At 35.8% G+C, this 57,671-nt stretch carries 62 protein-coding genes, 2 tRNA genes and 2 pseudogenes (2 of these 66 cut by a window edge); 15 read left to right on the top strand and 51 right to left on the bottom strand.

The features are described from left to right. From lonB to COE49_RS03630, 5 genes are all read right to left on the bottom strand, one after another. Positions 1-1,005, bottom strand: the 5' portion of a protein-coding gene (gene lonB, locus COE49_RS03650) for an ATP-dependent protease LonB (RefSeq protein ID WP_140417367.1). It extends 666 nt beyond the left edge of the window; only the first 1,005 of its 1,671 coding nucleotides appear in the window; its start codon is at positions 1,003-1,005; its stop codon lies off the left edge, out of view. 106 nt (positions 1,006-1,111) lie between these two features. Then, positions 1,112-2,371, bottom strand: coding sequence for an ATP-dependent protease ATP-binding subunit ClpX (gene clpX / locus COE49_RS03645; RefSeq protein WP_000472280.1), 1,260 nt, complete (start codon positions 2,369-2,371; stop codon positions 1,112-1,114). 264 nt (positions 2,372-2,635) lie between these two features. After that, a complete protein-coding gene (gene tig, locus COE49_RS03640; protein WP_088230721.1) occupies positions 2,636-3,913 on the bottom strand; it encodes a trigger factor in 1,278 nt (425 codons plus the stop codon). Between the two features lie 309 nt (positions 3,914-4,222). Then, complete coding sequence (locus COE49_RS03635; RefSeq protein WP_098945707.1) at positions 4,223-5,221, bottom strand: hypothetical protein; 999 nt, start codon at positions 5,219-5,221, stop codon at positions 4,223-4,225. Between the two features lie 198 nt (positions 5,222-5,419). Further along, positions 5,420-5,668 carry a hypothetical protein gene (locus COE49_RS03630; RefSeq protein ID WP_088230723.1) on the bottom strand — a complete coding sequence of 83 codons (249 nt, stop codon included), beginning with the start codon at positions 5,666-5,668 and terminating at the stop codon, positions 5,420-5,422. Between the two features lie 316 nt (positions 5,669-5,984). Between COE49_RS03630 and COE49_RS03620 the strand changes: the two genes are divergently transcribed. Next, complete coding sequence (locus COE49_RS03620; RefSeq protein WP_088230724.1) at positions 5,985-6,599, top strand: PH domain-containing protein; 615 nt, start codon at positions 5,985-5,987, stop codon at positions 6,597-6,599. 85 nt (positions 6,600-6,684) lie between these two features. Here COE49_RS03620 and COE49_RS03615 read toward each other — a convergent pair whose 3' ends face one another. The 10 genes and pseudogenes from COE49_RS03615 to gerE (COE49_RS03560) form a co-directional block, all read right to left on the bottom strand. Then, positions 6,685-6,885, bottom strand: coding sequence for a cytoplasmic protein (locus tag COE49_RS03615; protein ID WP_088230725.1), 201 nt, complete (start codon positions 6,883-6,885; stop codon positions 6,685-6,687). A gap of 531 nt (positions 6,886-7,416) precedes the next feature. Beyond that, a tRNA-Arg gene (locus COE49_RS03605) sits at positions 7,417-7,490 on the bottom strand. 1 nt (position 7,491) lies between these two features. Continuing rightward, a tRNA-Gly gene (locus COE49_RS03600) sits at positions 7,492-7,565 on the bottom strand. A 109-nt stretch (positions 7,566-7,674) separates the two neighbouring features. Next, complete coding sequence (locus COE49_RS03590; RefSeq protein WP_088230726.1) at positions 7,675-8,178, bottom strand: metallophosphoesterase; 504 nt, start codon at positions 8,176-8,178, stop codon at positions 7,675-7,677. A 13-nt stretch (positions 8,179-8,191) separates the two neighbouring features. Beyond that, positions 8,192-8,800 (bottom strand): XTP/dITP diphosphatase, encoded by a 609-nt coding sequence (locus COE49_RS03585; RefSeq protein ID WP_140417358.1) that lies wholly within the window; start codon positions 8,798-8,800, stop codon positions 8,192-8,194. An 11-nt stretch (positions 8,801-8,811) separates the two neighbouring features. After that, positions 8,812-9,549 (bottom strand): ribonuclease PH, encoded by a 738-nt coding sequence (rph, locus tag COE49_RS03580; protein WP_001261769.1) that lies wholly within the window; start codon positions 9,547-9,549, stop codon positions 8,812-8,814. Between the two features lie 130 nt (positions 9,550-9,679). After that, a complete protein-coding gene (locus COE49_RS03575; RefSeq protein ID WP_088230728.1) occupies positions 9,680-10,726 on the bottom strand; it encodes a GerMN domain-containing protein in 1,047 nt (348 codons plus the stop codon). A 123-nt stretch (positions 10,727-10,849) separates the two neighbouring features. Then, on the bottom strand, positions 10,850-11,659 hold the full coding sequence (racE, locus tag COE49_RS03570; protein WP_088230729.1) for a glutamate racemase: 810 nt from the start codon (positions 11,657-11,659) through the stop codon (positions 10,850-10,852). A gap of 438 nt (positions 11,660-12,097) precedes the next feature. Further along, positions 12,098-12,760 (bottom strand): type 1 glutamine amidotransferase domain-containing protein, encoded by a 663-nt coding sequence (locus COE49_RS03565; RefSeq protein WP_098253408.1) that lies wholly within the window; start codon positions 12,758-12,760, stop codon positions 12,098-12,100. Between the two features lie 77 nt (positions 12,761-12,837). Beyond that, positions 12,838-12,927 (bottom strand): annotated as a pseudogene (gerE, locus tag COE49_RS03560) (spore germination transcription factor GerE); the annotation flags it as partial. Positions 12,928-13,093: 166 nt separating this feature from the next. Here gerE (COE49_RS03560) and COE49_RS03555 point away from each other — a divergent pair. Continuing rightward, the gene (locus COE49_RS03555; RefSeq protein WP_098253409.1) at positions 13,094-13,660 is read left to right on the top strand and encodes a TcaA NTF2-like domain-containing protein; all 567 of its coding nucleotides are present in this window, start codon (positions 13,094-13,096) and stop codon (positions 13,658-13,660) included. A gap of 361 nt (positions 13,661-14,021) precedes the next feature. On the opposite strand, the gene COE49_RS03550 is transcribed toward COE49_RS03555, so the two are convergent. The 7 genes from COE49_RS03550 to COE49_RS03520 form a co-directional block, all read right to left on the bottom strand. Beyond that, a complete protein-coding gene (locus tag COE49_RS03550) occupies positions 14,022-15,281 on the bottom strand; it encodes a helix-turn-helix domain-containing protein (RefSeq protein WP_098253410.1) in 1,260 nt (419 codons plus the stop codon). 175 nt (positions 15,282-15,456) lie between these two features. Further along, on the bottom strand, positions 15,457-16,464 hold the full coding sequence (locus COE49_RS03545) for an ABC transporter permease (RefSeq protein WP_240522897.1): 1,008 nt from the start codon (positions 16,462-16,464) through the stop codon (positions 15,457-15,459). A gap of 1 nt (position 16,465) precedes the next feature. Next, positions 16,466-17,134 (bottom strand): ABC transporter permease subunit, encoded by a 669-nt coding sequence (locus tag COE49_RS03540; protein WP_240522898.1) that lies wholly within the window; start codon positions 17,132-17,134, stop codon positions 16,466-16,468. Positions 17,135-17,441: 307 nt separating this feature from the next. Then, positions 17,442-17,975: a hypothetical protein gene (locus COE49_RS03535; RefSeq protein WP_088230733.1), complete on the bottom strand. Its 534-nt coding sequence runs from the start codon at positions 17,973-17,975 to the stop codon at positions 17,442-17,444. Positions 17,976-18,421: 446 nt separating this feature from the next. Further along, positions 18,422-18,646 carry a spore germination transcription factor GerE gene (gene gerE / locus COE49_RS03530; RefSeq protein WP_000659484.1) on the bottom strand — a complete coding sequence of 75 codons (225 nt, stop codon included), beginning with the start codon at positions 18,644-18,646 and terminating at the stop codon, positions 18,422-18,424. Between the two features lie 165 nt (positions 18,647-18,811). Continuing rightward, a complete protein-coding gene (locus COE49_RS03525; protein ID WP_088230753.1) occupies positions 18,812-20,107 on the bottom strand; it encodes a purine/pyrimidine permease in 1,296 nt (431 codons plus the stop codon). A gap of 98 nt (positions 20,108-20,205) precedes the next feature. Further along, on the bottom strand, positions 20,206-21,447 hold the full coding sequence (locus tag COE49_RS03520; RefSeq protein ID WP_098253412.1) for an amidohydrolase family protein: 1,242 nt from the start codon (positions 21,445-21,447) through the stop codon (positions 20,206-20,208). Between the two features lie 180 nt (positions 21,448-21,627). Between COE49_RS03520 and COE49_RS03515 the strand changes: the two genes are divergently transcribed. Next, on the top strand, positions 21,628-21,813 hold the full coding sequence (locus COE49_RS03515; RefSeq protein WP_088230755.1) for a PspC domain-containing protein: 186 nt from the start codon (positions 21,628-21,630) through the stop codon (positions 21,811-21,813). 71 nt (positions 21,814-21,884) lie between these two features. On the opposite strand, the gene COE49_RS03510 is transcribed toward COE49_RS03515, so the two are convergent. Then, on the bottom strand, positions 21,885-22,457 hold the full coding sequence (locus tag COE49_RS03510) for a helix-turn-helix domain-containing protein (protein ID WP_088230756.1): 573 nt from the start codon (positions 22,455-22,457) through the stop codon (positions 21,885-21,887). A 99-nt stretch (positions 22,458-22,556) separates the two neighbouring features. Between COE49_RS03510 and COE49_RS03505 the strand changes: the two genes are divergently transcribed. Both COE49_RS03505 and COE49_RS03500 read left to right on the top strand, forming a co-directional pair. Then, a complete protein-coding gene (locus COE49_RS03505; protein ID WP_098945706.1) occupies positions 22,557-23,522 on the top strand; it encodes a DMT family transporter in 966 nt (321 codons plus the stop codon). A 143-nt stretch (positions 23,523-23,665) separates the two neighbouring features. Next, a complete protein-coding gene (locus COE49_RS03500; RefSeq protein WP_088230758.1) occupies positions 23,666-24,331 on the top strand; it encodes an aquaporin in 666 nt (221 codons plus the stop codon). Positions 24,332-24,392: 61 nt separating this feature from the next. Here COE49_RS03500 and COE49_RS03495 read toward each other — a convergent pair whose 3' ends face one another. From COE49_RS03495 to COE49_RS03485, 3 genes are all read right to left on the bottom strand, one after another. Beyond that, positions 24,393-24,824, bottom strand: a complete 432-nt coding sequence (locus COE49_RS03495; protein ID WP_033691283.1) for an Rrf2 family transcriptional regulator — start codon at positions 24,822-24,824, stop codon at positions 24,393-24,395. Positions 24,825-24,942: 118 nt separating this feature from the next. Beyond that, a complete protein-coding gene (locus tag COE49_RS03490) occupies positions 24,943-26,169 on the bottom strand; it encodes an ABC transporter permease (protein ID WP_088230759.1) in 1,227 nt (408 codons plus the stop codon). Positions 26,170-26,171: 2 nt separating this feature from the next. Continuing rightward, positions 26,172-27,056, bottom strand: coding sequence for an ABC transporter ATP-binding protein (locus COE49_RS03485; protein ID WP_088230760.1), 885 nt, complete (start codon positions 27,054-27,056; stop codon positions 26,172-26,174). Between the two features lie 310 nt (positions 27,057-27,366). Here COE49_RS03485 and COE49_RS03480 point away from each other — a divergent pair, with 310 nt between their 5' ends. Beyond that, the gene (locus tag COE49_RS03480) at positions 27,367-28,194 is read left to right on the top strand and encodes a 5'-nucleotidase, lipoprotein e(P4) family (RefSeq protein WP_088230761.1); all 828 of its coding nucleotides are present in this window, start codon (positions 27,367-27,369) and stop codon (positions 28,192-28,194) included. Positions 28,195-28,218: 24 nt separating this feature from the next. Here COE49_RS03480 and motB read toward each other — a convergent pair whose 3' ends face one another. Next, positions 28,219-29,004, bottom strand: a complete 786-nt coding sequence (gene motB, locus COE49_RS03475; protein ID WP_088230762.1) for a flagellar motor protein MotB — start codon at positions 29,002-29,004, stop codon at positions 28,219-28,221. Then, positions 28,994-29,788 (bottom strand): flagellar motor stator protein MotA, encoded by a 795-nt coding sequence (gene motA / locus COE49_RS03470; protein WP_088230763.1) that lies wholly within the window; start codon positions 29,786-29,788, stop codon positions 28,994-28,996. Before motA ends, motB begins: the two co-directional genes overlap by 11 nt. A gap of 262 nt (positions 29,789-30,050) precedes the next feature. Between motA and COE49_RS03465 the strand changes: the two genes are divergently transcribed. Then, on the top strand, positions 30,051-30,830 hold the full coding sequence (locus COE49_RS03465) for a M15 family metallopeptidase (protein WP_088230764.1): 780 nt from the start codon (positions 30,051-30,053) through the stop codon (positions 30,828-30,830). 36 nt (positions 30,831-30,866) lie between these two features. Here COE49_RS03465 and COE49_RS03460 read toward each other — a convergent pair whose 3' ends face one another. From COE49_RS03460 to sdhC, 4 genes are all read right to left on the bottom strand, one after another. Next, entirely contained in the window at positions 30,867-31,313 is a 447-nt protein-coding gene (locus COE49_RS03460) for an acyl-CoA thioesterase (protein WP_088230765.1), read from the bottom strand. A gap of 90 nt (positions 31,314-31,403) precedes the next feature. Continuing rightward, positions 31,404-32,165, bottom strand: a complete 762-nt coding sequence (gene sdhB / locus COE49_RS03455) for a succinate dehydrogenase iron-sulfur subunit (protein ID WP_088230766.1) — start codon at positions 32,163-32,165, stop codon at positions 31,404-31,406. After that, positions 32,158-33,951 (bottom strand): succinate dehydrogenase flavoprotein subunit, encoded by a 1,794-nt coding sequence (sdhA, locus tag COE49_RS03450; RefSeq protein WP_061677094.1) that lies wholly within the window; start codon positions 33,949-33,951, stop codon positions 32,158-32,160. The genes sdhB and sdhA overlap by 8 nt, the downstream gene beginning before the upstream one ends. Before the next feature lie 13 nt (positions 33,952-33,964). Beyond that, positions 33,965-34,591, bottom strand: a complete 627-nt coding sequence (gene sdhC / locus COE49_RS03445) for a succinate dehydrogenase cytochrome B558 (protein WP_088230767.1) — start codon at positions 34,589-34,591, stop codon at positions 33,965-33,967. Positions 34,592-34,891: 300 nt separating this feature from the next. On the opposite strand from sdhC, the gene COE49_RS03440 reads away from it, so the two are divergent. Then, entirely contained in the window at positions 34,892-35,341 is a 450-nt protein-coding gene (locus COE49_RS03440; protein WP_000042215.1) for a YslB family protein, read from the top strand. A 114-nt stretch (positions 35,342-35,455) separates the two neighbouring features. Here COE49_RS03440 and uvrC read toward each other — a convergent pair whose 3' ends face one another. From uvrC to COE49_RS03400, 8 genes are all read right to left on the bottom strand, one after another. Further along, positions 35,456-37,240 (bottom strand): excinuclease ABC subunit C, encoded by a 1,785-nt coding sequence (uvrC, locus tag COE49_RS03435; protein WP_088230768.1) that lies wholly within the window; start codon positions 37,238-37,240, stop codon positions 35,456-35,458. A 148-nt stretch (positions 37,241-37,388) separates the two neighbouring features. Next, positions 37,389-37,703 (bottom strand): thioredoxin, encoded by a 315-nt coding sequence (trxA, locus tag COE49_RS03430; RefSeq protein WP_001018943.1) that lies wholly within the window; start codon positions 37,701-37,703, stop codon positions 37,389-37,391. Between the two features lie 212 nt (positions 37,704-37,915). Beyond that, a complete protein-coding gene (gene etfA, locus COE49_RS03425) occupies positions 37,916-38,893 on the bottom strand; it encodes an electron transfer flavoprotein subunit alpha (RefSeq protein WP_088230769.1) in 978 nt (325 codons plus the stop codon). 37 nt (positions 38,894-38,930) lie between these two features. Continuing rightward, entirely contained in the window at positions 38,931-39,704 is a 774-nt protein-coding gene (gene etfB / locus COE49_RS03420; protein WP_064474654.1) for an electron transfer flavoprotein subunit beta, read from the bottom strand. Positions 39,705-39,782: 78 nt separating this feature from the next. Further along, positions 39,783-40,559 carry an enoyl-CoA hydratase gene (locus tag COE49_RS03415; protein WP_088230770.1) on the bottom strand — a complete coding sequence of 259 codons (777 nt, stop codon included), beginning with the start codon at positions 40,557-40,559 and terminating at the stop codon, positions 39,783-39,785. Positions 40,560-40,570: 11 nt separating this feature from the next. Next, positions 40,571-41,158: a fatty acid metabolism transcriptional regulator FadR gene (locus COE49_RS03410; RefSeq protein WP_000742218.1), complete on the bottom strand. Its 588-nt coding sequence runs from the start codon at positions 41,156-41,158 to the stop codon at positions 40,571-40,573. 106 nt (positions 41,159-41,264) lie between these two features. Continuing rightward, positions 41,265-42,950: a long-chain-fatty-acid--CoA ligase gene (locus COE49_RS03405; protein WP_140417359.1), complete on the bottom strand. Its 1,686-nt coding sequence runs from the start codon at positions 42,948-42,950 to the stop codon at positions 41,265-41,267. Positions 42,951-43,141: 191 nt separating this feature from the next. Continuing rightward, positions 43,142-43,792: a BclA C-terminal domain-containing protein gene (locus COE49_RS03400; RefSeq protein ID WP_098945705.1), complete on the bottom strand. Its 651-nt coding sequence runs from the start codon at positions 43,790-43,792 to the stop codon at positions 43,142-43,144. A gap of 215 nt (positions 43,793-44,007) precedes the next feature. Here COE49_RS03400 and COE49_RS03395 point away from each other — a divergent pair. The 4 genes and pseudogenes from COE49_RS03395 to COE49_RS03380 all read left to right on the top strand — a co-directional run. Beyond that, positions 44,008-44,658: pseudogene (locus COE49_RS03395) on the top strand (iron chelate uptake ABC transporter family permease subunit); the annotation flags it as partial. Between the two features lie 58 nt (positions 44,659-44,716). After that, the gene (locus COE49_RS03390; protein ID WP_098945704.1) at positions 44,717-45,220 is read left to right on the top strand and encodes a DinB family protein; all 504 of its coding nucleotides are present in this window, start codon (positions 44,717-44,719) and stop codon (positions 45,218-45,220) included. A 361-nt stretch (positions 45,221-45,581) separates the two neighbouring features. After that, the gene (locus COE49_RS03385) at positions 45,582-46,112 is read left to right on the top strand and encodes an SMI1/KNR4 family protein (RefSeq protein ID WP_088230772.1); all 531 of its coding nucleotides are present in this window, start codon (positions 45,582-45,584) and stop codon (positions 46,110-46,112) included. 287 nt (positions 46,113-46,399) lie between these two features. Then, a complete protein-coding gene (locus COE49_RS03380; RefSeq protein ID WP_098253414.1) occupies positions 46,400-46,732 on the top strand; it encodes a YfjL-like protein in 333 nt (110 codons plus the stop codon). Between the two features lie 63 nt (positions 46,733-46,795). Here the strand turns inward: COE49_RS03380 and COE49_RS03375 are convergent, their stop codons facing one another. From COE49_RS03375 to COE49_RS03355, 5 genes are all read right to left on the bottom strand, one after another. Next, positions 46,796-47,491, bottom strand: a complete 696-nt coding sequence (locus tag COE49_RS03375; RefSeq protein ID WP_088230774.1) for an ABC transporter permease — start codon at positions 47,489-47,491, stop codon at positions 46,796-46,798. Between the two features lie 168 nt (positions 47,492-47,659). Further along, on the bottom strand, positions 47,660-48,358 hold the full coding sequence (locus tag COE49_RS03370; protein ID WP_088230775.1) for an ABC transporter permease: 699 nt from the start codon (positions 48,356-48,358) through the stop codon (positions 47,660-47,662). A gap of 14 nt (positions 48,359-48,372) precedes the next feature. Further along, a complete protein-coding gene (locus COE49_RS03365) occupies positions 48,373-49,296 on the bottom strand; it encodes an ABC transporter ATP-binding protein (protein WP_088230776.1) in 924 nt (307 codons plus the stop codon). A 126-nt stretch (positions 49,297-49,422) separates the two neighbouring features. Beyond that, positions 49,423-50,358 carry a HAMP domain-containing histidine kinase gene (locus COE49_RS03360; RefSeq protein ID WP_088230777.1) on the bottom strand — a complete coding sequence of 312 codons (936 nt, stop codon included), beginning with the start codon at positions 50,356-50,358 and terminating at the stop codon, positions 49,423-49,425. A 1-nt stretch (position 50,359) separates the two neighbouring features. Continuing rightward, entirely contained in the window at positions 50,360-51,052 is a 693-nt protein-coding gene (locus tag COE49_RS03355; protein ID WP_088230778.1) for a response regulator transcription factor, read from the bottom strand. A gap of 170 nt (positions 51,053-51,222) precedes the next feature. Between COE49_RS03355 and COE49_RS27505 the strand changes: the two genes are divergently transcribed. Both COE49_RS27505 and COE49_RS03345 read left to right on the top strand, forming a co-directional pair. Then, positions 51,223-51,396, top strand: a complete 174-nt coding sequence (locus COE49_RS27505) for a hypothetical protein (RefSeq protein WP_001293578.1) — start codon at positions 51,223-51,225, stop codon at positions 51,394-51,396. Beyond that, positions 51,397-51,591 (top strand): YwbE family protein, encoded by a 195-nt coding sequence (locus tag COE49_RS03345; RefSeq protein ID WP_001014310.1) that lies wholly within the window; start codon positions 51,397-51,399, stop codon positions 51,589-51,591. 38 nt (positions 51,592-51,629) lie between these two features. Here COE49_RS03345 and COE49_RS03340 read toward each other — a convergent pair whose 3' ends face one another. Then, positions 51,630-52,829, bottom strand: coding sequence for a class I SAM-dependent rRNA methyltransferase (locus COE49_RS03340; RefSeq protein ID WP_088230779.1), 1,200 nt, complete (start codon positions 52,827-52,829; stop codon positions 51,630-51,632). A 294-nt stretch (positions 52,830-53,123) separates the two neighbouring features. Between COE49_RS03340 and isdG the strand changes: the two genes are divergently transcribed. After that, positions 53,124-53,447: a heme oxygenase gene (isdG, locus tag COE49_RS03335; protein WP_088230780.1), complete on the top strand. Its 324-nt coding sequence runs from the start codon at positions 53,124-53,126 to the stop codon at positions 53,445-53,447. 66 nt (positions 53,448-53,513) lie between these two features. Here isdG and srtB read toward each other — a convergent pair whose 3' ends face one another. The 5 genes from srtB to COE49_RS03310 all read right to left on the bottom strand — a co-directional run. After that, positions 53,514-54,278: a class B sortase gene (gene srtB, locus COE49_RS03330; RefSeq protein WP_088230781.1), complete on the bottom strand. Its 765-nt coding sequence runs from the start codon at positions 54,276-54,278 to the stop codon at positions 53,514-53,516. 32 nt (positions 54,279-54,310) lie between these two features. After that, on the bottom strand, positions 54,311-55,081 hold the full coding sequence (locus COE49_RS03325; RefSeq protein ID WP_088230782.1) for an ABC transporter ATP-binding protein: 771 nt from the start codon (positions 55,079-55,081) through the stop codon (positions 54,311-54,313). Next, positions 55,071-56,054, bottom strand: a complete 984-nt coding sequence (locus tag COE49_RS03320) for a FecCD family ABC transporter permease (RefSeq protein ID WP_088230783.1) — start codon at positions 56,052-56,054, stop codon at positions 55,071-55,073. Before COE49_RS03320 ends, COE49_RS03325 begins: the two co-directional genes overlap by 11 nt. 28 nt (positions 56,055-56,082) lie before the next feature. Further along, positions 56,083-56,964 (bottom strand): heme ABC transporter substrate-binding protein IsdE, encoded by an 882-nt coding sequence (gene isdE, locus COE49_RS03315; RefSeq protein ID WP_140417360.1) that lies wholly within the window; start codon positions 56,962-56,964, stop codon positions 56,083-56,085. 69 nt (positions 56,965-57,033) lie between these two features. Beyond that, on the bottom strand, positions 57,034-57,671 hold the end of the coding sequence (locus COE49_RS03310; RefSeq protein WP_141556605.1) for an NEAT domain-containing protein. 2,308 nt of this gene lie beyond the right edge of the window; 638 of the gene's 2,946 nt are visible here — the last part of the coding sequence; the start codon falls outside the window, past its right edge; the stop codon is at positions 57,034-57,036.

The raw sequence follows: 57,671 nt of genomic DNA, 5'->3' as shown, positions 1-57,671 counted from the left end.
AGAATGAACAACCCATTCTATATCTTCATCTTTAATGAAAGTACGTTCTTCATTTATCGCCATACCAGCAGAAATTTGCACAAGATTAATCGCTTCTCGTCCATTTCTTGCATACATGCCAATCATCTCAACACCATTTTCACCTATTTGCATTTCCACTTTTTCAGCTGCATTCTTCGCGACTTTTTGAATTTCCTCTGTATCTAACTCACGGAAAAACACTTCTAGGCAACGCGAACGAATGGCAGGTGGAATTTCCTCTGGTGAACGTGTCGTCGCACCGACTAAGCGAAAATCTGCCGGTAAACCTTTTTGAAAAATATCATGTATATATGTTGGAATCATCGTATTCTCTTCACTGTAATACGCACTTTCTAAAAATACTTTCCGATCTTCTAACACCTTTAACATTTTGTTCATTTGAATCGGGTGCAGTTCACCAATCTCATCAATGAACAAAATACCACCGTGCGCATCTGTTACAGCGCCTTTTTTCGGTTGCGGGATACCAGCTTGCCCCATCGCACCCGCACCTTGATAAATTGGATCATGCACCGAGCCAATTAAAGGATCTGCAATACCACGTTCATCAAACCTCGCTGTCGTCGCATCGAGTTCAATAAATGTTGCATTCGTACGAAATGGAGATTTCGGATTTCGTTTCGCTTCTTCTAATACAAGGCGTGCTGCCGCTGTCTTTCCGACACCTGGCGGGCCATAGATAATTACATGTTGCGGGTTCGGACCACAAAGAGCCGCTTTTAACGACTTAATTCCGTCCTCTTGCCCTACAATATCTAAAAAGGATGTAGGACGCACCTTTTCTGCAAGCGGCTCTGTTAAAGAAATCTCGCGCATTTTACGAAGTTGCTCTAATTCTTTTTTTGATTCTCGATCAATTGAAACTTTTTGTGTTCGCTGATTTCGAAGTAAATGCCAAAAATACAATCCGACAATTACCCCAAAAACAAGTTGAACAACTAAAAATATATTTGTCCAGCTCATCATTTATTTCCTCCCGCAATGTTTTATCCTTTAGTATTTCCGCGGAGGAACGTAGCTAAACATAAAGAAAAACAGCAATTATAAAAATTGCTGTTTCTCCTTTGTATTATGCAGATGTTTTTGTATCAAGTACAGTACCGTCTTGTAACACCAATTTTGGCGCTGCATTATCAGCTACTGTTTCTTTTGTAAGAACACACTTCTCGATATCTTTGCGCGATGGAAGTTCGAACATTACATCAAGCATTAAGCCTTCAATAATAGAACGAAGTCCACGAGCACCTGTTTTACGTTCAATTGCTTTCTTCGCAATTTCGATTAGTGCACCTTCTTCAAACTCTAACTCAACATCGTCAAGCTCCAATAATTTTTGGAATTGCTTAACAAGTGCATTTTTCGGTTTCGTTAAAATATCAACAAGAGCATCTTCATCAAGTGGCTCTAGGTTCGCAATAACTGGAAGACGACCAATAAACTCTGGAATTAAACCAAATCTTAAAAGGTCCTCTGGTAATACGTGAGATAAAACATGCTTTTCATTTACATCAGCATTTTTCTTCTCAGAACCAAATCCAATTACTTTTTCACCAAGGCGGCGTTTAATAATTGGCTCGATGCCATCAAACGCTCCACCACAAATGAATAAGATGTTCGTTGTATCAATTTGAATAAACTCTTGATGCGGATGCTTACGACCACCTTGAGGCGGAACGCTTGCTACAGTACCTTCTAAAATTTTCAGAAGTGCCTGCTGCACACCTTCACCAGATACATCACGTGTAATTGATGGATTTTCGGACTTACGTGCCACTTTATCAATCTCATCAATATAAATGATTCCTTTTTCCGCTTTTTCTACATCATAATCAGCTGCTTGGATTAATTTTAGTAAGATGTTTTCTACATCTTCCCCAACGTATCCAGCTTCTGTTAAAGATGTTGCGTCCGCGATTGCAAATGGAACATTTAAAATACGCGCTAACGTTTGTGCCAATAATGTTTTACCACTACCTGTTGGCCCGATAAGTGCGATATTACTCTTCGCTAATTCTACATCATCAATTTTGCTGTTAGAATTAATGCGTTTGTAATGGTTATATACCGCTACCGCTAGTGCTTTTTTCGCGTTATCTTGTCCGATGACATACTCATCTAAGATTTCACGAATTTCTACCGGTTTCGGTACATCTTTGAATTCTACTTCTTCGTCCTTCGCAAGCTCCTCTTGTACAATTTCAGTACAAAGTTCGATACACTCGTCACAAATGTAAACACCTGGACCTGCAACTAACTTTCGAACTTGCGTTTGTGTTTTACCACAGAAAGAACATTTTAATTGCCCTTTTTCATCATTAAATTTAAACATATTTTCACACCCCTTACAAAGTGCTAACCTCTTGCCTTCGTATGTACACGATAAATGTATCGTATGTAAATACATATTATGTCACTACGTGGCGAGAAATACAAATAATATGACTAGTTATGTACAAATAAAAAATTTTTAAAACTTTTGAAATATGTATATTCGACTTACAAAGGAACATTTCCTTCTTCGTCAAAAAGTTTTATAAATATATTTCTATATTTATAAAACAAGGCACGATTTTAATCGTGCCTTGTTATTTTATTACGCAGCGTTGTCTACTAAGAAGTCTACAGCTTTACGCACTTTAAGATCTTCAGATAAAGCGTCTACGCTTCCAAGAGCTTGCTTGATAGCGTCTACTGGCATACCGTACATTTCAGCCATTTTTTCAACTTCTGCAGTTACTTCTTCTTCAGTAACTTCGATGTTTTCAGCTTCGATGATAGCTTCAAGAACAAGGTTGATTCTTACGCGTTTTTGAGCGTCTTCTTTCATTTGCTCTTTTAACTTGTCAGCGTCAGTACCTGTGAATTGGTAGTAAAGCTCAAGGTTCATACCTTGTTGGCTTAAACGTTGCTCGAATTCGCGAACCATACGATCTAACTCAGTGTCGATCATAGCTTCTGGAATGTCGATTTCAGCGTTAGCAGCAGCTAATTCTACTACTTCGTCACGTACTTTGTGCTCAGCTTCGTGCTTTTTGCCTTCTTCTAAGTTTGTGCGAAGTTTCGCTTTTAATTCATCAAGAGTTGCAACCGCTTCGTCTGCTTCTTTAGCGAACTCGTCGTTTAACTCAGGAAGTTCTTTTGTTTTGATTTCGTGAATTGTTACTTTGAATGTTGCTGGTTTGCCAGCTAATTCAGCAGCATGGTACTCTTCTGGGAATGATACTTCAACGTCTTTAGACTCACCAGATTTAAGACCAATTACTTGCTCTTCGAAACCTGGGATGAATGTACCAGAACCGATTGCAAGAGAGTAGTTTTCGCCTTTTCCGCCCTCAAATGCTTCGCCATCAACGAAACCTTCGAAGTCGATTACAGCTGTATCACCGTTTTCAACAGTTCCTTCTTCTTTAACAACTAGTTCAGCTTGACGCTCTTGTAAAGCTTTTAATTCGTTCTCTACATCTTCGTCAGTTACAGTTGTTTCAACTTTTTCTACTGCTAAACCTTTGTACTCACCTAATTTAACTTCAGGTTTCACTGTAACTTTTGCAGTGAAGATAAGGTTAGCATTTTTTTCGAACTTCTCGATGTCGATTTCAGGATGAGCAACTGGGAAGATGCCAGCTTCATCGATTGCTTCACCGTATGCTTTTGGTAAGATGATATCTAAAGCATCTTGGTATAAAGATTCGATACCAAAGCGTTGTTCGAATAACGGACGAGGCATTTTTCCTTTACGGAAACCTGGTACGTTAATTGTTTTTACTACTTTTTTGAACGCAGCGTCGATAGAGCTGTTTACTTCTTTAGCATCAACTTCGATTGTTAAAACGCCAACGTTACCTTCTAATTTTTCCCATTTTGTAGACATTTATTCTTTCCCTCCAACTATAATAATGTATGCACATACCTCTATAGATTAAGACCTTCATTATCTCTTTTTTGAAATAACAAATGCACAAATAATCCTCTAGCAAAAGCTTTCAGATATAATGTTTCAATCTATTAATTGTCTAAAAGACAATTACGGTATATTTTGTTCGAGAATAATATGAAACATATTAAGTAAGAGAATTACACTTCTCTTCTCTTACAAACAGGCAGATTTCTGCCTTTTGCAACCCTTACATTATAACATAGAATATGCTCGTTTCAAGAACTGAACAACTCTTTTTCATAATTATACGGGCAAATATCCTTCTCTTTCAACACGTAATAACCATTGATAGGCAATATGAAACTCTTCTAATTCAATATTGTACGCTGTCATAAGCTCTTCTTCATCAATAGCCAATCCGAAACGCTTTCTTCCAATTCTCTCTAAAACAGCTGCCCAGATCTCTACTTTATCCATTAATAGAGCGAATGGGAAAACACCAATTTGTAGTTCTTTCCAGTATGTAACCATCGCATCAAATATATCCGGATAATTTTGCTCTAATCGGCTTGATAATATATGTATAATGTTATCGGATTGCTCCTCATTATGACCTGTAAATGCTGGAATCACCTTGATCGTATTTCCAAACTTCTCTACTTCTATCTCTTCTTCTATTTGATTTTCTATCATTTTATATAAAATAGAAGTTTTCAAATAAGGGTGCTGCTGTTCGTCTATTAAAAATTTCTTTAAAACAGGTAATGCAAGATCCAAATCTTTTAACGAAAGTTGCTGAATCGCTCTTAACTTTTGCCCAAAGTTTTCACCAAAAATCCCATTAGTAAACTCATCCAAATCAAAATTAGAATCCACTAATGACGCATCGTCCTCGTTTAACATCCCTTCTGCAAATAAAGCGAGCTGCGCTAATTTTTCTTTTTGCTCCGGCATTATGTCTTTCGTTTGCAAAACTTTTTCAACAGTTTCAATAACACCTTCATAATCATTTGTTTGAACTAAAATCGTCACATACGTTTCAAGAATATCACCAAATAATACAGCTCCTGTTTCAAGTAACTGTTCACATTTGTCTTTCGCTTCTTCCATACGTTTTAATTCCAACAAACAAATAACTGAAGCTAATTCCGTTTGTTCCGTTTCCGCATTATACTGACGTAATATTTCAAAGCAGCGCAATGCATCTTCAAATTTCCGCTCTTTCAGGGCTAAAAAACCTTCATCAATATAACGCTCTGATAGTTGAGGAAACAATACGACCGTATTTTCTTTTTTATCCATACGTCCGCCTCTTTTTCTTGATTTTAATTATGCTCAAAGTAAATATATCAAATGCGTAATGAGAACACAACATCCCCAAAATATTTATTTGAAATATAAAAATATTCTATTTTTATATTTCAATACGAACAAATCTTTATTAAAAAAACAAGATTATATAAATAAAAACCCTCAGCAACAAGCGCAGAGGATTCACTATTAATGGAAAGCTTTTATAATTGTGGGGTATAGAACAAGGGTAATAATTTGGAGAACAATAATTGCCATAACAATCATGCTAAAATAGAAGATTGGTTTACTTCGCTTCATTAAAAACATAATAATAAGCATCGTACAACCAAACAAACTTAAGAAGAAAAAACTCGTTGTCGAACTAAGTATACCACTTGGGACAAAGAACAATAACACTACACTACAAGTACCTATAATTCCAAATAACCATTCCATTCATTCACTCATTCCCTTTCCCTCTCATGGTAGTTTTTTCTACGCTACTAAATGTTTTACAACATCAATTACATACGTTAATTTCTCATACGCTACAAATCCAAAAGCTACCGTTAAACCCGTTACGATTAACCCTTTCATCATTTCTTCCTCCTCGTTTTATCGTTGTTATCTTCATTATAGAGAATTAGTAATTTGTTACCATCGAACTTCCTTACAGTTACCTTACAGAATTGTAAGATTTCAAAAATTGATTTAAAATCGTGTTAAGATATTTTTGTACAATTAAGAATTTAATTTACAAGGGGGATTATATATGTTTAAAAAAATGGCTGCAGATGTATTAGGACTAAGCGATGTAGGTTCTGTTATTACACCGAAAGATTATGATAAAGTTGATGCTGATGATTACGTGATGCATGAAGATGGAGAAAAAATTTATTTTCTAATTAAATCAAAAACAGATGAATACTGCTTCACAAACAAAGGATTAATCCACCTAGACGGTACAAGTGCAACAAGTAAAAAGCGCACACTTCGCCGCTATAACTATAGTAAATATCCAATTAAAAACGTAGCACTCGAAACTGCGGGAACAATTGATTTAGATGTAGAAATTAAGTTTCAAATGGGCGATGAGCATTATTCAATTGATGTTCATAAAAAACATATTGAAGAATTAAAAGATTTATATAAAGCTTTACTTAAAATCGAAGAAATTTCATACGACAACAATATTACATTGCAGTATGCACATAAAAGCCTAGATATGGCATCTAACGCTTTCAGCCGCATTTCAAACGCACAAGTAAATTTAGCAGAGCAATTTAAAGAGATGAACGAGATCGCCTTTAACTGGCTTGTTGATACGAAGAAACAATATAATGTGAAAGATTATGGTTTTGTTTTTGAGAAGTTTATTAATAACTAAACAAAAAACCCTTGTTATCAAAAGATAACAAGGGTTTCTTAGCGTCCCAGGAGAGATTCGAACTCCCGATCCGCCCATTTCCGTACTATTTTATATATTTTGATCGCAGTCTTAATATATCTTCCTCTTCGCGAATGCCTGCTGATCCCTTCCTCACATTTTTTACGACAGTCCAATTCGGGTCAGTTTCATCACCGATGTTCCGTATTGTAAAGTTGCCGTCACCATATTTTCGTTTACCTTCTGCCAATTTTTCTGTTAAATCATTTTCTTTTGATCTCGCCATCTTTGCGCCATCTCCCTTTTTATACAACCTTCTTAAACTGTCCAACCAGTCAATTGGAGATCCTCGTTTTCCACTTCGATTAATTGTAACACACTGTCGGGGGATAAGTTCCGATAACAGCTGCTCAATCGCACCAAGAACGATATTTCCTTTGCATTCGACTGAGCCGACGCCAGTTACGCCAAACGATACGATCCCTTGCCGCTGCATTTTGTTTGTATCGTTATAAACGATTACTAAGCATGCGTTGAATGCGCATATTGCATTATAAGGGATATCATATCTTTTGAATTGATTGTGCAACGTTCGATCCGCCGAGTTCATTAATCGTACTTTCTTTTGATCATCCACATCGTGTCAGTCTTCGTTGCTGATAACGTATGTATCAATATGTCCACTGTTTTAGCAGAATTCGATAAAATAGCTAACGAAATAGAAAGAGATTCGGAAAAATTTCACAGTTCTTTCACATACAGCAATTTTTAGACAAACAAAAAACCTTGTTATCAAAAGATAACAAGGTTTTGTTAGCGTCCCAGGAGAGATTCGAACTCCCGACCGTACGCTTAGAAGGCGTATGCTCTATCCGGCTGAGCTACTGGGACATGGAGCGGGTGAAGAGAATCGAACTCTCGACCAGAGCTTGGAAGGCTCTTGTTTTACCACTAAACTACACCCGCATATATTATTTTTTTCTTCTTCGTTAGCGCTATTGCCCTATCGACAATATTTATTATATGTATAACCACTCATAAAGTCAACATCTTTTTTAAAAGAGGATAATTTTTCTTATCCTCTTTTAAAAACTGCTTGTTCAACTAGTTGTCCGTCTAATGTTTCAAAACGAACTTCCATTTGATTTTCATCCATTTCTAATAAAGCAAATGTCTTCTCTACACGCTGACGTGGCAATAAAATACTGCCTGGATTAATAAATAAAACGCCGTCGATTAATTCCGCACCTAATACGTGAGAGTGTCCGAAGCACGCAACTTGTGCCCCTGCCTCTTCTGCACGGTACGCTAACGTTTGTAATGTCATTTTCACGTTATGACGATGTCCATGTACCACTACGAAACGAATACCATCTACGTCCGTTACAATTTCGTCTTGAAAGTTAGCATAATCACAGTTCCCTTTTACAACGTGGAAACCTTGCAGTTCTTCATGAGCAGGTGTTAGCTCTGAATCACCGCAATGAATCATGATATCTACTTTCCCTTCATATTTCGCTTTTAACTGCTGTAATTCCTTCACAGAGCTATGACTATCGCTTACGATTAAAGCTTTCATCAATCTCTCTCCCTTATTCTCCTAAAAACCATTCCGGGATTTTTTCTTCTAACTTACGAAGAGCACGCCCGCGGTGACTAATGGCGTTTTTCTCATCTGAACTTAGTTCCGCCATCGCTTTTTTATATTCTTCTACATAAAAGATTGGATCATATCCAAAACCGTTTTCCCCGCGGCGCTGTTCTAAAATGTACCCTTCACACGTTCCATTCACAATTACCGGTTCTTTATCCGCTTCTGGGAATGCAACTGATAGTGCACAGTAGAAACGAGCTTTACGTTTTTCAAAATCGACATCATTTAATTCTTGTAACACTTTATCGATGTTCGCTTGATCGTCTTTCGGTTCTCCAGCAAAACGAGCTGAATACACGCCTGGTTTTCCGTTTAAAGCATCTACAATAAGACCTGAATCATCCGCAATTACGATTGCATCCAGCTGTTTACTTAGACTATCTGCTTTTAAGATTGCATTTTCTTCAAATGTTTCGCCCGTTTCTTCAACTTCTTCAATATGAGGAAAATCGTGTAATGATTTCACTTCTAAATCAAATCGCCCAAATAACTCAGCAAACTCACGTACTTTCCCCATATTATTTGTTGCTACAACAACTTGTTTCATATTTTCCACCTCTACTCTATATGAGATACGATGTCACCTAACGCTTCTTTTTGCATGTCAATTAGTTGGAAAATGCCTTGTTCCGCAGCATCAAGTAATTCATTTAACTGCGCTCTGCTAAACGTCGCTTCTTCCCCAGTTCCTTGCACTTCAACAAACTGACCTTTTCCAGTCATAATTACGTTCATATCAACGTCTGCTTTAGAATCTTCTATGTAGTTTAAGTCTAGAACAACACCTTGCTCTTCAACAATCCCTACTGACGTTGCTGCTAAATAATCTTTCACTGGAATTTTAGATACTTTTTCTGCTTGCAATAACTTCTCAAACGCTAATACCATTGCTACATATGCACCTGTAATAGAAGCAGTTCTCGTTCCACCATCTGCTTGAATCACATCACAGTCAATCCAAACCGTTCTCTCGCCAAGCGCTTCTAAATCAACTACCGCACGTAATGCTCGTCCAATTAAACGTTGGATTTCCATTGTACGCCCTGTTACTTTCCCTTTACTTGACTCTCTGATTGTACGTTGTTCTGTCGCACGTGGAATCATCGCGTATTCAGCTGTTACCCAGCCCTTTCCTTCTCCACGCATAAACGGTGGTACACGCTCTTCAATTGTCGCTGAGCAAATTACCTTCGTATCCCCAACTTCAATTAATACTGATCCTTCTGGATGTTTTAAATAATTCGTATGAATATGTATATGGCGTAATTCTGTTTTCTCTCTACCATCTACTCGCATAAAATAACCTCCTCATAACTACTACTCGTTAGTATAGCCAAATTTAAATGTATGATATGTATACAATAAAAGAAGGAGAACCCAAAAAGCAATTCCCCTTTCTTACATAAGTATATCAAATTATCCGTGATTAAAAACCACCTGTATTCACGTTTTCTGGACGATTCACAGGTTTTGTTAACTTTTCACCCTTCTCATCCATAAGATTTGCTTTCCCATTCACTTGAATAGAAACATTTTTCACACCTTGTTTTTCCGTTAAAGATAAAACTAATGATTTCAATACGTAATTTGAAATCTTACTTTTATCTTTATTCGCAAATATATTTTCATTAAAGTTTAACGTAATATTCCCGTCTTGCAATTTCGGATTCGTAATAAGTTTGACCCCTGGATTAAAGTCACTCAACAGTGAATTTTGATTCGGCCCTTTAACTAGTTCATTTACAACTGTCGTAATATCATTTTCTTTCCCTTCGGCAACGCGACGCGTAACCGGCACATAATATTGCTGTTTATTATTTTGCGCCATAAAATACAATGTGACTGGTTTTGTATTTGTTACATCGGCTACTTGTTCATCATCAAAGTTAATACCATTCGCGCGGCTCACCCCTTCACCAAGCGGCGTACCACCGACAGGCATCCTCGCTATTTTTTCACCATTTATTTGGAACTGCACTTGTTTTACCTCTTTAAATTGCGTCAACGTCCACGCTATAGATTCAACAATTTGACGCTCTTCTTCTTTGGCGTAGTTTTTCATCTCTTTAGAGAAATCAATGACTGCCGTCCCATCTTTTTTCAAATTCAAGGTCATCGTTGTATTTGCTGGAATGACCGCACGGAACCCATTCGGTAACAAATCCGTTACCGGCCCATCTTGCACAAGGTATTCTAGCGTTTGCTGCATGACCTCATTCGCTTTCGGAGTTGGTATAGTTAACGTTTGTGGTACGACATAACCATTTTTATCAACAAGGTATAGTTCCCTATTTATCGTTTGCCCTTGTTTATCTTTCTTAGCTACCTCTTTCTTTCCACCCTCTGTATAAGTAACTTGTTTTGGTGGATCAATTTGTTCAGTTGCTTTCTCCTGATTTATAAAGCCACACCCTGTTAGTAAAACAGCACTCACAGTAGCACCAACAACCCATTTAAAAGTGGATTTAGGCATGCCATTCCCCCCTAAAAGCTAAGTTTGTACTATTATGTATACGAGCTGTTTCACATTTTAGAACAAGCCACTTATAAATAAAAACCCCTGATTTCTCAGGAGTTCACTTATATGAGTCTACTATTATTCTGCTTCTAAATTGATATGCTTCACATTTTCAATCGGCTGACCGAACCACTTTGATGCAATTTCTTTAAATAAGCCTATTTTACCAGTCGTTAAGAAGAGATGATCACTTTGTTCTTCTCCTTCATTTAACATTTTACTATGGTATAAAATCGTACTTACTTCACGCGCTGTTTCATCACCCGAACTAATTAATTGCACTTTATCTCCCATTACCTTTTTAATAACCGGGCCTAAAATCGGATAATGTGTACACCCTAAAATAAGCGTATCAATATCAGTGCTTTTCAGCGGTTGCAACGTTTCCCTCACAACTTCATACGCCATTTCGCTTTCGAAATTCCCACTCTCTACAAGTTCAACGAAAGGCGGGCAAGCTAAACTTTCTACCATAACACGGTTATTAATAGACTTTAACGCCTCTTCGTACGCACCACTTTTCACCGTTCCAATCGTTCCAATAATCCCAACATGGTACGTATTTGTCACTTTTAAAGCTGTGCGTGACCCCGGATGGATAACTCCTACTACCGGAATCGGTAATTGCTTCTGCATTTCTTCTAGTACAACCGCAGTTGCTGTATTACACGCAATAACTAGCATTTTAATATTTAAATCTAATAAATGCTCTGTCATTTCCCACGTAAATTGACGCACTTCCTCTCGAGAACGCGGACCATACGGGCAACGTGCTGTATCTCCTAAATATATAATACGCTCTTTCGGCAACTGACGAATTAATTCCTTCGCTACTGTTAAACCGCCAACTCCTGAATCGATAACACCGATTGCTCTACTCAACTTCATCACCCGTTTTCTCATTCATCATCTTATTTTATCCCGCGTTAACGGGCAGTAAAACTCCCACCTCAACATTCGGTTGCAGCAAAGAAGTTAAGCAGGAGATCCACTGCCTATAAACACCCGATTGGTGAAGGCTAATAATCAGCGGGGATGAACACCCCCACTGATTAAAGTTTCACTTTATGTTTATCATTATATTTTACGCATTTTAAGTTCGCTCACTTAAAATGCTCCTGTATGAAAAATTTTTATGTGTACCTGTATAGACTAGGACCTTTTTTATTTTGCTCCTTTTTTTCGTAATTTGCAAGACAGAAAAATAACCGGCCCTCTAAATGAAAGTCGGTTTCTTCTATAATAAAGTACGTATTTATTACGCTACCTTTCTCTGAATAGAAGACATTCCTATTAATAAGAAGCAATGCGCAGAAATTAAAAAGACTATAATTTGTTTACAACTCTTTTTATAGCCTTACCTATTTCCACACTAGACTGCGGATTTTGCCCTGTAATTAAATGCCCATCTACTACAACATGCGGCGTAAAATTAGGAGCAACATAAAAGAAAGCCCCTTCCTCTTTCAACTTACTTTCTAGCAAAAATGGAACTCGTTTTTCTAAATGCACAGCTTTTTCTTCATCATTCGTATAACCTGTTATACGCTTACCAGCACTAAAGAACGAGCCATCCTTATTTTTCACACCTACTAAGGAGCTTACTCCGTGACAAACAGCAGCGACAATCCGGTTACTATTGTACATATTCTCAATTAAATTTGCTACATACGGATTACCTGGAAAATCTACAATCGCCCCGTGCCCACCACCAAATAAAACCGCATCATAATCTGAAAAATGAACAGTAGAGATCGGCTTCGTATTTTGCAATAAAGAAGCGACATACTTAAATTCACGTGGGATACCGTTTGGGATAGATACTCTATCAATAGGTACTCTCCCGCCTTTTATCGACACAATATCAACATCAAACTTAGCCTTTTTAAACAAATGATAAGGAGCAGCAAGCTCTTCAAGCCACAAACCAGTCGGGTGTCCATTCATATCATGAGCACTTGTTGAAACTAATAATATCCTTTTCAACATATCCCCTCCTTACTACCTATTTATGCATGAAACAAACAAAAAATAGCCGACCTTTTGTATAAAAGTCGGCTTACTTCTTATAGTTCGAGCTCTCCCATGCGAAGAAGCTCTACAACTGCCTGTGAGCGTCCTTTAACCCCTAGCTTTTGCATTGCGTTTGAGATGTGTAGTAGAACCTAAATTTCACCACATAAGTGTCAAATAAACGCTACTTTTTCTCCTACAGATATACTTAGAATAAAAAAATTAAAGTTCTATTTTTCTTTAAAATGACATGGTAAAATTACACTAGAATTTATTTATTCATATTTATACAAGGAGAGATGGAGATTTATGAGTTCTGAAAAAAAATCGGGGCGTGCAAAGGCACTTGCAGGCGGTATTATCTTTGGTGGTGCTGCTCTATTTGGCCTTTTAAATGATGGTGCATCTTTTTTGGAGAGATTCTTTGATAAAAACAATTCTAAAGAAGCTGCACTACAGCAAAGTGAAGTTTCGGAAAAAACAAAAAATTTTTCCAAAACTGAAATTGATGAATTTATGAGTCGCTATAACCGCGCAAGTGTACAAGCTCTAAATAACAGTGCAAATGTAAGGGTCCTAAATGACAATGATTTGGATGAAGTTAAAGGTTATCTGACCTCTAAAGGAAGTTTTCAAGCAGCACAACTTCAGGAGATCGATGAAAACTACACCAACAAAACCACAAAGGAACTACTAAAGAGTCAAGTTACAGAGGTAGAAGTGAAAAACCCCAATGAATACGTAGTATACACATACGAAGAATATGACATTTATAATCATGGGAAAAAGAAACCTGCGGATAAGGGTGAGCATAAATACACGCTTATAGTTGATGAAAATAACAAACTTAAGGTAAGTGATCATAAACCATTGTAAACTTTTCTTAGCAAAAAGATAATAAACCATTCTATAATGGTTTACATAGACTTTTTATCACACTTAAGTTCTCAATAAAAAACAATTGAGATTAGACAAACTTATGAAGAATTTTAATCTTTTGGGCAGTTCCAAACTTACGGAACTGCCTTTTATGTACTGTTTTTACTGCTGTAAATAAATTATTTTATACACATAAGAATTAGTGAATAATAAATTCTTATGTATATTGTTTTATTCACCTTCGATTCATTCTAATTAATAAAATGGCACCGAAACCTAGGTGATACATTTCGCCTTATGCACTCGATATATCCACAGAGATAAAAAGATAATACGTAATACGATATATTTAATCAACTTACTCATTATATTCCCTATTATGCAATAAGCTTTTTAATATATTATTACTAATACGAAGATACTCATTAGATAATGGAAGATTACTTTCTTTATAATAGAAAGCAATTTTCTCTACATATTCTAAAGCTTCTTCTAGTTGATTATTTTTTTTCATAATAGGTAGACCGTGATGAATTAAATAGTGAATTAAAGATTCCTCTTTCCCTAATGCCTGTAGATATAACACATTTAACTTCACATATTCTGTATTTTCTTTATTTTCAAAAACGAGAAGTTCTTCTTTTAGGATCTCAACTACTTTTTCAAACTCTTGCAGTTCCAGAAAAATTTGCGCAATATTTCTTAATGTTAGGGAATAAATCTGTGTATGCTTTTGTTTTAACTGCAATGATTTATAGTAATAATCTAATGCTTTTACTTGTTTTTTCTGAGACTCATACAAAAAACCCAAATTATGCAAAGTTCTTGCTGCTTCTGATTCATTTTGCATCAATTCAGCATCATCTAACATCTCCAATAGGATTGTTTCAGCTGCCTTATATTCGCCTGTTCTTATAAGATGAATTGCAATAATTGTTTTAGCATGTAGTATACGATAAATATTGCTCGTGTCTTGAAATATTTTTAACGCTTTATATCCGAAATAGATAGCTAAAGTGGAATGATTCAATTTACTATGTACTAAAGCTTGATAATAATCATACTCTTTTATTTTATCTCCATAAATTTCAACTAACTCGCTAATATCATGTAATGCTTTTAGTGCATTAGTAAATTCATTCTTTTTTAGATAATATATAACATATAAAAAATCTGATAAACACCTTTCATACTGGGAAAATTTCCTTTTATGCTTATTAATTTTTTCAAACATTTTTTCGACCTCATCCAATTTATCTAAAAACAAATAATATCTCAATTCACATAATTCGTATAAATAAATGTATTTCGTGCAACTTATATACTCTTTATCATTGCTCAAAAAATTGTATAAGGACTGTGCTTTTACTTTATTTAATCGCTCTATCGCATCATAGAAACCATCTATTTTCTTTTGAATATCTCTTATTTTCCCCTCTTCCTTTTCAATAGATATCTCCAATCGCTCACATAATAATTTTAAAGTACCTATATTTGCTTCTTTTGAGTTATTCTCTATTTTACTTAAATGCGTAACCGAACATATACCCCCGCACAATTCTTCTTGCGTCTTACCTTGTTTTTTTCTGTGGTAATAAATAATTTTCCCAATACCCATACAAGATCCCCTTTTCCAATAATTACTATATAAATTTTACTATTATTTTACTGAATATTCAATCATCTAAAGCTACACAAAATCAAATATACGATTAAAAAAGAAGGTATGATACCATTAGTCATTTATCTTGACAACAATATCATACCTTCTTTTTCATGAGTTATATAATGACCTATTGTAAATTTACAAATTCAAAGTCTGTACCATTTTTTGAATGATTCACTTTATTACTATCTACAGCTTCTACTTGTGTATATACTTTTCTCTCATTCATAACTTGCTCAATTCCTTTGCTCATCAAATTGAAAGCAAAAATAACAAGGACAAATCCTATACATGGTCCTACTATAATCCATTGATCCAGCATTAATTCCTGATAGGATAAACCAATAATTCCTGACCATTCGTTTGATAATGATAAGGAGATTGTCTGCGCTGGTCCAGTTCCACCAGATTTTAATATCTCTTTAGCTCCGCCAATCAAAATTTGAAATGTCCCTAGATGAACTAGAAGTAACAAAACTTGTACTGTTTGTTGCATAAAAAATAAAAATAACTTCGGGCGCAAATGAGGAAATAAATGCCTTCGTAATAACCACATATCACCTGCACCTAAAGTGCGCGAACAAGCTACAAATTCATTTTTCAAAAATTGATTCACTTCCATTCCAATTAAACTAATTAAAGGAGGAACTGCTACAAGAGCTAAGATAACAATTTGTTTTCCTATTACATCTAGGCTTGAACCATTTTCAACAAATGGCAATCCAACAAAAAACAAAATTGTAAGCATTACAGCTGGAACAAAACGAAATGCTCTAATCATTCCCTCTATTATAAATTGAAATCGTTTCAGATAAAACGCATAGATTACTCCGCCTATTACACCAAGAAAAAGTCGCAATAAGCTCGTTATTAACGCTATAAAAATGGTATATTTTGCCCCATCTATAACCTTCCAAAATACGTCTTCCCCTTGGCGATCTACACCAAACGGATACTTCCAACTAGGTGGATAAGGCGGGATATCAACTACCTGTTCTTGATCTCCATATAACATTTTAGGAGGAATAGGGATATGTTCTTTTAAATACCAAGAGTATAGAAAACTCATGATTAATAAACAACAAATGAATAGAAAGCTGCAAACAAAATACTTATTACGCAACAAACGTTTCACCCTATTCACCCTCTCCTGTTAAATAAGTAATAAACCATTTCCCTACAATATCTACAATATAAAACGGAATAAAAACCGCAATCAAACCTATTGCTAAAACCTCCGTTTCAAACTTGTGCTTGTAGAGAAAACTAAAAAAACCACGCATATTAAACAAATATTCCGCCACTAACAAATTGGACAGCATAAACCAAAATAAATATTGCATATTAGAAAACACCGTTACTAACGCATTACGAAAGATATGTCGAAATAAAATATCTTTTCGTGACAACCCCTTTGCTTTTGCGTATTCAACATATGTTTTCGTTTCCTCATTTTGAAACGCTAAAATCATCATTTGAAACAACATAACAGAAGGTAAAATTGCTATCGTAAAAATCGGTAACATATACACATTATCAAATCCAGCCAATGGTTTTACCACTAATAAATCCGTTTTTTGAAATACCCAAATAACAAAGAGTTGAATGGAGAAAATAAACACCACATCAGGAATAGACTCAATAAAAAAGGCTACTCCTTTAATAACCTTCTGTACCCTCTTTGGTAAGTTAAAACATAAATAAGCAAAAACCATCGCAATACAAAATGAGACGATGAATCCTCCCCATAAAATACTTAATGAGTATACATATGGCTCTTTCATTGCCGAAACTAAAGATTCCATATGTAAATTGTTAATCCGCACTTGAATTTCATTGATTGATAATAAACTAAAAAAAAGATGTTGAAGTTGCTCCCAAAGTACATTCCATCCCTGCAGATTTGGAAGATGAATATAACTTCTCGAAAAAGCAATGATGAATAGAATAGTAAAGAGGGTGAGAAGCAAATCCACTCCATATCGACAAAATACCTTTACTATTTTCATAATAATTGGCAAAAGTCTCGATCTTATATAAGATCGAGACTTTATGCCTTGTCCCCCTTTCTTCAACGTACTTAACAAAAGCTTAATTCAAAATACTGTAGAATTAATCAAGAGGTGGCTGCATTACTTCAGATAACCTTGTACTTTGCCCTTGTGTACTTTGCCCATTTTCTTCCTTTGTAATCTTATGAACACGAGAATACATTTTAATACCTGTATATGTCTTTCCCTCTACCTCGTATTTAATGAAACCTATCGATTCCTTATCAATTGCTTCTCCCGTTTTACCATATTTCTGTTGAACTTCTTTTGATTGTTTTTCTGGTAAAAACATGACGTTCAATTCGTACTCTTGATCTAACTTCGGTTTATCTGTCTCCCAATTATACTTACCATCTTTATCAACCTTAACTGTATTTTCAGCTATAGATTGATTTGCATCAATCTCCTTAAAAACCACTTTAATGAATGTTCCTTCGGGTAAATTACTATTACCGTACAAAAAGATTTTATTTCCTATCCCTTTGACCCCAGCATCTAACGTAACCTCTTTTTTCACTACTCGTGAAACTTTTTCGTTACTACATCCCACAAATACCAAACAAAGTAACGCAATGACAACCCAAAGTTTTTTCATGGTCCCCTCCTATTGATTTGAAATTTGTAATGACTTACTATTAAACTTTCTTAATATGTCTATCCAACCCTTTTTCCCCTCAATAATTTCCATTTATTCTTAAAATCTTGGTCAATTATGACAATATAAGTAATATGTATAACTTCATATTTGTTAAAACCAACTCCCAACCTGTTAAAATACTTTTTATTGAACTTATATCTTTATTATCCACACAACTTTAAAATCAGACAATTGGGAAAATTAACACTAATTATCGGACTAAAAATTAATATGAGCTACCTAGCAGGTAATAGATATGTTAAGTAAATCAAGAATTGAAGTGGAAAAATTCACAAATTAAAAACTAGACGTCTCTTACTTCTCAGCATGTTTTTGTTTCAATCATTCACTTCAAAATACAAACAAAAAATAGCCGACTTTTTGTATAAAAGTCGGCTTACTTCTTATAGTTCGAGCTCTCCCATGCGAAGAAGCTCTACAACTGCTTGTGAACGTCCTTTAACCCCTAGCTTTTGCATTGCGTTTGAGATATGATTGCGTACTGTTTTTTCACTAATAAAAAGTTCACCTGCAATTTCTTTCGTTGTTTTATCTTGAACCAGTAATTCAAATACTTCTCTTTCTCTCTTTGTGAGTAAAGGTTTAGATTGATACGCTTTTTCCTTCAACTGGTATAACCCTCCTTGCTTAAGCCAGAGCCGTGTATGTGTAAGTTGGGTGTTTATTTAGTCAAGATATTGTATGAACGAAATGTGCAGGTGGTGAATGAAAATGGGCTTTATTTCCTATGTTATTTTAGACTTTTATACAGTGCGCACCCTCTTTTTATCCACTTACTTTCCAATGCGCCATATTTGTTCTAGTAATATACTCACAACTGTACCTACGAACAAACCATTTCCGAATATATATTGCATAACAGACGGCAACGATTGGAGTGCTCCAGACGGTAAAAACATAACACCGCTGCCAAATAATACTGCTACTCCTAAAATTGTTACATTCCTTTCATTAAGCTCCACTTGTTTTATATTGTTTAGCCCGATCCCGATTAACTGTACGAATGAAGCCATTAAAACTGCAGATGCAACAGCGGATGGTAACGACGCTAAGTAACGAATAATACTTGGAAAAAGCGACATAACGACTAGTAGTACACATGCCATTAAGAACGATCGTATATATTTTTGTTTTGTTAAGCGTATAAATCCTGCTGTTGCTGGTAACGGAACGACACCTACAGTTGAAAATACGGAGGAAATAATATGCGAGATGCCTCCAACCCACGTACCATCTCTCAACTGTTTTTGTTCAATCGTCGCTTTATGAATGGTAGCTTGATTAATCGCTATAATAGCAGCTACTGTATTTGAAACTAAAATACATACCATAACGAAACTTGATACAGCCATCCCTGTATTCCATTTCGGAAGTCCCCAAGCAAATATATGTGGAAATTGCACAAAGTGAGTTACTTGAGACGGAATCGTCACTTTCCCTGCAATTAAAAAGATAATCCACCCACTAATTAATCCAATTAAAACTGCATAACTTTTAACAAAACCTTTCCCAAAATTAGATAGTATAATAACGAACAAAAATATACTAAACGCGATTATTGCTGTAAATCCATCGACTTGAGAAACAGTGGCTGTAATTCCTAGCATTCCTTTCAAAAATACACCACTTAGTTGTAAACATAACAAAAGTAAAAACGTCCCTGTCACAAGCGGCGTAAATAAAAATAAAATACGCCCTATAAAACCACTTACTCCTAATCCTATTAAAATTACACCGGAAATTATCATTCCTAATTCTAAAATTTGCAACGTACTATGTAATTGATCCTGCCCGACAGTTGCATAAGCAAGTACAGTAAATACACCAACCCAAGATCCAGCTGGCCCATCCGCAATTGGTAGTCTATGTCCAATCCAACCTTGTAAAAAAGAGGATATACCAACTACAAAAAACGTACGCTGCATTAAATAAAATATTTCTTCCGTCGTAAGGTGAAATAATCCGCCAACAACAATTGGTAGTGCGATTGAGTTCGCTAATAAAAATATAAACCATTGCAAAGTTCCCATAATATGATTTTGATTGTGTTGATTGCCCAATTTTTTCATCCCTTCTATATTCCTTATAAGAAATATACTGTAAGCATAAAAAAGAAAGGTTCTACACTTACAATTAGAACCCTTCCCAAAACATTTAAACGATTCCTTTACACAAGATTATTTAATTCCACTTCATTTAAACTGCCAACAACAATATTTCCTTTATGTACGACTAAGCGCTTCTCTGTTTGACGCGCCACCGCTTCAGCAGTACATGTTGCATTCGTCAAAACAAAACTCGCTTCATCTCCTACATTCGGCCACGCTCGCTCCCCTTCATTGTTTAACGTTTCTTTTCCTCCCGTAATAAAGCGAAGTGCCTTTCCTAAAGACCTTTCATCACTCCACCCAAAACGTTCCGCTAATCGATTTGCCTTTTGCAGCATATCACCCGTTCCAAACGGTGACCAATGATCAGTAATACTATCATTTCCTAATGAAACTTTCACACCCTTTTTATCTAATAACGGAATTGGGATTACTTGTTTCCCAATTGGCACCGTTGAAGTAATATCAATGTTTAAAGCAGCTAGTCTTTCCGCCACTTCTTCAGCTTCTTTATCCGTAACACCACCAAGTCCAAGCGCATGACTAATTGTTACGCGACCTTGCCATCCCGCTTCTTCTGTTAGACTTGCCAATCTCTTCATTGTAAACGTTCCAAGATTGTTCGCATCATGCAGATGAATATCAACATCCGCATTAAACTCTACCGCGATATCCATAATTGTATGTAATGATTTTTCAATATCATTATCCACTGTAGCTGGATCCACTCCACCTACTAGATGCGCACCCATACGCATCGCATCTTTCACAAGTTGCACAGAATTACTGCGCAATAATCCATGTTGCGGAAAAGCAACAATTCTACCAGAAACCTGATTTTTATATATTTCCAACGCCGCTAACGTCGCCTCCAAATTACCAAGTCCAATAATCGGATCAACATTACAATGCGTTCTTATATTCGTTGCACCATTTCGAAGCAATAACGCTAACATATTTCCCGCCCTATCTTGAGCACTTGCTAATTGCTTTGGCAAAATTTTTTCTTCTTCATTAAAACGTGTAAAAATACTTTCTGCTGGCATACAAGCTTTCCAAGGACCACTATAATAGGTCTTATCAATGTGAATATGCATCTCTTCGAAAGCGGGCAAAATCAATAAACGATTAGCATCAAGAATTAGTACCCCTTCCTCTTGAACAGCCCCTGCTATAATTTTTTTAATTTGTCCATCTTCAATGAGTAAACTACATAACTCTGTTTCTGTTTTAGAAATTCTCCCTTCTTCATATGTATACCCCGATTCAAGCGTTACATTAGTCAACCAGTATACTGTCATCTCTATTGCCCCCACCCTTTATTAAAAGTTACCTTTTTTATAATTTTAATATCACCTGAAAATTAAGACAATTAATAAGACTGCTCCCTAAAAAAATGTCATACAACCTCATAGTCTTCTCATAAATTTCCATATAGAATAGAAGTATGTAGTTTGATATAAAAAGGAGTTGATCGTAATATGTCAAAAAAATTATGTAAATCCGAAACTGATAAAATGTTATCTGGTGTATGTGGTGGTTTAGGAGAATATTTTGATATTAGTTCTACTCTCATTCGAATACTTTGGGTCATTGCCGTTCTATGTTTTGGAACAGGTTTTTTAATCTATCTCATTTGTTTATTACTTATGCCACGTTCGTACTAACGGCATCATTTATATACTTAAACGAAATATAAGCAAGCACCTATAGAATTCTGTTCTATAGGTGCTTGTTTTTATGAAGAATACTTCATCGTTAAATGTAATACCGCCACTTCATCCCCATTATTTCGGTAACTATGTTTCTTATTTGCTTCAAATTGGATAGAGTCAAACTCATTTAATTCGTATGTATCATTCTCCACTTGAATCGAAACTTTCCCTTTCATTACCGTTACAAGTTCAATAGCACCTTCATGATGAGCTTCCGGTTCATATATACTATTTGATCTTAAACAAGCACGGTGCATTTCCATCCCCGTTTCTTTCGTATAACGGAACATCGTTTCTAAATGCCACGCTTGTCCTACATCTACTGCAAACCCTTCACCGCAGCGCGCAACAGCTACAGGTTCTCCAACAACCATTAACCTCGATAAAGGAATGGATAATCCTTTCGTTATTTTCCAAATGACGGCTAACGTTGGATTCGTTTCTCCTCTTTCAATTTTTCCTAATGTTAATTTACTAACCCCTGTTTTTTGAGCTAATTCTTCTAAACTTAATTTTTTTTCATTTCGAATTTGTCTTAGTAGCTGACCTACTTGCTGAATGACTTCTTTCGTTTGCATATCTTCATTTTCTTTCATCTATAAAACCACCTTAATGTATAAAATAGTTTACTTTTATTACTTTAAAGTATAGTATACTATACATAATTATTTATTTTTGAAAGGAGTGCTTACTTCATGCGCGCAATATTATTAGGACTTTTATCATCAGCCTTCTTTTCCGCAACCTTTATTATTAATAGAGCGATGAATGTATCTGGAACAAGCTGGGCTTGGACTGCTTCCTTCCGCTTTTTATTCGCTCTCCCTATTTTATTCCTTATCGTTTTATTTCGCAAAAACTTAGGGGATTTATGGACAGAATTAAAAAAACATCCATTTGCATGGATCGGATGGGGCTCCGTTGCAGGTATTGGTTTCTATTCTTTATTAAGTTTCGCAGCTGTCTTTTCTCCAGCTTGGCTCGTTGCTGGAACTTGGCAAGTTACTATATTAGCAGGTTTACTACTATCACCACTATTTTTCGTTAAAGTAGAAACGCAATCAGGTACAAAACTTGTACGTGGAAAAATTCCACTTCGCAGTTTATATGTAGCATTGTTTATTTTACTTGGTGTAATTTGTATGCAAGCAACTGCAGCAGGCCACATTACAGTAACTCAGTTCATTTCAGGGTTTTTACCTGTCGTATTAGCCGCTTTTTTATATCCGTTCGGCAACCGAAAAATGATGGAACTTGTTGGCGGGCGCCTTGATACATTCCAACGTGTATTAGGAATGGCAATCGGAAGTCTCCCTATAACAATTCTACTTGCTATATATGGATTTTCCACTACAGGTATTCCAACATCTAGCCAAATGCTGCAAGGATTTTTATTAGCATTATGTTCTGGTGTTATTGCAACGATGACGTTTTTCTTTGCTACTGATTTAGCAAAAGATAATCTCGCTTTACTTGGTGCTGTTGAAGCAACACAAGCTGGTACAATGATCTTTACAGTGCTTGGTGAAATCATCTTCTTGAATAGTTCATTTCCTGGTGGGCTTTCCCTACTTGGAATGATGATTATTATGTTAGGAATGGTTGCAAATAGTATTTTAAACCGTTCTGCTCCAGTCATTAAACAGAAAAAAACAGCATAAAAAGGAGTATGGTTCTGTGGCAAAGAACCATACTCCTTTTATATTGTCCCCCTATTCCGCCTTATCAGAATAGTATTTCATTGGCTGTTTATACTAAAACCTATGTTATAATACGTTTCATGCGCAATAACAGGAGGTAAATTATGTTAAAAAAAGCAATTGCTGAATTTATTGGTACATTTGTACTTGTATTATTCGGAACTGGAGTAGCTGTCACTGGCGGCGGAATTGAAGGAATTGGAACATTAGGAATCGCTATGGCTTTCGGTCTATCTATTGTCGCTATGGCATATAGCATCGGAACAGTTTCTGGATGTCACATTAACCCAGCGGTATCAATCGCTATGTTCATCAATAAAAGAATGAACGCTATGGAACTTTTTTATTATGTATTAGCTCAAATTTTAGGTGGTTTATTAGGTACTGCAACGTTAGTAACAATTTTAAAATCCGCTAAAACACCTTTAGATAATTTAGGACAAAATGGTTTCGGAACTCTTGGTTTATCTGGAGCATTTTTAGTTGAGTTCGTTTTAACTTTCGTATTTATTTTAGTTATCATGGCTGTAACAGGTAAAAAAGGAAGTTCTTCTTTAGCGGGTCTAGTAATTGGTTTCACATTAGTATTAATTCACTTATTAGGTATTCCGTTAACTGGAACATCTGTTAACCCAGCTCGTAGTATCGCACCAGCTGTATTTGTTGGTGGAGAAGCTCTTTCTCAACTATGGGTATTCATCGTTGCCCCAATTCTTGGTGGTATCGTAGCAGCTATTGTAGGTAAATGTATTTTAAATACTGAAAAATAGAATTTTCAATATTTCTGAATAAAACAAAGGCGAGCCCTCATTATGAGGAGGCTCGCTTTTTTTATTCTTTAATTTTAGACTTTAAATTTGTAACTAATTGATCTACCGTTACGTTTGCAAGTACGTTTTCCATCGCTTCTTGCGCTTGCATTAAAATAATTTCTAATACTGATTGAATATTAGCTCCTACTGGACATTCGATGTTGGGATTTTCATGGAAGGAAAATAGCTGTCCTTCTTCTACAACTTCCACTGCTTTATATACATCAAGTAATGTAATTTCTTCTAAATCACGAGCAAGTGTCGTACCACCTTTACCAGCTTGTACATCAACAAGTCCTGCTCTCTTCAACATTCCTGTAATGCGACGAATCACAACTGGATTTGTATTCACACTACCAGCAATCCATTCAGAGGTACAGCGAGAGTTTCGATCTATCGCAAGTAAGGTTAGCATATGAACACCTACTGTAAACCGACTACTAATTCCCATCTGCACACCCTCCTTCGTATTCATTCTATTAAAAGACGACTCTTATTATTATATACTATTTTTAATTTATACATAAAGAAAAAGCATGATTACAATAGAAAATCATGCTTTTCTCTCTTTATTGACGCTTTATAAATTTTGCTAAATCTTTAAATTTCACTTTATCTGAGTAGTTCATTACACCATTTACGTAAATGCGGCTTGTAACAGCGTTTAATACACCAATTGTTGCCAATAAGACTACTAATGTTATCGTAATTTCTAACGTGCCTGCTTCACCAGCTACAATACGCGAGAAGGTAACCATCGGTGTAAAGAACGGAACGTAAGAACTTACAACAACGATAGTACTATTCGGATCACTTAATGATTTAATACTAATGAAGAATGCAGCCATAATTAAAATCATTACTGGGAAAGATACAGCTTGTAAATCTTCCGTCTTAGAAACAACAGCTCCAGCAGCAGCGTACATCATCGCATAAAGTAAATATCCTGTAATGAAATAAACGAGGAACATGCTTATAACCTTTGCATCTAATTTCGTAAAGTCGATTGGCACTCCGAATAAGGAAGCATTCTCTAAATCAACCCAACCTAGTAACCAAGGAATCAAGTAACCACATGCTAATACGACAAGTTGTAATAACGCTGTTGAAACAACTGCTAATATTTTCGCATACATCATCGTAAGCGGTTTTACTTTCGGAAGCATTACTTCCATTACGCGTGACGCCTTTTCTGAAGCAATATTCATTGCAATTGTATTTCCAAACGCGACAATAAACATATATAAAGCAAATGTAAAGAAATAGGAAATTCCGAAAGAAGAAGAACGATCTTTTATCGCTTCTTGTTTCACTGAAATTTCAGTTTGCAATTGCTGTGCAATTTCCGGTGAAACATTATGCTTTGCAATTGTCACCATTGTATATTGTTGTTTTAAATAACTTGCCATAATTGCAGAAGTTCCTTGGCTTGGAAATCCATTATACATATACGTAACCTCTGGAGCTCCGTTCTTTTCCGTTATATGAAACAAACCATCCAGCTCGCCATCTTCTACTTGTTTATGCATTTTATCAAAATCCGCTTTTGAACCGACAGTTATTTTTGCTGTTGGTAATAACTTCGTTAACTCTTCTTTTTTTACTTTATATGTGGAACTTTCTGTTACAACCGCAATTTTATCTTTGTCTTTATTTTTATCATTTCCAGAAGTGAAATGATTAAAGGCAAAAATCCCAAACACAACTAAAAATAAAATCGCACTCGTAATTAATGATTTTTTAGATAAAAACGCTTCTCTAAAATAAAATGAAAATACGTGAGAAAATTTACGCATCGTTACTTCGCCCTCTCTACAAAGATTTCGTTTAACGTCGGCTCTAACATTTTAAATTGGCGTAAGCTAACACCTTGTTCTTGCAACTGTTGCAAAATGTTTAGAGCTTCTGCATCATCTTGTACTTTTATATAAAGAAGGCCTTGTTGTTTTTCATACGGGACATGTATAGCTTCTAATCCCTTTTCATTCTCTTCTGTATCTTCAATCGTTAAATTACGGAAACCATATTCTTTCTTAATATCACTTAACTGGCCTTTTACAACTGCTTCGCCTTTTTTCAAAATACATACATGTTGGCAAAAAGCCTCTACTTGCTCCATACGATGACTGGATAAAATAATTGTCTTTCCGCTCTTTACTTGTTCTCCAATAATACTAGCTAACATCCCAGCATTAACTGGATCTAGTCCACTAAATGGCTCATCTAAAATAAGAAGCTCCGGATTATGAAGAAGAGCAGCAATTAATTGGATTTTTTGCTGATTCCCTTTTGAAAGCTCTCCGGCCGTTTTAAATTTATATTCCGGGATTGCTAATCGCTCTAACCAGTGATCAATAGCAAGATCTACTCCTTTCTTCGACATTCCTTCTAATCTACCAAAATATCGCAACTGATCTATTACTCTGCTTTTTGTATATAAGCCTCTTTCTTCTGGTAAATACCCAATCGTTACGCCACTATTCCCGAATACTTTTCCATCCCACGTAATCGAACCTTCATTAGGCGTTAATAACCCGAGAAGCATTTTGATTGTTGTTGTTTTCCCTGCACCATTTCGTCCAAGTAATCCTAGCACTTCACCTTTTGGTACCGAAATTTGCAAGCCGTTAACTGCTTTTGATTCCCCAAATTTTTTCGTTAAATTTTGAATTTGTAAGCTCAAAGTATAAAGCCTCCCCTTTAGTATCGTTTACGCTCTCTTTCAAAGACTATGTTTATTCAGGACAAAATATCGCACTACACTTCATCCTCTTATATGTAACAGCATCTTTGTTCTATTTAGGTAAAATTGCAAATAACAAATTACCATTTGACAATTATAATTGTCAAAATAACTATCATTATCTTACTCATCTTTCTAATATAGGACAAACTACCATATATACAAAAGGCAATATGCAAATGTTCATAAAAAAATTTTTATATTTTAATATATAATATAAGATGATTTTCTAACATCAAGGAGGATACATATGAAGATGAAGAGGGGCATTACCACTTTATTATCTGTAGCCGTTCTGTCTACATCGCTTGTAGCATGTTCAGGAACAACAGAAAAATCAATGGCGAAAGAAGAGAAAGCAAAGTTAACAGAACAGCAATTAATGGCTGACTTATGGTATCAAACAGCTGGCGAAACGAAAGCACTTTACTATCAAGGATACAATATTGGTCAATTGAAGCTTGATGTAGCTCTTGCAAAAGGGACAGAGAAAAAACCTGCTATCGTACTTGATTTAGATGAAACTGTTTTAGATAACAGCCCTCATCAAGCAATGAGTGTAAAAACAGGAAAAGGCTATCCTTACAAATGGGATGACTGGATTAATAAGGCTGAAGCGGAAGCCCTTCCAGGTGCAATTGATTTCTTAAAATATACAGAGTCTAAAGGTGTAGATATTTACTACATTTCAAATCGCAAAACGAATCAACTAGATGCAACAATTAAAAACCTTGAGCGTGTAGGTGCTCCTCAAGCAACGAAAGAACATATATTACTACAAGATCCAAAAGAAAAGGGAAAAGAAAAACGCCGTGAACTCGTTTCTCAAACACATGACATTGTCTTATTCTTCGGTGATAACTTATCTGATTTCACTGGTTTTGATGGAAAAACTGTAAAAGACCGCAATCAAACCGTAGCAGATTCAAAAGCACAATTTGGTGAGAAATTCATTATTTTCCCTAATCCAATGTATGGTGATTGGGAAGGTGCTTTATATGATTATGATTTCAAAAAATCAGATGCAGAAAAAGATAAAATCCGTCGCGACAACTTAAAATCATTTGATACAAAATAAAGAGGATGGCACTCGCCATCCTCTTTATTTCATATTTCTCGTTAAAGGTAAAATAAACACTTCTACACGTCTATTTTTCGCCTTTCCTTCTTGTGTATCATTTGGAGCAATGGGACGGTATTCTCCGTAACCAACAGCACTGAATTTTTCTGGTTGTAATTCTTTATTTTGCAGTAATACCTGCATGAAATTAACTGCCCGCTGCGTACTCAATTCCCAATTCGATGCAAATTGCGCATTTGCAATAGGTACATTGTCTGTATGGCCAGATACTGTAATTTCACGAGGTGATGTGGAAACTAGTAGGTTAGACATTTCCTTCGCCATACTTAACGATTCCAATTTCACATCTGCTTTCCCTGAATCAAATAGTACATTTTCTAATATTGTTACCTTCAATCCTTTTTCTGTTAAATCAGTTTTAAAAGAAGAAGATAATTGCTTTTCCTCAATATACTTATCGATACTTTTTTGTACCGCTTTTAATTCGTTCATTTCTTGCTGCTTCACTTCAGCCTCAGCATTCTTTTTCATCTTCTCAGACTCTAAACTACTTGCCGACAACTCTTTTTCTTCATTCGGCTTTTGATTACTTAAAAACTCTTTATTTCCCGTTCCACCTGCTAGTTCACTTCGAAAAGCTACTGCCATCTGTTTAAACTTCGCTGCATCTATACTACTCATTGCAAATAAAACGATGAACAATGCAAATAACAACGTTAACATATCAGAATATGGAATTAGCCAACTTTCATCAATATGCTCATCATGCTTTTTCTTTTTGTTTCTTCTATTTTTTTTACTCCGCATTTTTTTCTGCTCCTTTTTCGAGCTTTTTACGCTCAGTTGCGGAAAGTGCACCTAAAATGCGGTTCTTCATTATAAATGGATATGTACCTTCTTGTAACATTAATAAGCAATCAATAATTAAACGTTTTTTCTCTATTTCAGCTGCAGATTTTTGCTTTAACTTATTTGCAAATGGATGCCATAGTATATAACCTGAAAAAATACCAAAAATCGTTGCAATAAATGCACCCGAAATAGCATGCCCTAACTTTTCTACATCAGTTAAATTACCTAGCGCAGCTACTAGACCAATAACAGCACCTAAAACCCCTAGTGTAGGTGCATACGTACCCGCTTGTGAAAAAATAGTAGCTCCTTTTGCATGCCGCTCTTCAATTGCTTCTAATTCAGCTTCTAAAATCTGCTCTAAATCTTCCGCGGATACACCATCAATCACAAATTTCATACCACGCAAAAGAAATTCATCTTGAATTTTATCTAATTGTTGCTCTAAAGACAGAATACCGTATTTTCTACTTTCAGATGTCCAATGAACAAACAATTCTAGCAACTGTTCATAACTTAAATCATTTTTATTTGAACCAAAAAGAACTTTAAATAATTTTGGAATCCTTTTTAGTTGATTCATCGGAAATGCTATGCATACTGCAGCAAATGTACCAACAAAAATAATTAATGCTGCGGCAGGATTAACTAAGGCCATTACGTCAGCGCCCTTGACAATCATCCCTACTACTACCGCCGCTACTCCTAAAATTATTCCAATAATTGTTGCAAAATCCATTCCCTTTCACTCCTAGTCTATACAAGAAGTTCTTTATTCTCTATAATCGCTACATCTTCTTATATATATATTACATAAAAAATGAATTTCATGAAAGATAAGAAATGAATTATATGAAAAAACACTACATTTCCACACATTTTTTGACATTTTCTTTGCATTTCTATTACGTTACGACTCTTATATTTCTTTTTCAATAAACTAGACTTATAATAAAACCGATACATATTTTATTAAGAAAGGACTGTGATTACAAGGCATCATGAAAAAAATAATAATTATTTCTGCCGCTACTATTGTAATCGGTATCACATCTTTCGCTTACTTTGGTTCTAAATCACCACTACAAAATGAGGCGAAAGCTGTCGAAAGTCAAAAACATAGTAACCACCCAAAAGAAGCGATTCCTGCTTTTCCAAAAGCTGATCATAATGCAAAGAAACTAGATGATAATTTTTCCGTTGTAACAAATCCAGATTCTGCTCTTGTATTAGTCAATAAACATCGTAAATTACCAGATGGGTACATTCCAGAGGATTTAACGAAACCGAACGTACCATTTACTAGTCCAAAAGACAAAGAAAAAACTCTATTACGTAAAGATGCTGCAGATGCGCTTGAAAACATGTTCCAAGCAGCGAAAGAAGAAGGGTTAGAACTTACAGCAGTTTCAGGTTATCGTTCTTACAAACGTCAACAATCGTTACATAACACATATATTAAGCGCCAAGGGAAAGCTGAAGCTGATTCAGTAAGTGCAATTCCTGGCACAAGTGAACATCAAACTGGTTTAGCAATGGATATTAGTTCAAAATCCGCTAAATTCCAATTAGAGCCTATCTTTGGAGAAACAGCAGAAGGCAAATGGGTTGCAGAGCATGCCCATGAATTCGGCTTTGTCATTCGTTACTTAGAGGATAAAACAGAAACAACAGAATACGCATATGAACCGTGGCACTTACGATACGTTGGTAATCCATACGCTACATACATATATAAACATCATTTAACATTAGAAGAAGCGATGGAAGACAAAAAATAAGAGAGCGATTTGCTCTCTTATTTTTCTTTCATTCTATCATTGTAGTAATTTTTTCTTCCACTCCTCAAGCCACGGTTCGCCTCTTCCGGTGTTTTTCGATGCTTGAACCATCATACCACGTCCAACTAAACAAACTTCCCCTGCTGTATTTTTGACCATATAGTGTAAATCTAAAGAAGAATTCCCAACTGCCCCTGCCTTTACATATACCTTCAACTGTTCATCAAAATATATTTGCTTAATAAAATTACATTGTAAATCCGCAACAACGATCATCGTTTCTGATGATTCATGCGTCCATTCCTGCATAAATCCAAGTTCTTTAAACAATGCTATACGTGCCTCTTCAAAATAGGTAAAAGCAACGACATTATTTACATGCCCAAACATATCTACTTCACCAAAACGAACTTTGACAGGATTGTAAAATGAAAAACCACTTTCCCATTTCTCGAAGTCTTCAATGTAAGAAATTCTCTTCATTATTCTCTCCCCTTCCTCTGTTAATAAACAGAATAAACTGAAAAATAAAGTTATAAATATTGCCTCTTCATCTTGAAGAGGCAATATTTATTAATAGTTATTATCGCTACCAAAGAAATCTTTGAACGATTGAATTGTTGTATCACGGTTTAATGCCGCAATTGAAGTTGTTAATGGAATACCCTTCGGACATGATTGTACACAGTTTTGAGAGTTACCACAGTTTGCAAGTCCTCCATCTCCCATAATTGCACGTAAGCGATCTGCTTTATGCATTTCACCAGTTGGATGTGAGTTGAATAAACGAGCTTGTGATAACGGTGCTGGTCCAATAAAGTCAGATTTACTGTTTACGTTCGGACATGATTCTAAGCAAACGCCACATGTCATACATTTTGAAAGCTCATAAGCCCATTGACGCTTTTTCTCTGGCATTCTCGGTCCTGGTCCTAAGTCATACGTACCGTCGATTGGAATCCAAGCTTTAACGCGTTTTAACGCGTTAAACATACGACTACGGTCAACTTGCAAGTCACGTACAACCGGGAATGTCTTCATCGGCTTTAAGCGAATTGGTTGTTCTAATTGATCAATAAGAGCTGTACATGATTGACGTGGTTTTCCGTTAATTACCATCGAACATGCGCCACATACTTCCTCTAAACAGTTCATATCCCATGCAATCGGAGTTGTTTCGTTCCCTTTTGAATCAACAGGATTACGTCGAATTTCCATAAGCGCCGAAATAATATTCATATTTGGACGATATGGAATTTCAAACTCTTGGTCAAACGCTTGCGCATCTGGTCCATCTTGTCTTGTAATGATGAGGCGGATTGTTTTCTCAGACATGTTGTTTATCCCCCTTCTCTTCACCCTTAGCTGCTACATCGTGTTTTGAGGAGTAGTCACGTTTACGTGGTTTAATTAATGAAACATCCACTTCTTCGTAATGGAATGCTGGTGCCTTTCCTTCTCCCTCAAATTTCGCCATCGTAGTTTTTAAGAAGTTTGCATCATCACGATTTGGGAATTCTGGTTTGTAATGCGCTCCGCGGCTTTCATTACGGTTATATGCTCCAATTGTAATAACACGTGCTAACTCAAACATATTTGCAAGTTGGCGTGTAAACGAAGCACCTTGGTTACTCCATCTTGCTGTATCATTAATGTTAATACGTTTGTAACGAGCCATTAACTCTTCAATTTTCGCATCTGTTTCTAATAACTTTTTATTTTCACGAACTACTGTAACGTTATCTGTCATCCATTCTCCAAGCTCTTTATGAAGAACATATGCATTTTCGTTACCATCAAGCGTTAAAATATTGTTAAATTTCTCTGTTTCGATTAATTCATTTTGCTCATATACAGTAGATGAAACAGCATCAGATGATTTAGAAAGACCTTTCATATATTCAATTGCGTTCGGTCCCGCTACCATACCACCGTAAATTGCTGATAATAGTGAGTTCGCACCTAAGCGGTTACCACCGTGCATAGAATAATCACACTCACCTGCTGCAAATAAACCTGGAATACTTGTCATCTGCTTATAGTCAACCCATAATCCGCCCATTGAATAATGAACAGCTGGGAAGATTTTCATTGGTAGTTTACGAGGATCATCACCTGTAAATTTCTCATAGATTTCAATGATTCCACCAAGTTTAATATCTAGTTCTTTCGGATCTTTATGAGAAAGATCTAAGTACACCATATTTTCACCGTTAATACCTAGTTTTTGCTCTACGCAAACGTCAAAGATTTCACGCGTTGCAATATCACGAGGTACAAGGTTTCCGTAAGCAGGATATTTTTCTTCTAAGAAGTACCACGGCTTACCATCTTTATATGTCCAAACACGTCCACCTTCACCACGTGCAGATTCACTCATAAGACGTAACTTATCGTCTCCAGGAATTGCCGTTGGGTGAATTTGAATGAACTCACCGTTCGCATAATATGCACCTTGTTGATATACAGCAGATGCTGCTGTACCTGTATTAATAATAGAGTTAGTTGATTTTCCAAAGATGATACCAGGGCCCCCTGTTGCCATAATCACGGCATCAGCTTGGAAACTTTTAATCTCCATAGTTTGTAAGTCTTGTGCAACGATTCCTCGGCACACACCTTCATCATCAACAACAGCTCGTAAGAAATCCCAGCCTTCATATTTCGTTACAAGTCCTGCTACTTCATGACGACGTACTTGCTCATCTAATGCGTATAGTAATTGCTGTCCAGTTGTTGCACCAGCAAATGCTGTACGGTGATGTTGTGTTCCACCAAAACGACGGAAATCAAGAAGTCCTTCTTCCGTACGGTTGAACATAACACCCATACGGTCCATTAAATGAATGATACCAGGTGCTGCTTCACACATTGCTTTAACCGGTGGTTGGTTCGCTAAGAAGTCCCCACCATAAATTGTATCGTCAAAGTGGATCCATGGAGAATCCCCTTCACCTTTCGTATTTACGGCACCGTTAATTCCACCTTGGGCACATACAGAATGTGAACGTTTTACTGGTACTAAAGAGAACAGTTCAACATTTACTCCTGCTTCTGCCGCTTTAATCGTTGCCATTAAGCCGGCCAAGCCACCGCCGACTACTATAAGTTTCCCTTTCATGCTCTCCCACTCCTTACTGGTTTGCTAGCTGTGGATCGATGAACGCTAATAATGCACTCACACCTACATAAGATAGACCTAAGAAAATAGCTAATGTTACATAAGTAGAGATTCTTTGTGAACGTGGAGATACTGTAATTCCCCAGCTGATGCAGAATGTCCATAGGCCATTTGCAAAGTGGAAAATCGTTGAAACAACACCAACTAAGTAGAATGCAAACATAGCTGGATTGCTTAAAATATCTGCCATCATATCATAGTTTACCTCTTTACCTAACATTGCTTGAATACGAGTTTGCCAGACGTGCCAAGAAATGAAGATCAATGTAACGATACCTGAAATTCGTTGGAAGACGAACATCCAGTTACGGAAATAACCATAAGATACCGCATTGTTCTTAGCTGTAAATGCAATATATAAGCCATATATAGCATGGTACAGTATCGGTAAAAAGATGATGAAAATTTCTAGCGCATACCGGAATGGAAGGAGCTCCATAAAGCCTGCAGCTTTGTTAAAAGCCTCTGCTCCTCTTGTTGCAAAGTTGTTTACTACTAAATGTTGCGTCAAAAAGACACCAACCGGGATGACCCCCATTAATGAGTGCCACTTACGAAACGTATACTCGCGGCCTTTCATGTCCCCATTACCCCCCTCGAATGTTTGACTGCTGTTTTCAGATTAGTTTATAACAATAATGTTTTTTCACTATTGGCATAAGAAAAACTGAAAAAATTATTCGAAATATTTCAGCATAATTTGATACCAAGTTCATTTTACTCCTATTTTTGTCGAAGCGTCAAGAAAACGTATACATAATTTGCATATAATTTGCCATTTCTTTTTTTCTTCTTATATATTCAGATTTTCCTAAAGAAAAATCTGTTTTTATAAATGTGAAATGTTATATAATAATCCCTATAGAAAGAGGGGATTATTGTGAGTAAAAATACAATCGATATAACATCTTTAGAAGATGTTTCATTGAATGCCTTCGCTTATGAATTGCTACGTGAAGAATTACTACCTGACTTAATTGGTAACGATTTAGATGGTATTTTATACTGGTCTGGTAGAAACCTTGCGAGAAAATATCCACTAGAAACAATTGAAGAAGTTATTCAGTTCTTTGAAAAAGCTGGTTGGGGCACTTTAAGTATTATTGAACATAAACGTCGTGAAATGCAGTTCCAACTTAAAGGCACACTCATTGCTGAACGTCAAAAACAAAACAGACATTCTTCGTATCAACTAGAGGCTGGATTCATTGCTGAGCAAATTCAGAAACAACGAAACGTCGTTGCAGAGTCATACGAAGAAAAGAAAAAACGTTCAGACTCTATTACATTTCTTGTAAAATGGGATATAAAAGATCTCATTGAAGTGTAGCATTTCCTGCAGTCAACTAGACACATAAGTTTAGTTGACTTTTTTGTATTTTCATTCAGGTCTACTTATTTTAAATCTTCAGAAATTATAACAAAAAATAGAAGACATTGTAAACTACAACGTCTTCTTATCTGCTAAATAAGTATAGATCGTCTCCGCGACATTTTTCGGCATACCTGCTTCGACAAATTCCGTTACAGAGGCTTCTTTCATCTTTTTTAACGACCCAAAATGTTTCAGCAATATCTTTTTTCGTTTATCACCAATTCCAGGAATATCATCCAGTGCCGATTGAATGACAGATTTCCCATGTAATTGTCGATGGAATGTAATTGCAAATCGATGTACTTCATCTTGAATGCGCTGCAATAAATAAAATTCTTGGCTATTCCTCTCAAGCATTACAGGTTCAGGTGGATCTCCAATAATTAAATGTGATGTTTTATGTTTATCATCTTTCACAAGCCCTGCCATTGGAATATATAACCCAAGCTCATTCTCTAGAATATCACTTGCAGCCGCTAGGTGGCCTTTCCCTCCATCAATAATGATTAAATCCGGTAAAGGTGAATTTTCTTTAAGCGCCCTTGTATAACGACGCCTCACAACTTCTCTCATAGACTCATAATCGTCTGGTCCTTGAACCGTTTTAATTTTATATTTACGATACTCTTTCTTCGCCGGTTTCCCATCGATAAAAGCAATCATTGCTGAAACAGGGTTTGTTCCTTGAATATTTGAATTATCGAACGCTTCAATACGATAGGGTGTTTCAATCCCAAGCTGCTTCCCTAAATGATCTACAGCTTTAATCGTCCGTTCTTCATCACGTTCAATTAAATAAAACTTCTCTTCAAGAGCAATTTTTGCATTTTTATTTGCTAATTCTACAAGATCTTTTTTCTTACCACGTTTCGGTTGTGTCGCTTCAACTTCTAAAAAGCGCTCTACTAATTCTGAGTCTATACTTCCTGGAACGACAATTTCCTTTGGCTTAAAGTGACTACTGTTTTCATAAAATTGACCGATAAATGTTAAAAATCCCTCTTCCGGTTCATCATAGATTGGAAACATCGAAACATCACGTTCAATTAACTTTCCTTTTCGAACAAAGAAAACTTGAACGCACATCCACCCTTTATCAACTGCATATCCAAATACATCACGATCCACTAAGTCACTCATAATCATCTTTTGTTTTTCCATAATTGCATCCATATGAGCAATTTGATCTCGCAATTCTTTCGCACGTTCAAATTCTAGTTTCTCCGAAGCATCGTACATCTTTATCTCTAATTCTGAACGAATTTCTTTATGCCCACCATTTAAAAACTTAATAATTTCATCTACAATTTCTTTATTTTGTTCTTCTGTCACTTCTTTCACACAAGGTGCTAAACATTGGCCCATATGATAATACAGACAAACTTTATCTGGCATATTCGTGCATTTACGAAGTGGATACATGCGGTCTAATAGTTTTTTCGTTTCATGAGCTGATTGTGCATTCGGATAAGGTCCAAAATACTTTCCTTTATCCTTTTTGACATTGCGCGTAATAAGTAAGCGCGGCTGTTTTTCAGCCGTAATTTTAATAAAAGGATATGTTTTATCATCTTTTAATTGAATATTATATTTTGGGTCGTATTTTTTTATTAAATTTAACTCTAAAATAAGAGCCTCCAAATTTGAGGAGGTTACAATATATTCAAAATCTACAATTTCTCCTACAAGCCGAAGTGTTTTCCCATCATGCGAACCAGTAAAGTACGAGCGCACACGGTTTTTTAACACTTTTGCCTTTCCAACATATATAACCGTTCCTTGCTTATCTTTCATTAAATAACAACCAGGTTGGTCTGGTAAAATAGCCAATTTCTCTTTCAAATGTCCGTGCACTCGTCTACCCCCATTTCTACATGCTTAGCTTTTTTATTTTCACATGAAAACATACTATGCCAAAACACCCAACATACGTTCCTTTATTGTAACGGAAAGGTGTAAAAAAAGAAAATAAAAAAAGCTACCAAATGGTAGCTTTTTTATTTTAGAAGTGTTTAGAAACTAATTCTACTAACGCTTCTTTCGGTTTGTAACCTAACGCTTGATCAACTACTTTACCGTCTTTTAATACGAAAAGAGCTGGAATGCTCATTACTTCGAATTGACGAGCAGTTTCTTGGTTTTCATCAACGTCTACTTTTACTACTTTTACTTTCTCGCCTAATTCTGCATCGATTTCTTCTAATACAGGAGCGATCATTTTACAAGGCCCACACCAAGGTGCCCAGAAATCTAATAATACAACACCTTCGCTAGTTTCAGCTGCGAAGCTTTGGTCATTTGCATTTACAATTGCCATTTTTATTTCCTCCTTCAAGTATATTCTACCAAGAGTATATCATTAACTTATATACGTGGCGAATATTATGTATCGTTATGTATTGTAACAAAAAAATGTTCCTTTATACTATATAAAAATACGGATAAAATACTAAAAAGGTGAGAGACAGGGGATCTCTCACCTTTTTCTATATATAGGGGTACTTCACTTGGAACTCAAGGGTACTCAAATCATGAATGTACTTTTAACTTTTTAAATTCTTCTGTTAAAAGAGGTACGACTTCAAATAGGTCACCGACAATACCGTAGTCAGCTACTTTGAAGATACTCGCTTCTGGATCTTTATTAATCGCAACGATAATTTTTGAGTTAGACATACCAGCTAAATGCTGAATCGCACCAGAAATACCGCATGCAATGTATAAGTCTGGCGTAACAACTTTACCAGTTTGGCCGATTTGTAATGAGTAATCGCAATACTCAGCGTCACAAGCACCACGAGATGCACCAACAGCGCCGCCTAATACGTCAGCTAACTCTTTTAATGGTTTAAATCCTTCTTCACTCTTCACACCGCGTCCACCAGCGATGATTACTTTCGCTTCAGAAAGATCAACACCTTCTGCAGTTTTGCGGACAACATCTTGAATGATTGTACGTAAATCCTTCACATCAACTGTAATAGAAGACACGTCACCTGTGCGAGACTCATCTTTTTCAAGAGTTGCGATATTATTTGGACGCACTGTCGCAAATAATATACCGTCAGTTACAATCTTCTTCTCAAACGCTTTACCAGAGTAGATTGGACGAGTAAAGATAACATTTCCACCTTCAACTTCTAAAGCAGTTACGTCAGAAACTAGACCAGCCTCAAGCTTTGCAGCTAATTTTGGCGATAAATCTTTACCAAGTGCTGTATGTCCAAATACAATACCTTCTGGTTTTTCTTCAGCATATACAGCTAAAAACGCTTGTGCATAACCATCAGACGTATATGATTTTAATTTATCACTTTCAACTGTCACAACGCGATCTGCACCGTAATGAATCAATTCACTTGCAAAAGAGGCAATACTGTCTCCAACTAGAAGACCTACCACTTCACCGCCTTCTGCAATTGTTTTTGCTGCTGCTACCGCTTCAAACGAAACGTTACGTAGCGATCCGTCACGAACTTCACCCATTACTAATACTTTACGAGCCATAGTTTTTTCCCTCCTGCGTATATAATTTCGTATTTTATTAGATTACTTTCGCTTCTGTATGGAGCAACGATACAAGTTCTTTTACTTGATCTTGCAGCTCGCCTTGTAACACTTTTCCTGCATCTTTCTTAGGAGGCAAATAGATTTCAATTGTTTTTGTCTTTGCTTCCACATCATCTTCTTCTAAATCTAAATCATCTAATTCTACTTCTTCTAGCGGCTTTTTCTTCGCTTTCATAATACCTGGAAGCGATGGATAACGAGGTTCATTTAAACCTTGTTGCGCTGTTACTAAAACTGGTAATGATGTTTCAATAACTTCTGTGTCACCTTCAACATCACGCTCAATTTTCACGTTTGTACCGTCAATTTCAAGTTTTGTAATTGTCGTTACGTATGGGATATTTAACGCTTCAGCTACGCGTGGACCAACTTGTCCAGACGCTCCGTCAATCGCAACGTTCCCGCCTAAAATTAAATCTGCATTTTTATCTTTTAAATATTCAGCAAGTACTTTTGCTGTCGTGAACTGGTCACCGTTTTCAACATCATCTTCAATATTAATTAATACCGCTTTATCACAGCCCATCGCTAATGCAGTACGAAGTTCTTTCTCACTATCTTCCCCGCCAACTGTTACGACAGTAACCTCTCCACCTTGTGCATCTCTTACTTGAATTGCTTCTTCAATCGCATATTCATCGTAAGGGTTGATGATGAATTCCGCTTCGCCATCGTAAATTGCACCGTTTTTAATTACGATTTTTTCTTCTGTATCAAATGTTCGTTTCATGAGTACGTAGATGTTCATTCCATTTACCCCCTTATTTTTCGGAAAGATTCTATCAATTTTAAAATTCTGTTAATTTATATTAAAAAAATAATTGAACTACCTGCCACTAAATGAAGGCTTACGTTTTTCTAAAAACGCCGCTACACCTTCTCTTCCATCTTCACTCGTAAATACTTCACCAAAAACTTGAGCTTCATGCTGTACACCTTCGTAATAATGAGACGATTTTGTCGTTTGCAATAACTCTAATACAGCACGAGTTGTTGCTGGACTTTTTCCAGCAATTTGTTTTGCGACTTTAAGCGTATCATCTAAAAGTGATTCTTCAGAGAACAATCCGTTAACAAGTCCCCATTTCAATGCTTCTGCACCAGTAATTGGTGTACTTGTTAACATCATTTCACAAGCTTTTGCTTTCCCAACATAACGTGGTAAGCGCTGCGTACCTGCAAAGCCAGGAATTAATCCGAGCGTCAATTCAGGCAAACCAAGTTTTGCACTTTCAGTTGCAAAGCGCATGTGGCAAGACATAGCAAACTCCAGGCCACCGCCCAGTGCCGCTCCATGAATTGCTGCAATAACTGGTTTTGAACATTTTTCTACGCGCTCAAACGTAACTTGTCCAAGCTGCGCCAGCTCAGTCGCTTGCTTCGCTTCAGTAACAGATGTAAATTCTTTAATATCTGCTCCTGCTGAGAAAAAGCGTCCTTCACCATGGAGAACAACAACACGAATGTTATCATCCTTTTCTACTTGATCGATTAATTCAGTAACGTCATGCATAACTTGCGAAGACATCGCATTCGCTGGTGCGTGGTTTAACGTCGCCACCGCGATATGGTCTTCAACTCTTACAGATAGGAATTTCAACATGATCCCTCCCATTATTGACGATAACCACAAGCTGCAATAAGTAGCCCATGTACCGTTTTTGAAAGTGCGACCAGATCATACTTATGATCGCTCATTACCCAATTGGTCACAACTTCATCTACTGTTCCAAAGATCATTTGTCTTGCCACACGAACATTTAAGTCCGCTTGGAATTCACCTTGCTTTATGCCTGTCTCTAAAATCTCATCCATAACTTGTAAGTAGCCTTTTAATACTTCATTTATTTTAAGGCGTAAGTCTTGATTGGACTGTCTTAGCTCTAATTGCGTAACGATAGCAAGAGGATCATTTTGTGATAACAGCAAGAAGTGCGTTTCTACCAACATGAACAATTTCGCTACAGCGCTTTCAATTCCTGCTGTTTTTTGACGAATTGTTTCGACAAATTCCCCCATCTTCTCTTGGAATAAGGATATTAATATATCTTCTTTATTTTTAAAATATAAATAAATCGTGCCATCAGCTACCCCAGCTTGCTTTGCGATTTTCGAAACTTGTGCTTGGTGGTATCCATTCTCCGCAATCACAATGACTGCCGCATCAATAATTTGATTGTATTTCGGTCTATTTTTCTTCACTTTACTGTCCCCTTCAAGAAGATGACTGAATGAATAGTCATTCATATTCTTATAATACTGACTATTTAGAAAAGTGTCAATCCTATTTTTTCAAAAAGAAAGGGCCTTAGCCCGTTTGCTCATCCTCACTCTTTTTCTTTTCTTCATCTATTAGGACACGGCGTAAAATCTTTCCGACTGTCGTCTTCGGTAATTCACTTCTAAACTCATATACTTTCGGTACTTTGTATGCTGCTAAATATTTACGTGCAAACTGATCTAACTCTTCTTCCGTGCATTCGGCGCCTTCCTTCAAAACAACAAATGCTTTTACTGTTTCCCCACGGTACGGATCAGGGACGCCAATTGTTACTACTTCTTGCACCTTTTCATTTTCATATAATACCTCTTCCACTTCACGAGGATATACATTAAATCCACTAGCAACAATCATATCTTTCTTACGATCTTTCACATAGAAAAAGCCATCCTCATCCATGTAGCCAACATCACCGGTATGAAGCCAGCCATCTTGCAATACAGCTGCTGTTTCTTCTGGTTTATTCCAATACCCCTTCATAATTTGCGGGCCCTTTACAACAATTTCACCAATTTCACCTGGGGGTAATGCCTCTCCCGTTTCAAGTGACATGATGATTGCTTCTGTATCCGGCCACGGCACACCAATACTTCCTGGCACACGTTTTTCCCATAAAAAGTTCCCATGTGTAACTGGTGATGACTCTGTTAATCCATATCCTTCTACTAATTTACCACCTGTAACTCTCTCAAACTCTTCCTGTACTTCTACTGGAAGCGGTGCAGAGCCACTTATACAAGCCTGAATAGAAGAAATATCGTATTCTTTTAAAAGAGGGCTATTTAAAAGGGCAATATAAATAGTTGGTGCTCCTGGAAATAATGTAACTTTATGTTTCTTAATTGCCTCAAAAACCATTTTCATATCAAACTTCGGAATAAGCACCATTTTATATCCTTGCATAATACTCAAATTCATTACCGCTGTCATGCCGTATACGTGGAAAAATGGTAGGACTCCAAGAATTACTTCTTCTCCCTCTGTGCAATTGTATAACCAATGTGCACCCATCAAAGTATTTGAAACAAGGTTTTTATGCGTTAACATAACCCCTTTTGGAAAACCTGTCGTTCCACCAGTATACTGCAAAAGAGCCAGATCATTTTCAGGATCACATGGAACTTCAACATCAGTATTACTTTCCCTTTCTACTGATTTCCAAAGGTGGATTGTTTCACTTTCTGACACATTCACAACAAGGTTTGTTTGCTTTTTTTGTACAAATGGATAAAGTAAATTTTTAGGGAACGGTAAAAAATCTGCAATACGAGTTACAATAACATGCTCAAGCCTTGTAGCATTCTGAACATTAGTAACTCTCGGAAAAACTAAATCCAGGCAAAGAATGACCTTTGCTCCCGAATCATGAAGTTGATACTCGAGTTCTCTTTCTGTATAAAGAGGATTCGTTTGTACAACAATCCCCCCGGCAAGCAAAGTACCATAGTAACCAATTACAGATTGTGGGCAATTCGGTAACATAATCGCGACTCTATCACCTTTTTTAATACCAAGCCTTTGAAGATAGTTTGCAAATCTCTTTACCTTATCATGGAAATCTGCAAACGTTACATCTTTCCCTAAGAAATGAAGCGCTTTCTTTTCTGGGTAACGTGAAACCATTTTTTCTAAATATCTATGAAGTGGTTGAATATCATAGGCAATTGTTTCTGGAATTTCCTCTGGATAGCTCTGTAACCAAGGTTTTTCCACACTCATTCCTCCTTCCAATACTTGTAAAAATAAATGAATGTTCATTCATGATGATTGTTTTCATTATATTATAGTCACCATTGCGTTACAATCATAATATTCTGACTTTTATATAACTATGCTTTACTTCATTAACTTCTTATTATATGTATAAACACTCTCCTACCCTTCAAAGAGTAAGAGAGGTTTATTTAACTGAGTCTTATAATCGTTAACACCGCTCCTGGAGTAGTTGTTGATAATGTTGCAACAGCTAACAATCCAAACAATTGCAGACTGATTGCACTTCCCGCTGCAAGAGTCGTAATAATTGTTGCACTAAACGATGTTGTTGCTAATGCAGGAGCATTGATAGTCCCAGCAAGTGGCGCTCCATTAATTGTAATTCGTGAACTTACTAATAACGAAGCTGTTATATTAATTGTATATGAAATATAATAATTCCCTGCATTTGCAGCTGTAAATACTGTGTTCCCCCCAGACACCGTAATTCCTGGTCCGATGTTCTGATTGTTTGGAAGCGGGACATTTGTGCCACCAAGTAGGACCGATACTGCTGTACCTGACGTATTATTTGCAAACGCGTATGTTGCCGTTATACTTGTGCCTGTTGCTCCTGTGTCGCCTGTTGGACCTGTTGCCCCTGTTGATCCCGTTGCTCCCGTTGCTCCTGTTGTTCCTGTTGATCCTGTTGCTCCCGTTGGACCTGTTGGACCTGTTGGACCTGTTGGACCGAGCTTAGGGACTGTCCCATCGCAACTAAAACAGCATGTATCAACATGTACACCATTTTGATTATTACACCCACAATGTCCATTTGTATTATTGAGCCATGAAGACATGCTAATCCCTTCCTTCAAATTCAATCTTTTAAGCAAAAGCAACGAATTAGAAAACACGTATCAAATAATAAAAAACTAGATTCTATAGTGATAAGCACACGTCTATTCCATACATTCTAATAATTATTACATGCGACATTCTCTCCTTTTGCTTGTACTTTCGCCTTTTTGCTTAAACAAAATCACTCTTCTAAAGTCTTCATACATATACAAACTTCAATCCAATTGGTGCATTTATTGGCGGACTACTTGCAGTTGGAATTGTCCTCTTCTTCGCTTGGAAATCAGGATTTAGTCCAACAGCTCTCGCTTTAATAGGGATTGGCATTCCCGCGCTTGGCTCAGCAATTATTCAAATCTTTATCGTTAGAGCAAATTTGAATGTTGCCGCTGCTTTAACGTGGTTATCTGGCAGTACGTATGCAAGAGGATGGAATCACTTAGAAAATATCATTCTATATCCATCGCTTATTCTCGTACTCATTATCTTTTTCTTAATGAAACAACTTGATGTTCTTGTACTTGGAGATGATTTAGCAACTGGACTCGGACAACCAGTAAATAAAACGCGCCTAACTCTAATTGTGTTAGCGACACTACTTGCATCTGTAAATATCGCTGCTGTCGGCACAATTGCCTTTTTAGGCCTTGTCGCACCACACTTAGCAAGAATCGTTGTTGGGATGAATCACCAAAGACTATTCGTTTGTTCAGCACTGTTTGGAGCAATCCTTCTTTCCATTGCTGATTTAATCGGGCGAACAATTGCATATCCGAAAGAAATTCCTTCTGGTCTTGTTGTTGCTGTACTTGGAGCACCATACTTCTTGTGGCTGATGAGGAAGAGTGGGAAAAAGGTTAATTAAAAGGGAATAAATCAAGTATCTCGAACTTAACCTATAAACATAATTAGGAGGGATAAATATGTACCAAACAATTGAAGGCTTTCTACAATCATGGAAATACGAAGCTGAGGCTACTCAGAAAATGCTCAATGCATTAACGGATAAATCTTTATCACAAGAAATTGCGCCTGGACATTGGAATTTAGGACGAGTTGCTTGGCATATCGTTACGGCAATTCCAGTTATGCTATCTGGAACAGGACTAAAGTTTGAAGGAGAAACAAAAGATTATCCTGTGCCAACTTCAGCAAAAACAATTGCAGATGAATATCGTAAAGTGAATGCAGCTTTTGTTGAAGCACTTCAAAGTGAATGGACCGATAAAGACTTGGCTACTATTAATGACTTCTTTGGCCGTCCTATGCCGAATTCTATATTTTTAATGACACTTATTAATCATCAAAATCATCACCGCGGACAAATGACGGTTTTAATGCGACAAGCTGGCTTAACCGTTCCTGGCGTATACGGCCCTGCAAAAGAAGAATGGGCTGTGGCTGGAATGGAAGCTCCTAAAATATAACGACAAAAAAACAAGGTGTTCACGTTAAATAGACTAAACTAAGAAGAGGATATTATGTTCAATATATGAGCATATATCCTCTTTTCTTATACATATTAGATTAGTTATACAGATATTGAAAATATAGTTCAATATCTATTATAAAGAGAAAGGTGTTCTCCTTTCCTATTCGACTCGCGAACAAGCTTATCATTTATTACTACAACAACATAGGATAGTTGAACTAGAACAATAGATCTTTATGGTAAAATTTATTTGTGTAAGAAGAAATGAGAATTTGATTTTGAATAAGATTAAAATTTACTAAACAATCACTGTAGTGAAGGTATTATGTTTAAGACGTAAGAGGAGGATAAATAGCATGATAAATCAAGCTGAATGGTTGTGGCAACGTATTATCGAAAGAGGATCAAATTCTGAAGGTAACTTTAAAGAATCATTAAATCTTCAGCCAGGTGCAAGTGATGAAGAGTTTCAACTTATTGAGGATACACTGGGGGTTACACTCCCTGAAGAAATGAAGAGCTTTTACAGAGTGTATAACGGACAAACTTGGGAACCCGGGGTGAATCCATTTGTAAGGAATTTGACTCTGTCCCCTACTTCTGAAATTATCAATAATTGGAGATTTTTACAGGAAGAATTCGATCCTGATGATGATTTAGAGCCAGATATTGAAAAAGAGCTTAAACCAGATCTTTGGAATTCTAAGTGGATTCCAATTGCAGAAAATGGTGGCGGAGATTATCTTTGCATTGACACAGATCCATCTGAAGTTGGAGTGTCAGGACAAGTTTTATACTTTTACCATGATTGGGGAAGACGTGCTATTAAGGCAAAGAATATTTTTGAATTCATCGAAATTTGTTTAAAAGAAGAGAATTGTGAATAAATGTACTTAAAGTAACGGGTGCTTTAGTTAAATAAGAAAGGACATTACATATTAGTCATATAAAATATGTAATGTCTTTTAATTTATCTAACTTTTTTCATTTTAGGTCTTGATAAATGGTTTCACCTTGTCTTTTTCTGTAACTTGTTTCATGTGAAACTATTTTTAATAAATGGTTGTTTTATGGAAAAGATACGTTAAAATAAAGTAAAACTTTAATCAATCTGACGTTTACGGACTGCCCACAAATAGCGAGATAAATACATATTATTAGGAGGGTAAACCAAATTGAATACAAAAAAAAAAAAATAGCAATGGGAACTGTTTTACTAACTTCTATTATTGGAGTTATCAGTGTATCTCTTTATTTCACATATTATGGTACCCCTTGGAAAAAACAAACAGCAATTGCAGAATCAAAAAATTATATTACAAAATACTTTAATCTAGACGCGAAAGTCAAAAATACTTCTTACGATTCGAAAATGGATAGCTATGCAATCGCCTTTGAAACAAGTGAAGATGGAGAGTTTACTATCGAATATAAAGGTCCTAATAACTTTAACATTTCTCCAGGAGTTCAAGAGTATTTAAGTAAACACTACAAATTTAAAGAGTAGTAACGAAACATACATATACAAAAAAAGAGTTGGTGTAACGCCAACTCTTTTTTCTTATTCTTGTCACACTGTTACATCTTCCCTCTCTATATTTTTAATTCCGTAATATGCAATCGCAACTCCAATTGCTGCAAATGCTAGTTGAAGAGGAAGAAAAGTCGCTATAGGAAACATTGGCTGGTTATTAATTGCGACTAATACAACGATAATAGATGAAACAATTGTAGTCGGCACCGAATGTTTACGCATTCCGAAGTATAGAGGAATTAAACTTATTCCCGCAGTTGCAATCGCTAAAGGAACCAGGTTTATACCTTCTTGCATCAATTGATCTACTGTGAATGGATTAGGAAGAATCGAAAAATAACTATCTATTCCAAAGAAAATTCCTACTACAAAAATATTAGATAAAATAACTGTTATGAATGTTACTATTGCTGTAATAGCCAACTTACTAATCATCATTTTCTTTCGGTTAATAGGATAAGAAAACATCAGTAATATTGTTTTGTTTTTATATTCATCAATTATTAATTTGGCTATTAATACACCACCAAAAATAATAAATGTTGCTCTTACTAATGCACTAGCCATTAACAAAATCGCCTGTGGATCCCTTATTTCTGGATCTCCTTCTATTTGAGAAACGATACTAACAAAGATCAATAATGCCAGTATAACAATATTTGCAATAACTGCTCTCTTCACATACCATCCGAGCTTAATTTTTTTTAGTTCTAGCTTCATAAGACGTAGCATGATGGTCCTCCTCTCGTTTAAGACTTAATCAATATAAATTGCTCCTGTTTTACTTAAAATCCTTTCCCTAAAATGCCTTAAAACCAAAAACTACACTAGCAATTGTAAGAAATAAAATAGAAATTACTATTATTTTCTTCACTGATCATACCCCAGTTCGTCGTTGTTTTACGCCACATCAATCTTGTCGATTTTACGATATGAAAGATAACTAATAAAAATCCCTAATAAACAGAGCACTATTGGGATAGCTATAAAATTATAAAAACTTACTTGATTACTTCCAATGTTACTGTTCATTATCATCCCGATTATTACTGCAGAAGTAATCGTTGTCGGTGCCGATTTCTTTCTCATCCCAAAAAATAAAGGAATTAAACTTATGCCAGATATCATAAATGCATTTATAAAAGTAGCTGGAACGGTAGCTATTATTTCACCCATCGTGACAGGCGTTTCAATTACTCCCATCATTGGATTCATAAAAAATATGAGCAAACTAATAGTGAAAGTAGCAATAACCATGCTCACAAAACAAAAACTAAAAACAATTGTTAATTTCGCCCTCATTAACATTTTTCTTTGCAATGGATACATAAACAGTAGTTGCATTGTTTTGTTCTTATACTCATCAATTACTAAACGTGATAAAATGACCGCACTAAAAATAAGAAATGTCATCCTAATAAAGATGTTTGCTAAGGTCATATATTTTGTAAAATCAGTGAGCGCCGCATCTACTTCACCTTTCGCTCCTAATCCCATAAGGCTTACTGCAGCAAAAATTGCTATAATACAAATCGCTACCCCTTTAAAGTAACTAGATAGTTGATGTTTCTTCCATTCGAGCTTCATTAGTTTAAACATATAAACCACCTCCATTAAGCATGAATGCCTTCCCCATCCATTACATTCAAGAAATACTCTTCTAACGAACTATGCTTCTTATTAATACTTTCAATTTCCACATCGTTCATAATAAGTGCTTTTGAAATAGCTTGCTGAGACACTGCCGTATCATACACACGAATTATGTTTCCACTCATTATTTTGTAATTTTTTATACCGAGTTTATCTTCTAAAACATAAGCCGCCCGTTTCACATCAGGAACAGTAATTTCAATGTACTCTGTTTGTTTTCCATTAATACTCTTCATTGAAACTTCTTTTATTAGTTTCCCATTTTGAATAACGCCAATTGTATCTGCCATTTGTTCCATCTCACCTAAAATATGACTAGAAACTAATAAAGTAATGCCATATTCTTTGCAGAGCATTTTAAATAAGTCTCGCAATTCTTTAATACCAATTGGATCTAAACCGTTAATCGGTTCATCTAAAATAAGTAGCTCTGGTTTTGTCATGATTGCCCTTGCAATACCGAGTCGTTGTTTCATCCCTAATGAGAAATCTTTTACTTTTTTATTATCTATGCCGTGCAGTTTCACTAAATTTAAAGCATGATCAATTGCATTTTTATCGTAATAACCCATATATTCACAATGTAATTCTAAGTTTTCCTTCGCCGTTAGTTTCTCATAAAAAACCGGATATTCAATAATTGTCCCCATTCTTTTTAATACTTCATAAGAAGTGTCTGTTAACTTCTCACCGAAAATTTCAATATCTCCGCTCGTCGGTTTAATTAAATTCGTAATCATTTTCATAATCGTTGTTTTACCCGCACCGTTCGGTCCTAAAAAGCCGTAAATCTCTCCTCTTTTCACATGCATATTAACACTAGAAATGACCTCTTTTCCTTTAAACACTTTCGTTAACTGGTTCGTTTTTAATATATATGTCATGTCACTTTCCCCTTTCGCACTACTCTATATTTCTATAATAGACAACGGAAATCTCTTTTTTCTTACCCGTTCCTTACAAATTCCTTACGCTGAAAAAAAAGCTTGTAGAATCTACTGCTCTACAAGCTAAAACTGCATCTTTGTTAATAAAACTGTAAAAGTCGTTTTTTCATACGGCTTACTAGAAAGATGAATTTCTCCATCCATCGCCTCCACAAGCCTTTTCGTAATCGTTAATCCTAGACCGCTACCTTGGTACAATCTATTTCTGGAATCTTCAAGTGTGTACATACGCTCAAACACTTTGTCAATATGAGACTCATCAATTCCTTTTCCTGTGTCCCATACATCTATATACACACTCGTTGCATCCTCTCTTAAAGTCATACCGATCATCTTTCCATCGTCTCCATATGTAATCGCATTTGATATTAAATTATTCAATACCCTGCCTAATACTTCTACATTTCCAAGTGCATATATATTTCTTTCTGGTATATCAATATGAACTTGAAAACCTTTCGCTGTCACCAAATCATAAAAGGATAAAATTTTCTCGCGACAAACTTCATTCATATTTACTTTTGTTATCTCGATTGCTTTGTCACCTGATTCTAATTTTGCTAAATCAAAAAACTTATGAATCAATTCCATTACTTCTAATGTTTTCACATGCACCTTTTCAAGTAATACTTGCTGTTCTTCTTTGTTTATCGTTTCATCCTCATTTAACATTTCTGTATATCCAAGAATAACTGTTAGTGGTGTTTTTAAGTCATGCGAAATATTTGAAAGCATTTTTCTCATTGAAATTTCTACTTTCGCATGATCTGCATTCGTTTTCTGCTTTGCATCTAATAAATGATTAATCGCCACTAATAACTTTTGTAATTCTTGATCATCCGTCATAATGAGTAACTTCTCGCCTGTTTGTTCATTTACAATACTTTCTAGCTTTTCATATGTGTATCGTAAATTTTTGCTACTAGTTTTTCTCATTTTATATTGTATGTAAATGACACATAACAATATAAAAATAATGCCCATTAACAAATTGACCATACTACATCACTTCCAGCTTATAGCCGATGCCCCATAACGTTTTAATATATTCTGGATTAGATGGATCATTTTCGATTTTCTCACGCAATCTTCTCATATGAACATTAATAACATTATCATCACCGTAATACTCTTCATTCCAAACTAACGTATATATTTGAGCTTTCGTAAATACACGATTTTGATTCTTTACGAACAGTTTCAAAATCTCAAATTCTTTTAAAGTAAGTTTGAGAGGCTTCCCGTTTTTCTCCACAGTAAAGTTGATTGGATCTATGGTTAAATCACCAATCTGAATCATTTTTTCTGTTGTTTCTGTCGTTGAATATTTCGTAGATCTTCGAATACCTGCTTTTACACGTGCAGCCAATTCAATCATAGAAAATGGCTTACAAATGTAATCATCTGCTCCAAGTCCTAATCCAACAGCTTTATCAACATCTGTATCTTTTGCTGACATCATTAAAACCGGAACTGCACTCTTCTCACGAATAATACGTACAACCTCTAATCCATCTAACTTCGGCATCATGATATCGAGGATAACTAAATCAAAAGGTGATTTAAAAAAGGCTTGCACCCCTTCTTCTCCATCAGACGCAATTGTAACTTGAAAGCCTTCCTTCATTAAATATTTTCCCACCATCTCTTGAATTGAGATATCATCTTCAACTAATAAAATATGATGTGACATATTTCTATCCCCTTTTTTTACAAACATTAACATTTTAATTGTATCGTAACGAATGAACACTGTGAAGAATTATATGAATTTTCAAACCAACTTCCCTTCCTTCCATAACAATGATATGATGAAATTTACTACGATAGTTCATAATTAACTTTATATAAAGGAGACTTATCATGTCAGAAAACAAAAAAGTAAGCTTAGCTGATTTAATGCGTGAACAACTTGCAAAGAAAAAGCAAGGTAACGGTAATGGTCAAAATGCAAAAAACCAAAGCCAAGAAACAAAAAAATTACAAAACCAACAAACAAAGAAAACAAACAACCAACGTAGACGTACAGGTGTATAAATGAACGGACAAAAACGTTCTAATATCGCACCCGGCCTTGAAGTTGATATTGTATTAAAACAAGATCAACGCACTGGCAAATTAACACGTGGCATTGTAAAAGATATTTTAACAAACTCCCCTTCTCATCCGCATGGCATTAAAGTACGATTGCAGGACGGGCAAGTCGGTAGAGTACAAAATATCGTCCAATAAGAAAAGGAGCTCAAGTAAACTCGAGCTCCTTTTCTTTATTAACCTTTAATTTTCTCGATGAAAACTACTTTTAAATAGTCTCCTTCTTTAAATTGATCGATTGTACGGAAATCTTCTGGTAAAGAATGTTCTTCTAATATTTTATATTTGCCGTTCATTTCTTTAAATGCTGTATCGATAAAGCCTTTAAACTTTTTCATATCGAACGCGCTACAATTTGTAGAAGCAACGATAATCCCGTTATTTTCTGTAATGGCAATTGTTTCTTTTAATAAGTTTTTATAATCTTTTGCTGCACTAAATGTATATTTTTTTGAGCGGGCAAAGCTTGGAGGGTCTAGTACGACCATATCAAATTTCATCTTTTTCTTAGCTGCATATTTGAAATATAAAAACACATCTTCTACAATAATATCTTGTGCTTCATAATCAATTTCATTTACACTAAACTGCTCAATCGTTTTACTTAAACTACGATTTGCAAGGTCGACACTCGTCGTTTTGCTCGCTCCACCAAGCGCTGCAAATACAGAGAAAGCACCTGTATAAGAGAACATATTTAACACTGTTCTTCCCTTTGCATATTTATCACGAATTTGTTTTCGAACGTTACGTTGATCTAAAAATACACCAACCATCGCTCCGTCATTTAAATAAACCGCAAAGTTCACACCATTCTCTTTTACGATAAGCGGGAATTCACCGCGCTCTCCTGCTACGAAATCATCACCTTCAATGTATTTCCCTTTCGTATCAAAGCGCTTTTTCTCATAAATACCTTTAAAGTTTGCTACTTTTTGAAGAGCTGCTATAATCTCATCTCTGAAAGTATAAATCCCTTCACTATACCAACTTACTACATAATAGCCGTCATAATAATCGATGATTAAGCCTCCAAGCCCATCACCTTCACCGTTTACAACACGGAATGCTGTCGTATCACTTGATTTGTAAAATGGCTTGCGTTTATGTAAGGCGGATTTTATTTTACTTTCAAAGAAAGATTGATTAATTTGTTCACTCTCTTTTCTCGTTAAAATCCAACCATATCCTTTATTTTGTTTTCCATAATAACCTTTTCCGATGAATTGGTTCTTCTCATCTACCACTTTAATGATTGTTCCTTCTTCTCGAACATCATTTAAGTTTTGAATTGCATCTTTTAAAATAAGCGGATATCCACTTTTAATTTCTTTTATAAATTTCGGTTTTATTTTTATAGTTACTTCTGATCGCATGTAATGTCTTCCTTTCCATTTGAATGCTTTCTAATTCGTAGGAAGCATGTAAAAAACGAGGCTAAAAAACAGCCTCGTTTCACTATACCATATTATTGCTTTGCTAGTACAACTAGCTCATACTCTCGCAAACCGCTATACATTTACTAACTTTTAAAGTAAACATCTTCCTATCCACAATAACCAAAAAAATTGTATATTTCATAATTACTATTGACATTGATAATGATTTTCATTATCATTTAATGTATATGAGTTCTCGAAAATAAAGTGATCTATATAGGAGGAATACACATGATTATTGTTACAAATACAACTAAAATTACGAAGGGCAATGGACATAAATTAATTGAGCGTTTTAATAAAGTAGGTAAAGTCGAAACAATGCCTGGCTTTTTAGGTCTAGAAGTTCTTTTAACACAAAATACAGTTGATTACGATGAAGTAACAATTAGCACTCGTTGGAATGCAAAAGAAGATTTTCAAGGCTGGACAAAGAGCTCTGCCTTTAAAGATGCTCACTCACATCAAGGTGGGCGACCAGACTTTATTCTTGATAATAAAATAGCTTACTATGATGTTAAAGTTGTACGTATGCCAATGGCTGCTGCACAGTAAAAATCATTTTTTTAAAGTATAGAATATGAGGAGCGTTATCACTCCTCATATTCTATACTTTTTTCTTTAATTTCTTTTCACTAATTTTGCATGTACAACTAACCTTCCAGCCTCTGGATCAAGCGCATAGTCACATGTAGAAAATGTTACAATTTCATCATTAGCCGTCAATTCCGTATCCGTTTTGTAAAGTGATTTATCTTGAATTTGCTTTAAGAACGCTGTATATGCTGCATCGCTTTCAAAATCCGTTTCAATGTAATAAAAGTCCGTTGTTGTCGTATATACTGAAAACACTTCAACGTCGTATCCTTCAAATAATGTATCGTAATACAATTTACGATGGGACATGAAGAAATCTTCATCCAACATCTTTTTTAAACTCCCAAACATAGAACCGTCCTTCATACGATGACCATATAAAATCGTATTTCGATTTTGAGATTTCACATCATTGCGATGGTCCATAAAAATACTTCCCGCCCTCATATCTTCACCTTTGTAATTACGAAATAAATAATAATCATTATCCTTCGCTTGAACGATTGGATAATTAATTTGTGTATCATCCATCGTAATCCATCCAACTATTTCTGGGTTGATTTTTTGGAGAGCTTGAAACTGTTTACGTACCTCCCCATCTTCTGATTTTTCTTCCATTGGACTTCTCTTATAAATATGCTGCGCCTCAGCCATTACTTTACGATTTTCATAATAATCCATGAAAATCCCACCCAATTCATACATTGAATAGAAAAATATTCCTAAAAATACAATTGTAAGTATTCGTTGAAAAAAAGAATTCTTTTTCCGTTCTTTCTTACTATTCAAATTATCACCTCAAAACGGATTATACTCAGCCTTTAAATTCCCATTGGTACCATGTATAACCCTGTATCTTCATCGTGCTTTACAACAACGTCTACACCATATATCGTCTTAATCATTTCTTCCGTTACGACTTCACCTGGCTTACCCTTCATCACAATTTCTCCATCTTTCATAACGATAATATGATCGCTATAACGGATTGCTTGATTAATGTCATGTAATACCATAACAATCGTTAAACCATGTACTTCATTTAACTCTTTCACTAACTCTAATATTTCAAGCTGATAATAGATATCTAAATACGTCGTCGGTTCATCTAAGAACAGCATGGGCGTATTTTGCGCTAAAGTCATCGCAATCCAAACACGTTGCCTTTCTCCACCAGATAATGCATGTATTGGCTTATCACGCTTATCTTGTAGTCTCGTACACGTCAATGCTCTTTCGATTGCTTCGCTATCCTCATCACTTTGTGTAGAAAAAATATTTTTATATGGCATACGCCCAAAACTCGTCAATTTCTCAACTGTAATATCTGATGGCGCCTCATTTTGCTGATGAACGACCGCTAGCTTTCTAGCAAATTCTTTCGGCTTATACTGGCTAATAGCTTTCCCATCTAGCATTACTTCCCCGCTACGGGGATTATGATTTCGCGACATAACACCTAGTAATGTTGATTTCCCACAACCATTTGGACCAATAATTGTTGTAATTTTTCCAACCTCTATCTCACTACTAACAGACTTTAAGCGATCCGTTACATTATCATAAGAAAAGGTTACATTTTTAATTTCCATGAACTCGATCACTCTTTCTAAGCAAGAATATTAAGAACGGACCACCGATAACTGCCATAATCGTTGCCGCTGGAATTTCATTAGGCGGTACGATTAGCCTACCGATTGTGTCCGCCGTTAAAATTAATAACGCACCTGCAAGGGCTGAAAACGGAATAAGTACTTTATGGTCTGATCCAACCAATTGCCTTGAAATATGTGGGATAAGTAATCCAACGAAAGCGATAACGCCCGCAATCGCAGTTGATACAGCTGCTAACAGGACAGCAATGGCTGAAATAATAAGGCGTACCCTTGTCACATGCAGTCCAAGGTTTTTAGCCGTTTTATCTTGTAAAGATAATAAATTACACCATGCCCCTACAAACAGTGCAAGTATGAGGCCAATCGATCCATATGTAACAAGCACTTCCACATCGCTCCATGTCTTCATCGTTATATTAGATGTTGTCGTCTGTTTAATACTTTTAATGAAATATCCGCAAATCGTAACGAAAGATTCATTTAAACCAGTAAACATCGCATTAATCGCTATACCGATTAAAATGATGCGCAGCGGACTTAAACCTGATTTCCAAGAAAACGAATAAACGAGATAACAAGCAAACGCTCCGCCTAAAAACGCGAATAGTGGTGTCCAGAAAAAGAACTGAGGAAATAGCGTAATGATAACAAGCGTCATAAAACTGGCCCCTGAAGATATCCCGATAACCCCAGCATCCGCAAGTGGATTTTTCATAACAGCTTGGAAGAGCACACCAGAAACAGCAAGCGCTGCTCCAGTAAAAAGTGCAATAATAATGCGCGGGAAACGTAAATCTTTAATGACTTCAACATCTTCATTTGTCTCTGTAAATATACCTTGTAAAAGCTCAAAAACTCCAACTTCTAGACTCCCTTTCACTGCCGAAATAGTAGTCATCACAACGAGTAATACAGTAACTATGAAAAAACTCCAAAATTTTTTATTCATCGTAATCTTCCTTTATTTATGAAATGTATCATGGATACATCATTTTCTTTAGTTCATCTAACGCCTCTATAGCTGCTAAATTCCCTGTTGTTCCAAATAAACGCTCTTCTAAATCGTACACTCTATTATTTTTAACTGCAGCAAAATGCTTCCAAATATCGTTCGTTTTAAATTCCTTATCAAACATTTTCACAACTTCATCTGGCATACCATGTGCTGCACGTAAAATAATATCTGGGTCAGCTTTTTTTAAATACTCTGTATTAGAAGCTAAATACTCTACCTTTTCACCTTGTACGATATTTTTACCACCTAGCTGTTTTACTAAATCCCCAATATATGAGTGTTCTGTCGCTACTAAATAGCTTCCAGGCACTCCAAGTAAAATAAGGACTGTCGGTTCTTTCTTCCCTTTTACTTGTTTTTGAATGTCTGCAACCTTTTTATCAAACTTTGTTACGACTGCTTCAGCCTGTTTCTCACGCCCATATTTTTTACCCAGTTCTGTAATTGAGTTTTGCATATTTTTTAAACTCGTTAAATTTAAAAAGTTTGCTTTAATGCCCGCTTCATTAAAAACTGGCTTCAACTCATATTCAAGTGTCGTAACAGATAATACTTCTGATGGTTTCAGTGATTTTACTTTTTCCATATCAGGACTCATCGGATTTCCAACATCCGGTAAAACTTTATAACGCTTCGGTAATGTTTTATAACTAGTTGGAACACCAACTAAATCTACTTCTAACGCAGCCATAATTTCGGTCACGGCGACTGTCGTTGCAATAACACGTTCCTCATTACTGCTCTTTACCTTTTTTGCCGTTTCTTTTTTTGATGATGAGCACCCAGCTATACTAAATAAAAGAATGATAGCCATGAATACACTCGTGATTTTCTTCACTCTCAATCACCACTCCTTTCAGTACAATATGAAACGAGTCTTGATGCATGAAACCATGCATCAAGACTCCAAATTTTACAGTCTACCTGCTCTATATTTACGAACTAAGAAAGCAAGTGATCCTAGTAATAGCAACATATACATTCCAATCTGTGCTGTATCTGCTGTTTTTGAGTTTTTCTCTTTTTTTGCACCATTATCTGTAGCATCGTTTTTCTTCTTACCATCTGCATTTCGATTAAAATCAGGAGTACCAGTTGTTTTTACATTTTTTACTTTCGGTGTAATCACTGGATTTTTCGGATCGTTTTTTGGATCCTCTTTAATAGTTCCTACTGCACCAATACTATTTGTATCAAATTGAATTTGTACGTCATAGAAATGATGGTAGTTCATTGAATCGATATCTACTTTTACTTTCGCATTTAATTTCGCAAATAAATCATCAATCTCAAATTCTACTACTCTCGTATTTGCATTTTTATCTTCACTCACTACTTTTGCATCAACAAATGCACCAGCGTTTTCTGTTTGGAATTTCGTAATCCACGCACTATCTTTTAGTGCCACCGCAACATATTTTTTGCCATCTTTTACTGTTAATCTCGCTGGATTTACAACGTATTGATTCATCATTGAAATCTCATCCGTTTTATCTTTTAACACTTTAAAAGCAATATCATATTGACCGTCTTTTAAATTTTTTGGATCAA

Origin of the sequence: Bacillus sp. AFS029637, assembly GCF_002584985.1 — a bacterium.
Taxonomy (GTDB): domain Bacteria; phylum Bacillota; class Bacilli; order Bacillales; family Bacillaceae_G; genus Bacillus_A.
The sequence above is the reverse complement of the archived record's forward strand: the minus strand, read 5'-3'. Positions and strand labels throughout refer to the sequence as shown.

Excerpts from the sequence above, each read along its gene's own strand:
- COE49_RS03565 (WP_098253408.1), bottom strand. The coding sequence starts at position 12,760 with ATGTTGAAAAGGATATTATTAGTTTCAACAAGTGCTCATGATATGAAT.
- COE49_RS03495 (WP_033691283.1), bottom strand. The coding sequence starts at position 24,824 with ATGGGAATTAGTAGTCGGTTTACAGTAGGTGTTCATATGCTAACCTTA.
- COE49_RS03400 (WP_098945705.1), bottom strand. The coding sequence starts at position 43,792 with ATGTCTTCATGGCTCAATAATACAAATGGACATTGTGGGTGTAATAAT.
- racE (WP_088230729.1), bottom strand. The coding sequence starts at position 11,659 with ATGAAGTTGAGTAGAGCAATCGGTGTTATCGATTCAGGAGTTGGCGGT.
- motA (WP_088230763.1), bottom strand. The coding sequence starts at position 29,788 with ATGGATTTTGCAACAATTATTGGAATAATTTTAGGAGTAGCGGCGGTA.
- COE49_RS03325 (WP_088230782.1), bottom strand. The coding sequence starts at position 55,081 with ATGGAAATTAAAAATGTAACCTTTTCTTATGATAATGTAACGGATCGC.
- COE49_RS03515 (WP_088230755.1), top strand. The coding sequence starts at position 21,628 with ATGTCAAAAAAATTATGTAAATCCGAAACTGATAAAATGTTATCTGGT.
- COE49_RS03535 (WP_088230733.1), bottom strand. The coding sequence starts at position 17,975 with ATGAAAAAACTTTGGGTTGTCATTGCGTTACTTTGTTTGGTATTTGTG.
- COE49_RS03555 (WP_098253409.1), top strand. The coding sequence starts at position 13,094 with ATGAGTTCTGAAAAAAAATCGGGGCGTGCAAAGGCACTTGCAGGCGGT.
- COE49_RS03465 (WP_088230764.1), top strand. The coding sequence starts at position 30,051 with ATGAAAAAAATAATAATTATTTCTGCCGCTACTATTGTAATCGGTATC.
- COE49_RS03385 (WP_088230772.1), top strand. The coding sequence starts at position 45,582 with ATGATAAATCAAGCTGAATGGTTGTGGCAACGTATTATCGAAAGAGGA.
- COE49_RS03630 (WP_088230723.1), bottom strand. The coding sequence starts at position 5,668 with ATGGAATGGTTATTTGGAATTATAGGTACTTGTAGTGTAGTGTTATTG.
- trxA (WP_001018943.1), bottom strand. The coding sequence starts at position 37,703 with ATGGCAATTGTAAATGCAAATGACCAAAGCTTCGCAGCTGAAACTAGC.
- clpX (WP_000472280.1), bottom strand. The coding sequence starts at position 2,371 with ATGTTTAAATTTAATGATGAAAAAGGGCAATTAAAATGTTCTTTCTGT.
- COE49_RS03585 (WP_140417358.1), bottom strand. The coding sequence starts at position 8,800 with ATGAAACAAGTTGTTGTAGCAACAAATAATATGGGGAAAGTACGTGAG.
- COE49_RS03320 (WP_088230783.1), bottom strand. The coding sequence starts at position 56,054 with ATGAATAAAAAATTTTGGAGTTTTTTCATAGTTACTGTATTACTCGTT.
- COE49_RS03540 (WP_240522898.1), bottom strand. The coding sequence starts at position 17,134 with ATGGAATCTTTAGTTTCGGCAATGAAAGAGCCATATGTATACTCATTA.
- COE49_RS03550 (WP_098253410.1), bottom strand. The coding sequence starts at position 15,281 with ATGGGTATTGGGAAAATTATTTATTACCACAGAAAAAAACAAGGTAAG.
- COE49_RS03575 (WP_088230728.1), bottom strand. The coding sequence starts at position 10,726 with ATGCCTAAATCCACTTTTAAATGGGTTGTTGGTGCTACTGTGAGTGCT.
- COE49_RS03520 (WP_098253412.1), bottom strand. The coding sequence starts at position 21,447 with ATGACAGTATACTGGTTGACTAATGTAACGCTTGAATCGGGGTATACA.
- COE49_RS03620 (WP_088230724.1), top strand. The coding sequence starts at position 5,985 with ATGTTTAAAAAAATGGCTGCAGATGTATTAGGACTAAGCGATGTAGGT.
- COE49_RS03510 (WP_088230756.1), bottom strand. The coding sequence starts at position 22,457 with ATGAAAGAAAATGAAGATATGCAAACGAAAGAAGTCATTCAGCAAGTA.
- COE49_RS03340 (WP_088230779.1), bottom strand. The coding sequence starts at position 52,829 with ATGCGATCAGAAGTAACTATAAAAATAAAACCGAAATTTATAAAAGAA.
- COE49_RS03490 (WP_088230759.1), bottom strand. The coding sequence starts at position 26,169 with ATGCGTAAATTTTCTCACGTATTTTCATTTTATTTTAGAGAAGCGTTT.
- COE49_RS03615 (WP_088230725.1), bottom strand. The coding sequence starts at position 6,885 with ATGGCGAGATCAAAAGAAAATGATTTAACAGAAAAATTGGCAGAAGGT.
- COE49_RS03480 (WP_088230761.1), top strand. The coding sequence starts at position 27,367 with ATGAAGATGAAGAGGGGCATTACCACTTTATTATCTGTAGCCGTTCTG.
- COE49_RS03390 (WP_098945704.1), top strand. The coding sequence starts at position 44,717 with ATGTACCAAACAATTGAAGGCTTTCTACAATCATGGAAATACGAAGCT.
- motB (WP_088230762.1), bottom strand. The coding sequence starts at position 29,004 with ATGCGGAGTAAAAAAAATAGAAGAAACAAAAAGAAAAAGCATGATGAG.
- rph (WP_001261769.1), bottom strand. The coding sequence starts at position 9,549 with ATGCGAGTAGATGGTAGAGAGAAAACAGAATTACGCCATATACATATT.
- COE49_RS03415 (WP_088230770.1), bottom strand. The coding sequence starts at position 40,559 with ATGTTGAAATTCCTATCTGTAAGAGTTGAAGACCATATCGCGGTGGCG.
- etfB (WP_064474654.1), bottom strand. The coding sequence starts at position 39,704 with ATGAACATCTACGTACTCATGAAACGAACATTTGATACAGAAGAAAAA.
- COE49_RS03525 (WP_088230753.1), bottom strand. The coding sequence starts at position 20,107 with ATGAAAAAATTGGGCAATCAACACAATCAAAATCATATTATGGGAACT.
- COE49_RS03500 (WP_088230758.1), top strand. The coding sequence starts at position 23,666 with ATGTTAAAAAAAGCAATTGCTGAATTTATTGGTACATTTGTACTTGTA.
- COE49_RS03375 (WP_088230774.1), bottom strand. The coding sequence starts at position 47,491 with ATGCTACGTCTTATGAAGCTAGAACTAAAAAAAATTAAGCTCGGATGG.
- COE49_RS03355 (WP_088230778.1), bottom strand. The coding sequence starts at position 51,052 with ATGTCACATCATATTTTATTAGTTGAAGATGATATCTCAATTCAAGAG.
- COE49_RS27505 (WP_001293578.1), top strand. The coding sequence starts at position 51,223 with ATGTCAGAAAACAAAAAAGTAAGCTTAGCTGATTTAATGCGTGAACAA.
- COE49_RS03635 (WP_098945707.1), bottom strand. The coding sequence starts at position 5,221 with ATGGATAAAAAAGAAAATACGGTCGTATTGTTTCCTCAACTATCAGAG.
- sdhC (WP_088230767.1), bottom strand. The coding sequence starts at position 34,591 with ATGAAAGGCCGCGAGTATACGTTTCGTAAGTGGCACTCATTAATGGGG.
- COE49_RS03345 (WP_001014310.1), top strand. The coding sequence starts at position 51,397 with ATGAACGGACAAAAACGTTCTAATATCGCACCCGGCCTTGAAGTTGAT.
- COE49_RS03590 (WP_088230726.1), bottom strand. The coding sequence starts at position 8,178 with ATGAAAGCTTTAATCGTAAGCGATAGTCATAGCTCTGTGAAGGAATTA.
- COE49_RS03370 (WP_088230775.1), bottom strand. The coding sequence starts at position 48,358 with ATGTTTAAACTAATGAAGCTCGAATGGAAGAAACATCAACTATCTAGT.
- COE49_RS03505 (WP_098945706.1), top strand. The coding sequence starts at position 22,557 with ATGCGCGCAATATTATTAGGACTTTTATCATCAGCCTTCTTTTCCGCA.
- COE49_RS03365 (WP_088230776.1), bottom strand. The coding sequence starts at position 49,296 with ATGACATATATATTAAAAACGAACCAGTTAACGAAAGTGTTTAAAGGA.
- COE49_RS03360 (WP_088230777.1), bottom strand. The coding sequence starts at position 50,358 with ATGGTCAATTTGTTAATGGGCATTATTTTTATATTGTTATGTGTCATT.
- COE49_RS03460 (WP_088230765.1), bottom strand. The coding sequence starts at position 31,313 with ATGAAGAGAATTTCTTACATTGAAGACTTCGAGAAATGGGAAAGTGGT.
- sdhA (WP_061677094.1), bottom strand. The coding sequence starts at position 33,951 with ATGAAAGGGAAACTTATAGTAGTCGGCGGTGGCTTGGCCGGCTTAATG.
- sdhB (WP_088230766.1), bottom strand. The coding sequence starts at position 32,165 with ATGTCTGAGAAAACAATCCGCCTCATCATTACAAGACAAGATGGACCA.
- etfA (WP_088230769.1), bottom strand. The coding sequence starts at position 38,893 with ATGGCTCGTAAAGTATTAGTAATGGGTGAAGTTCGTGACGGATCGCTA.
- isdG (WP_088230780.1), top strand. The coding sequence starts at position 53,124 with ATGATTATTGTTACAAATACAACTAAAATTACGAAGGGCAATGGACAT.
- tig (WP_088230721.1), bottom strand. The coding sequence starts at position 3,913 with ATGTCTACAAAATGGGAAAAATTAGAAGGTAACGTTGGCGTTTTAACA.